Annotated in this window: 41 protein-coding genes, 2 pseudogenes and 2 riboswitches (1 of these 45 running past the window's edge); of the genes and pseudogenes, 27 read left to right on the top strand and 16 right to left on the bottom strand. The window is 73.4% G+C overall.

The features are described from left to right. On the bottom strand, window positions 1–470 hold the 5' portion of the coding sequence (locus AC4H2H_RS13025) for an ArsR/SmtB family transcription factor (RefSeq protein WP_494371233.1). It extends 154 nt beyond the left edge of the window; 470 of the gene's 624 nt are visible here — the first part of the coding sequence; it begins with the start codon at window positions 468–470; its stop codon lies beyond the left edge, outside the window. Window positions 471–572: 102 nt separating this feature from the next. Here AC4H2H_RS13025 and AC4H2H_RS13020 point away from each other — a divergent pair, with 102 nt between their 5' ends. Next, window positions 573–1,946 carry an MFS transporter gene (locus AC4H2H_RS13020; RefSeq protein ID WP_494371232.1) on the top strand — a complete coding sequence of 458 codons (1,374 nt, stop codon included), beginning with the start codon at window positions 573–575 and terminating at the stop codon, window positions 1,944–1,946. Between the two features lie 3 nt (window positions 1,947–1,949). Next, window positions 1,950–2,038, top strand: a riboswitch (ZMP/ZTP riboswitch). Between the two features lie 62 nt (window positions 2,039–2,100). Beyond that, window positions 2,101–3,789, top strand: coding sequence for a bifunctional phosphoribosylaminoimidazolecarboxamide formyltransferase/IMP cyclohydrolase (purH, locus tag AC4H2H_RS13015; protein WP_494371231.1), 1,689 nt, complete (start codon window positions 2,101–2,103; stop codon window positions 3,787–3,789). 349 nt (window positions 3,790–4,138) lie between these two features. Here the strand turns inward: purH and AC4H2H_RS13010 are convergent, their stop codons facing one another. After that, window positions 4,139–5,485, bottom strand: coding sequence for an FAD-dependent oxidoreductase (locus tag AC4H2H_RS13010; protein WP_494371230.1), 1,347 nt, complete (start codon window positions 5,483–5,485; stop codon window positions 4,139–4,141). 54 nt (window positions 5,486–5,539) lie between these two features. Here AC4H2H_RS13010 and AC4H2H_RS13005 point away from each other — a divergent pair, with 54 nt between their 5' ends. Continuing rightward, entirely contained in the window at window positions 5,540–6,028 is a 489-nt protein-coding gene (locus tag AC4H2H_RS13005; RefSeq protein WP_494371229.1) for a DUF3017 domain-containing protein, read from the top strand. A 116-nt stretch (window positions 6,029–6,144) separates the two neighbouring features. Here AC4H2H_RS13005 and AC4H2H_RS13000 read toward each other — a convergent pair whose 3' ends face one another. Continuing rightward, window positions 6,145–7,272 (bottom strand): MIP/aquaporin family protein, encoded by a 1,128-nt coding sequence (locus tag AC4H2H_RS13000; protein WP_494371228.1) that lies wholly within the window; start codon window positions 7,270–7,272, stop codon window positions 6,145–6,147. A 332-nt stretch (window positions 7,273–7,604) separates the two neighbouring features. Here AC4H2H_RS13000 and AC4H2H_RS12995 point away from each other — a divergent pair, with 332 nt between their 5' ends. From AC4H2H_RS12995 to AC4H2H_RS12930, 14 genes are all read left to right on the top strand, one after another. Further along, window positions 7,605–8,822: an NADP-dependent isocitrate dehydrogenase gene (locus AC4H2H_RS12995; RefSeq protein ID WP_494371227.1), complete on the top strand. Its 1,218-nt coding sequence runs from the start codon at window positions 7,605–7,607 to the stop codon at window positions 8,820–8,822. A gap of 523 nt (window positions 8,823–9,345) precedes the next feature. Then, window positions 9,346–10,332, top strand: coding sequence for a malate dehydrogenase (locus AC4H2H_RS12990; protein ID WP_494371226.1), 987 nt, complete (start codon window positions 9,346–9,348; stop codon window positions 10,330–10,332). Between the two features lie 113 nt (window positions 10,333–10,445). Then, entirely contained in the window at window positions 10,446–14,012 is a 3,567-nt protein-coding gene (locus tag AC4H2H_RS12985; RefSeq protein ID WP_494371225.1) for an ATP-binding cassette domain-containing protein, read from the top strand. Window positions 14,013–14,067: 55 nt separating this feature from the next. Next, window positions 14,068–15,345: an ROK family transcriptional regulator gene (locus AC4H2H_RS12980; protein WP_494371224.1), complete on the top strand. Its 1,278-nt coding sequence runs from the start codon at window positions 14,068–14,070 to the stop codon at window positions 15,343–15,345. 166 nt (window positions 15,346–15,511) lie between these two features. After that, window positions 15,512–16,870 carry an extracellular solute-binding protein gene (locus tag AC4H2H_RS12975; protein ID WP_494371223.1) on the top strand — a complete coding sequence of 453 codons (1,359 nt, stop codon included), beginning with the start codon at window positions 15,512–15,514 and terminating at the stop codon, window positions 16,868–16,870. 5 nt (window positions 16,871–16,875) lie between these two features. Continuing rightward, complete coding sequence (locus tag AC4H2H_RS12970) at window positions 16,876–17,814, top strand: carbohydrate ABC transporter permease (protein ID WP_494371222.1); 939 nt, start codon at window positions 16,876–16,878, stop codon at window positions 17,812–17,814. A gap of 104 nt (window positions 17,815–17,918) precedes the next feature. Beyond that, window positions 17,919–18,755 carry a carbohydrate ABC transporter permease gene (locus AC4H2H_RS12965; RefSeq protein ID WP_494371265.1) on the top strand — a complete coding sequence of 279 codons (837 nt, stop codon included), beginning with the start codon at window positions 17,919–17,921 and terminating at the stop codon, window positions 18,753–18,755. A 63-nt stretch (window positions 18,756–18,818) separates the two neighbouring features. Continuing rightward, on the top strand, window positions 18,819–21,956 hold the full coding sequence (locus AC4H2H_RS12960; protein WP_494371221.1) for an alpha-mannosidase: 3,138 nt from the start codon (window positions 18,819–18,821) through the stop codon (window positions 21,954–21,956). Window positions 21,957–22,042: 86 nt separating this feature from the next. Beyond that, window positions 22,043–23,224: a glycoside hydrolase family 76 protein gene (locus AC4H2H_RS12955; RefSeq protein WP_494371220.1), complete on the top strand. Its 1,182-nt coding sequence runs from the start codon at window positions 22,043–22,045 to the stop codon at window positions 23,222–23,224. Between the two features lie 244 nt (window positions 23,225–23,468). Then, window positions 23,469–29,666 carry a pullulanase-type alpha-1,6-glucosidase gene (gene pulA / locus AC4H2H_RS12950; protein WP_494371219.1) on the top strand — a complete coding sequence of 2,066 codons (6,198 nt, stop codon included), beginning with the start codon at window positions 23,469–23,471 and terminating at the stop codon, window positions 29,664–29,666. A gap of 140 nt (window positions 29,667–29,806) precedes the next feature. Then, window positions 29,807–30,295: a GNAT family N-acetyltransferase gene (locus tag AC4H2H_RS12945; protein ID WP_494371218.1), complete on the top strand. Its 489-nt coding sequence runs from the start codon at window positions 29,807–29,809 to the stop codon at window positions 30,293–30,295. 420 nt (window positions 30,296–30,715) lie between these two features. Beyond that, on the top strand, window positions 30,716–32,275 hold the full coding sequence (gene mmsA, locus AC4H2H_RS12940; protein WP_494371217.1) for a multiple monosaccharide ABC transporter ATP-binding protein: 1,560 nt from the start codon (window positions 30,716–30,718) through the stop codon (window positions 32,273–32,275). A 51-nt stretch (window positions 32,276–32,326) separates the two neighbouring features. Then, window positions 32,327–33,616 (top strand): multiple monosaccharide ABC transporter permease, encoded by a 1,290-nt coding sequence (gene mmsB, locus AC4H2H_RS12935; RefSeq protein WP_494371216.1) that lies wholly within the window; start codon window positions 32,327–32,329, stop codon window positions 33,614–33,616. Window positions 33,617–33,698: 82 nt separating this feature from the next. Further along, complete coding sequence (locus AC4H2H_RS12930; protein WP_494371215.1) at window positions 33,699–34,808, top strand: substrate-binding domain-containing protein; 1,110 nt, start codon at window positions 33,699–33,701, stop codon at window positions 34,806–34,808. A gap of 90 nt (window positions 34,809–34,898) precedes the next feature. Here the strand turns inward: AC4H2H_RS12930 and purU are convergent, their stop codons facing one another. Beyond that, complete coding sequence (gene purU / locus AC4H2H_RS12925) at window positions 34,899–35,792, bottom strand: formyltetrahydrofolate deformylase (protein WP_494371264.1); 894 nt, start codon at window positions 35,790–35,792, stop codon at window positions 34,899–34,901. 121 nt (window positions 35,793–35,913) lie between these two features. On the opposite strand from purU, the gene AC4H2H_RS12920 reads away from it, so the two are divergent. The 4 genes from AC4H2H_RS12920 to AC4H2H_RS12905 all read left to right on the top strand — a co-directional run bounded on the left by AC4H2H_RS12920 (window position 35,914) and on the right by AC4H2H_RS12905 (window position 39,992). Next, window positions 35,914–36,462, top strand: a complete 549-nt coding sequence (locus tag AC4H2H_RS12920; protein ID WP_494371214.1) for a GNAT family N-acetyltransferase — start codon at window positions 35,914–35,916, stop codon at window positions 36,460–36,462. Between the two features lie 22 nt (window positions 36,463–36,484). Beyond that, window positions 36,485–36,621, top strand: a riboswitch (ZMP/ZTP riboswitch). Between the two features lie 80 nt (window positions 36,622–36,701). Further along, window positions 36,702–37,991 carry a serine hydroxymethyltransferase gene (gene glyA / locus AC4H2H_RS12915; protein WP_494371213.1) on the top strand — a complete coding sequence of 430 codons (1,290 nt, stop codon included), beginning with the start codon at window positions 36,702–36,704 and terminating at the stop codon, window positions 37,989–37,991. Then, the gene (locus AC4H2H_RS12910; protein WP_494371212.1) at window positions 37,988–38,869 is read left to right on the top strand and encodes a bifunctional methylenetetrahydrofolate dehydrogenase/methenyltetrahydrofolate cyclohydrolase; all 882 of its coding nucleotides are present in this window, start codon (window positions 37,988–37,990) and stop codon (window positions 38,867–38,869) included. The genes glyA and AC4H2H_RS12910 overlap by 4 nt, the downstream gene beginning before the upstream one ends. Window positions 38,870–39,188: 319 nt before the next feature. Next, a complete protein-coding gene (locus AC4H2H_RS12905) occupies window positions 39,189–39,992 on the top strand; it encodes an exodeoxyribonuclease III (protein WP_494371211.1) in 804 nt (267 codons plus the stop codon). A gap of 97 nt (window positions 39,993–40,089) precedes the next feature. Here AC4H2H_RS12905 and galK read toward each other — a convergent pair. From galK to AC4H2H_RS12870, 7 genes and pseudogenes are all read right to left on the bottom strand, one after another. Beyond that, window positions 40,090–41,256: pseudogene (gene galK / locus AC4H2H_RS12900) on the bottom strand (galactokinase); the annotation flags it as partial. A gap of 123 nt (window positions 41,257–41,379) precedes the next feature. Continuing rightward, a pseudogene (gene galT / locus AC4H2H_RS12895) lies at window positions 41,380–42,582 on the bottom strand (galactose-1-phosphate uridylyltransferase); the annotation flags it as partial. 38 nt (window positions 42,583–42,620) lie between these two features. Next, a complete protein-coding gene (locus tag AC4H2H_RS12890; RefSeq protein WP_494371210.1) occupies window positions 42,621–43,394 on the bottom strand; it encodes a DeoR/GlpR family DNA-binding transcription regulator in 774 nt (257 codons plus the stop codon). A 188-nt stretch (window positions 43,395–43,582) separates the two neighbouring features. Next, the gene (locus tag AC4H2H_RS12885; protein WP_494371209.1) at window positions 43,583–44,794 is read right to left on the bottom strand and encodes an ABC transporter permease; all 1,212 of its coding nucleotides are present in this window, start codon (window positions 44,792–44,794) and stop codon (window positions 43,583–43,585) included. After that, window positions 44,791–45,651 (bottom strand): ABC transporter ATP-binding protein, encoded by an 861-nt coding sequence (locus AC4H2H_RS12880; RefSeq protein WP_494371208.1) that lies wholly within the window; start codon window positions 45,649–45,651, stop codon window positions 44,791–44,793. Before AC4H2H_RS12880 ends, AC4H2H_RS12885 begins: the two co-directional genes overlap by 4 nt. Then, window positions 45,651–46,676 carry a permuted SH3 domain-containing protein gene (locus AC4H2H_RS12875; RefSeq protein ID WP_494371207.1) on the bottom strand — a complete coding sequence of 342 codons (1,026 nt, stop codon included), beginning with the start codon at window positions 46,674–46,676 and terminating at the stop codon, window positions 45,651–45,653. The genes AC4H2H_RS12880 and AC4H2H_RS12875 overlap by 1 nt, the downstream gene beginning before the upstream one ends. 436 nt (window positions 46,677–47,112) lie before the next feature. Continuing rightward, complete coding sequence (locus AC4H2H_RS12870; protein ID WP_494371206.1) at window positions 47,113–48,267, bottom strand: Mrp/NBP35 family ATP-binding protein; 1,155 nt, start codon at window positions 48,265–48,267, stop codon at window positions 47,113–47,115. A 77-nt stretch (window positions 48,268–48,344) separates the two neighbouring features. Between AC4H2H_RS12870 and AC4H2H_RS12865 the strand changes: the two genes are divergently transcribed. After that, window positions 48,345–49,142 carry a maleylpyruvate isomerase N-terminal domain-containing protein gene (locus AC4H2H_RS12865; protein WP_494371205.1) on the top strand — a complete coding sequence of 266 codons (798 nt, stop codon included), beginning with the start codon at window positions 48,345–48,347 and terminating at the stop codon, window positions 49,140–49,142. A 15-nt stretch (window positions 49,143–49,157) separates the two neighbouring features. On the opposite strand, the gene AC4H2H_RS12860 is transcribed toward AC4H2H_RS12865, so the two are convergent. From AC4H2H_RS12860 to AC4H2H_RS12850, 3 genes are all read right to left on the bottom strand, one after another. Continuing rightward, window positions 49,158–49,304, bottom strand: coding sequence for a hypothetical protein (locus AC4H2H_RS12860; RefSeq protein ID WP_494371204.1), 147 nt, complete (start codon window positions 49,302–49,304; stop codon window positions 49,158–49,160). 94 nt (window positions 49,305–49,398) lie between these two features. Then, entirely contained in the window at window positions 49,399–49,917 is a 519-nt protein-coding gene (locus AC4H2H_RS12855) for a DUF1003 domain-containing protein (RefSeq protein ID WP_494371203.1), read from the bottom strand. Continuing rightward, entirely contained in the window at window positions 49,910–51,220 is a 1,311-nt protein-coding gene (locus tag AC4H2H_RS12850) for a magnesium transporter MgtE N-terminal domain-containing protein (protein ID WP_494371202.1), read from the bottom strand. The genes AC4H2H_RS12855 and AC4H2H_RS12850 overlap by 8 nt, the downstream gene beginning before the upstream one ends. Before the next feature lie 90 nt (window positions 51,221–51,310). On the opposite strand from AC4H2H_RS12850, the gene AC4H2H_RS12845 reads away from it, so the two are divergent. Beyond that, entirely contained in the window at window positions 51,311–52,168 is an 858-nt protein-coding gene (locus tag AC4H2H_RS12845; RefSeq protein WP_494371201.1) for a YflT domain-containing protein, read from the top strand. Between the two features lie 13 nt (window positions 52,169–52,181). On the opposite strand, the gene AC4H2H_RS12840 is transcribed toward AC4H2H_RS12845, so the two are convergent. Beyond that, entirely contained in the window at window positions 52,182–53,810 is a 1,629-nt protein-coding gene (locus tag AC4H2H_RS12840; RefSeq protein WP_494371200.1) for an aminopeptidase P family protein, read from the bottom strand. Continuing rightward, the gene (locus tag AC4H2H_RS12835; protein ID WP_494371199.1) at window positions 53,807–54,670 is read right to left on the bottom strand and encodes an alpha/beta fold hydrolase; all 864 of its coding nucleotides are present in this window, start codon (window positions 54,668–54,670) and stop codon (window positions 53,807–53,809) included. The genes AC4H2H_RS12840 and AC4H2H_RS12835 overlap by 4 nt, the downstream gene beginning before the upstream one ends. Window positions 54,671–54,778: 108 nt before the next feature. Between AC4H2H_RS12835 and AC4H2H_RS12830 the strand changes: the two genes are divergently transcribed. The 4 genes from AC4H2H_RS12830 to AC4H2H_RS12815 form a co-directional block, all read left to right on the top strand. After that, window positions 54,779–55,618, top strand: a complete 840-nt coding sequence (locus AC4H2H_RS12830) for a PHP domain-containing protein (RefSeq protein WP_494371198.1) — start codon at window positions 54,779–54,781, stop codon at window positions 55,616–55,618. Then, window positions 55,615–56,247 (top strand): MarC family protein, encoded by a 633-nt coding sequence (locus AC4H2H_RS12825; protein WP_494371197.1) that lies wholly within the window; start codon window positions 55,615–55,617, stop codon window positions 56,245–56,247. Before AC4H2H_RS12830 ends, AC4H2H_RS12825 begins: the two co-directional genes overlap by 4 nt. A 61-nt stretch (window positions 56,248–56,308) precedes the next feature. After that, window positions 56,309–56,494: a hypothetical protein gene (locus AC4H2H_RS12820; protein ID WP_494371196.1), complete on the top strand. Its 186-nt coding sequence runs from the start codon at window positions 56,309–56,311 to the stop codon at window positions 56,492–56,494. Then, the coding region (locus tag AC4H2H_RS12815; protein ID WP_494371195.1) for a CynX/NimT family MFS transporter at window positions 56,491–57,671 on the top strand (1,181 nt) is incomplete at its 3' end. The genes AC4H2H_RS12820 and AC4H2H_RS12815, both read left to right, overlap by 4 nt.

Here is a 57,671-nt window from a genome sequence, read left to right as displayed (position 1 = left end):
TCGAGCGAGCTCTCCGACCAGCGTTCGAGGACGCTCTGGAGCTCGGCGACCATCGCTTGCGCCTGCTCGGCGTCGAGCACGAACGTGCTCAGCGCGAGGATCCGGTCGTCGCGCGAGGGACGGACGTCGTCCGCGCCGACGAACGCCTCCTCGGCCCACCGCAGCGCGGGCAGCACGACGTCGCGCATCGCCGCGGGGGTTCCCGGCTCGACCGCGTAGCTCCTCGCGACGTTGGTCCAGACCCGGTCCCGGCGGTCGCGCGCGAGCTCGGGCGCCTCGACGATCATCCCGGCCTTCGCCAGCACGCGGAGATGGAAGCTCACCGAGTTGGCGGGCTCGCCCGTGGCGCGGGCGAGGTCGGCCGCCCGCGCGTGCCCGAGAGTCGCGAGCTCCACGAGGATCCGCTGCCGCAGGGGGTGAGCGATCGCCCGCAGCGCCGCGGGGTCCTGGACGTGGAAGGTCTCGAGCACACGACGAGGCTAGCAACGTGCCGTCGGGCTCCCCTTTCCCCCGCGCGACGAGATGTGCAATAAGTCTTGCGCAATACACGGTGCGTAACTACTGTTCCGGTCATGACGACGAGCCATGACACCGCACCCCGCGAGATGCCGCCCACGACGAGCGACCAGTCCGACGAGGCGCACGCCGTCGTCGCCGGCGGCGACCCGCCCCGGCTCCTGCGCAACCGCTCGTACATGCTCCTCATGTCCGGGCTCACGACCGAGTCGGTCGGAGCCGGCGTCGCGCTCTTCGCGGTGCCGCTCATCGCGTACGGACTCACGGGGTCGGTCGTGCAGGCGGGCGTGGTGGCCGCCGTCGGGCAGGTCGGCGCGCTGCTCGCGACGCTGCCCGCCGGGGTCGTCGCCGACCGCGTCGACCGCCGCCGGCTCATCGTCGCCGCCGCGGGCGTCGGCGCGGCGCTGTGGGCGACGGTCGCCGTCACCGCCGCGCTCGGGTCCCTCACCGCCTGGCACCTCGCCGCCGTCCTCTTCGGTGCCTCGGTCGTCGGCGCCCTCGTGGACCCGGCGACGAGCGGTGCCTTCCGGTCGGTCGTGCCCGTGCCGCAGCTGCCGACGGCGCTCGCAGCCGCCCAGGGCCGCGACGCCGTGTCGAACCTGCTCGCCGGCCCGCTCGGAGGGCTGCTCTACGCCGTCGCGCACGCCGTCCCGCTCGCGGCCGCGGCGATCGGGCACCTCGCGACCGCCGTGTGCACGTGGTTCGTGCGCGAGCCGCTCAACGGCGACGTCGCCGAGGCTCGCGCGACGCGTCCGCTGGCCGCGCTGCGCGAGGGGCTGCGGTTCGTCTGGTCGGTCCCACTGTTCCGCGCGGTCCTCGGGCTCTTCGTCGTCACCAACCTGGCCTTCGGAAGCCTCATGATCGGTATCAACCTCGAGCTCGTCCGCACCGGCACGGCCCCCGTGCTCATCGGCCTCGTCGACCTCGCGGTGGGCGTCGGCATCCTGGTCGGAGCGGTGATCGCCCCGCGCCTCGTCGGACGGTTCCGAGCCGGGGTGCTCGTCGTCGTCGCGCTCGGGGTGCTCGCCGTGGGCGTGGTCGCCATGGCCGCCCTGGAGTCGTACGTCGCCTACCTCGTCCTGCTCCCGCCTTCGCTGCTGCTCGTCCCGGCCGTGAACGCAGGCCTCTCCGGCTACGCCGCGGCGATCACCCCGCCGCAGATGCAGGGACGGCTCGCGTCCGTCATGGGACTGACCGGCCTCGCCGCGGGGCCGTTCATCCCGCTCGTCGGGAGCGGCCTGCTCGAGCGGTTCGGGCTCGGCACGGCGCTCGCGGTCCTCGCCGCGCTGCTCGCCGTCACCGTCGCCGCGCTCAGCACCGTTCGGTCCCTGTGGCGCGTCGGCACGCCCGACACCTGGGCCGACGACGCGCAGGCCCTCGCCACGTCGGACCTTCCCGCCGAGCCGGAGCCGGCGGCGTCGGGCCGGTAGACTCGTCCCGGCCGCGACTGGCGAAGGTGGGAACGACCACCGGGGAGCGGCCGGATCTACCTGCTGGTGCGTCGACCGCCTGGGCGCCTGGGTTCTGCCACACGCGCGTCGGTCCGGCCGACGCGGCGACCGCGACCCAGAGGAGCCCCTCAAGATGTCTGCCCCCTCCGCCCCCGACGTCCAGCTCGCCGACGACGCCCAGCGCCCCGTGCGCCGTGCGCTCCTGAGCGTCTACGACAAGACCGGCCTCGTCGAGCTCGCTACGGCGCTCCACGCGGCGGGTGTCGAGCTCGTCTCGACCGGCTCGACCGCCGCGACGATCGCGGGCGCGGGCGTCCCCGTGACGAGGGTCGAGGACCTCACGGGGTTCCCCGAGTGCCTGGAGGGCCGCGTCAAGACGCTGCACCCGCGCGTGCACGCCGGGATCCTCGCGGACTCGCGCAAGGCCGACCACCTCGCGCAGCTCGACGAGCTCGGCATCGCGCCGTTCGAGCTCGTCGTCGTCAACCTCTACCCGTTCGCCGCGACCGTCGCGTCCGGCGCCGGCCCGGACGAGGTCGTCGAGCAGATCGACATCGGCGGTCCCTCGATGGTCCGCGCCGCGGCGAAGAACCACCCGAGCGTCGCCGTCGTCGTGGACCCGGCCGCGTACGGCGACGTCGTCGCGGCCGTGCGGGCGGGCGGCTTCACCTACGCGCAGCGCAAGGCGCTCGCGGCCGCCGCGTTCGTGCACACCGCCACCTACGACGTCGCGGTCGCCTCCTGGATGGGCAACGTCGTCGCGCCGACGGACGCCGTACCGGTCGAGGGCGGCGCCGACGGCGCGACGGTGAGCACCGGGTTCCCCGCCTGGATGGGCGGCACCTGGGACCGCGCGGACGTGCTGCGCTACGGCGAGAACCCGCACCAGCGCGCCGCGCTCTACACGAACGGCCACGGCCCGAGCGGCCTCGCCCAGGCGACCCAGCTGCACGGCAAGGCCATGAGCTACAACAACTACGTCGACGCCGACGCCGCGTGGCGGGCCGCGCACGACCACACCGAGCCCGCGGTCGCGATCATCAAGCACGCCAACCCGTGCGGCATCGCGGTCGGCACCGACATCGCCGACGCCCACGCCCGCGCGCACGCCACCGACCCCGTTTCCGCGTACGGCGGCGTCATCGCGGCGAACGGCGTCGTGACGCGCGCCGCCGCAGAGCAGATCGCGCCCGTGTTCACCGAGGTCGTCGTCGCACCCGGGTTCGAGCCCGGCGCGCTCGAGGTCCTGCAGGCCAAGAAGAACATCCGCCTCCTCGTGGTCGACGCCCCGCCCGCCGCGACGGTCGAGACCCGCCCGATCAGCGGTGGCCTGCTCGTGCAGAGCGTGGACCGCGTCGACGCCGTCGTGACCGATGCCGAGGGCGCCGAGGGCACCGTCACCGGCGGCGACGACCCGCAGCACTGGAACCTCGTGACCGGAGACGCCGCCGACGACGCGACGCTCGCCGACCTCGCCTTCGCGTGGCGCGCCATCCGTGCCGCGAAGTCCAACGCGATCCTCCTCGCGCACGACGGCGCCGCCGTCGGCGTCGGCATGGGGCAGGTCAACCGCGTCGACTCGTGCCGCCTCGCGGTCGAGCGCGCCAACACCCTCGCCGACGGGCAGGAGCGGGCGCGCGGCGCCGTGGCCGCGTCCGACGCCTTCTTCCCGTTCGCCGACGGGTTGCAGATCCTTCTGGACGCCGGCGTGCGCGCCGTCGTCGCGCCCGGAGGGTCCATCCGGGACGCCGAGGTCATCGAGGCGGCGACGGCGGCGGGCGTGACGATGTACTTCACCGGGACGCGGCACTTCGCGCACTGACGCTTGTCGGTCGGTCGCTTCGGCCGGGGTCTCGGTCGGGGCGGGCCGAGGGACGGGGCTGCGCGGGGTCTCCCATCCGCGCCTCGTTCCTCGGCGCTCCCGCCAGGCCCGCCACGACCCCGCGCAGCCCCGCCCCTCGGCCCTTCGCGGTCGGCTCGCCTCGTGCAGCCCGCCCCTCGCCCCTGCGCGGTCGGGTCAGCGTGCGCGGCCGGTGCGCGGCTCCATGGGGTTGTCAGCGACCCACGGTCCGCAGGGTCCTTGTGGCGCTGACAAGTCGTCGGCCGTGAGAGTTGTCAGCGCTGAGCCGCCCTCTGGCGCGCTGAGATGCTGACAGGTCGTGGGGTGCGGGTCAGAGGAGGGCGTCGCGGAGGCGGCGGGTGGGGTCGAGGGCGACGTCGAGGTCGATCCGCAGCGGTGTGCCGCGGTTCATGGCCTTGCGGACCGGGCCGACGTCGCGGGGCGAGTCGACGAGGAGGACCGCCCGGGCCGTGGCGACCCGGCCGGCCGTCGGGTCGTCCGGCGTCGCGCCGTCCGGCGTCACGGCGGTGCGGTGGTCGCCGGCGCCCTCCGGCGCGAGGTAGAAGGCGGCCCAGCCGTCGTGGCCCGTGGGGCCGCCGTCGGGGTCGCCGCGGAAGGCGACCCGGTCGTCCGGTCCCGGGATGCCGAACAGCGCGAGGTCGTGGCCGAGCTGCTGGGAGAACACGTACGGCGCGTGGCCCGGGGTGCCGTCGGGCTCGAGTCCGAGCAGGGCGCGCACCGTGGGTTCCGGGTCGTGCAGGGCGGCTGACCAGTGGCCGCCCGGCACGTCGCCGTGCACGGGATGGGTGCGGACCGCGCAGTCGCCGACTGCCCACACACCCGGCCGGCCGACGACGGCGCCCGTCGCCTCGACCGGGACGCCTCCCCGCGCGTCCAGGGGGACGGCGCCCGCGAGCCATCCCGTCGCGGGGCGGGCGCCCACCGCGGTGAGCACGACGTCGGCACCGACGTGCTCGCCGTCGGACAGGGTGACGCCGTCCGCGGCGACCGCAGCGACGGCGGTCCCGGCGCGCAGGCGGACGCCCGCGTCGTCGTACCAGCGGGCCAGGTGCCGGGCGACGGGCTCGCCGAGCTGGCGCAGCAGGGGAGCGGAGGCCGCCTCGAGGACGGTGACGTCCGCCCCGGCGCCCGCGGCGACGCCGGCAACCTCGGCGCCGATCCACCCCGCACCCACCACGACGAGGCGCGTCCCCGGCCGCACGCGCCCGCGCAGCGCCGCGGCGTCCGCGGCGTCGTGCAGCACGACGGCGTCCTCCCACCCCGTGGGTCGCACCGGCTCGGAGCCCACCGCGAGCACCACCGCGTCGGCACGGATCCGGTCACCCGAACGAGTCGTGACGACGTGCGCGGTCGCGTCCGGCTCGAGCCGGACCGCGGGATCCGCGAGCCGGACCTCGTCGGCGAGCGCGGCGACGTCGACCCCGAGCTCGTCCGTGAGCCACGCGGTGACGGGCCGGCTGAGCAGCTCCTTGGACAACGGCGGGCGGTCGTACGGCGGGACGCCCTCGCGGCCCAGCAGCGTGATCCGGCCCTCGAAGCCGTGGGCGCGCAGCGCTGCCACCGACTGGGCGCCGGCGAGCCCCGCACCGACGACGACGACCGCGGCGGGCCGCGCCTCGGCGGACGTGGCGCGAGCAGGATGATCTGCGGTGGGCATGCACGCCACGCTAGGGCACGACGGTAGGCTTCCGGACGTGGAACGGGCAGCGGCGTGAGCGATGTCACGGCACCTGGAGGTGCACCTCAGCGCCCGCGCCCGGCGCTCGAGCCGTCGTGGCACCACGTGCACGACGACGGGTCCCCCGCGTCCAGCGGTTCCGGCCCGACGCCCGGTCCCGGCGCGGCGCCCGACGGGGACGAATCGGCTGCCGGGGCGCAGCCCCACGGCGGGTCGGACGCACAGGTGCCGTCCGCCGTCGGACCGCCGCCGCGCCCCGCTCGGGTGCGTCAGCCCGCGATGTGGCTGGTGCTCGCCGGGGTCGTGCTCGCGACCGGGGCCGCAGCCCTCCTCGGCGGCAGGGCCGGGAGCCTCGCGCTCGCCGGCGTGCTCACGGTCGCCGGCCTGTGTCGCGCGACCCTCCCGGGCCCCGGTCCGGTCGGCATCACCGTGCGCTCACGCGGTCTCGACGTCTTCTTCTTCCTCGCCCCCGCGGCCGTCATCGCCTTCCTCGCGCTGACGATCCCGCCGGGCGAGATCTGACGGGACGGGTCGTCCGGGCGCCTGTCCCAGGCGCCTCTCCCAGGATCCGCTCGCCGACGACGAACGGGCCCGGGCCGCGCGTGCGGTCCGGGCCCGTCGGTGAAGCGGAGCGCGTGTCAGGCCTGGGGAGCCTCGCCCGTGCGCCGGTCCGTGGTCTCGTCGTCGGCCTCGGCGACCGCCACGATCTCCTCGACCGCCACGACGTCACCGTCCTCGTCGGTCACCACGACCTCCTCGACCGCGACGACCTCGGCCTCGGGCTCCGGTGTGGCCGAGCCCTCCGCGGCGAAGGTGCCCGCTGCCGCGCCGGTGGCGGCCGAACCGGCCGCGGTGCCGGTCGACGTGACGGTGGCACCTGCGGGCAGGTCCGACTCGTCGGTCACGGACACGACCTGGTCCTCGCCGAGCAGGTCGTCCTGCGCCGGGGAGAACGCGAACGCGCGGTAGAACAGACCGGCGATCGCCGCGCCGAGCAGCGGCGCGACCCAGAAGACCCACTGCTGAGCCCAGAGGTCGCCGTCGCCCGCGAATACCGCGGAGGCGAGCGAGCGAGCGGGGTTGAGCGACGCGTTGGTGACCGGCGCCGCGATGATGATCAGCGCGGTGAGCGCGAGCCCGATGGCGACCGGCGCGACACGCGCGTTCGCCCGCTTGTCCGTCACGCCGAGGATGACGCCGACGAACACCGCGGTGACGATCGTCTCGATGAGGAGCGCCTGGACGAGGCCGAACGTCACGCCGCCCTGGGACGCCGTCGACAGGGGAGAGAAGTCGCCGTACCCGTTGGCGGTCCCGACGAACAGGCCGCTCTTCTCCGTCTGGCCGAGCAGCTCGGGGAGGGCGGCCGGAACCGTGCTGAGCAGGACGAGGCCGGCGAGGAGGCCGCCGACGACCTGGGCGACCCAGTACGGCAGCACGTCGCGCCACGCCGTCCGGCCGCCGATCGCGGCGCCCAGCGTCACCGCCGGGTTGAAGTGCCCGCCCGACACGTTGCCGACCGCAGCGATGCCCGCGAGCACGGCGATGCCGCCCGCGAGGGCGACGACGAGGACCGAGCCCTGGTTGAGGAAGTTGTAGAGCGCGACGCCCACGATCGCGAGGACGAGGAAGAACGTGCCGAAGACCTCGGCGCCGAGGCGCGCGAGGAGGCCCGGCTGGACGACGGCGACGGTCTCGGCCCGCTCGACGCGCGCGTCGTCGACGGTGCCCGCCGGCACGCCGGGAGCGGTGATGTCCTGGGACATGATGTTCCTGTCTGGTTGGTTCTTCGGGACGGCGGCACGATGCCTGACCGGCTGCCCGGTCCTTATCCGGCATCTGGGGGCATCTTGCCACCCTGAACCGGGAGATGCGTGGAGATCCGCGGGGCGGGGCCTGAGAACGGACGCGGCGTCTCACGATCCGGTCGCAGCCCGGGTCGCTCGGAAAAGTATCTTGACGTCGAGAAGTCGAGTACCCTGGACGGCGGTCAGCAACGCCCTCGCGTACGACGGACCGGGTGCCGGGCTCCACCGCCCGCCCCACGCCGTCCCACTCCCGGGGGCACCACCTCCCCGACAGTTGGAGCGATCTGCGCATGGGCAAGATCAAGGTCGTCAACCCGGTCGTCGAGCTCGACGGCGACGAGATGACGCGCATCATCTGGCAGTTCATCAAGGACCGCCTCATCCACCCGTACCTCGACGTCGACCTCAAGTACTACGACCTGTCGATCCAGAACCGCGACGCCACCGACGACCAGGTGACGATCGACGCCGCCAACGCGATCAAGCAGTACAACGTCGGCGTCAAGTGCGCGACGATCACGCCCGACGAGGCGCGCGTCGAGGAGTTCGGCCTCAAGAAGATGTGGGTCTCGCCCAACGGCACGATCCGCAACATCCTCGGCGGCGTCGTCTTCCGCGAGCCGATCATCATCTCCAACATCCCGCGCCTCGTGCCGGGCTGGAACAAGCCGATCATCATCGGCCGTCACGCCCACGGCGACCAGTACAAGTCGACGAACTTCAAGGTCCCCGGCCCCGGCAAGATCACGATGACGTTCGAGCCCGCCGACGGCTCCGAGCCGCAGAAGTTCGACGTCGTGACCATGCCCGCCGAGGGCGGCGTCGCGATGGGCATGTACAACTTCAACGAGTCGATCCGCGACTTCGCGCGCGCCTCGTTCGCGTACGGCCTCCAGCGGAACTACCCCGTCTACCTCTCGACGAAGAACACGATCCTCAAGGCCTACGACGGCCAGTTCAAGGACCTGTTCCAGGAGGTCTTCGACGCCGAGTTCGCCGAGCAGTTCGCCGCCGCCGGCCTCACCTACGAGCACCGCCTCATCGACGACATGGTCGCCTCGGCCATGAAGTGGGAGGGCGGCTACGTCTGGGCCTGCAAGAACTACGACGGCGACGTCCAGTCCGACACCGTCGCCCAGGGCTTCGGCTCCCTCGGCCTCATGACCTCCGTCCTCATGACCCCCGACGGCAAGACCGTCGAGGCCGAGGCCGCGCACGGCACCGTGACCCGTCACTACCGCCAGCACCAGCAGGGCAAGCCGACGTCGACCAACCCCATCGCGTCGATCTTCGCGTGGACCCGCGGCCTCATGCACCGCGGCAAGCTCGACGGCACGCCCGAGGTCACCGAGTTCGCGCAGACGCTCGAGGACGTCGTCATCAAGACCGTCGAGTCCGGCCAGATGACGAAGGACCTCGCGCTCCTCGTCGGCCCGGACCAGCAGTGGCTGACGACCGAGGACTTCCTCGCCGCCCTCGACGAGAACCTCAAGGCGCGCCTGGGCTGAGTCTTCCCAGCTCGTCCGGCGGCGGCGCCCCTCTCGGGGGCGTCGCCGTTCGTCGTTCTCGGGCTGTTCGCGCGTCGTGGTTGCGTCCGCGGGTCCGGAGAGGAGGAGGGCGCGGGTCTACCATCCGGCCGCTCGTTCCTCGCGGCCTCCCGCCAGACCCAACCACGACCCGCGCCCTCCTCCTCTCCGGCCCCGCTCCCCGATCCGTCACCTCGTGCGCAGGTCCGGTGGGACGACGAGGGCGAGCGGCGACCAAGGCGAGGCGACGCGGGTGGCATGCCCGGGCGCGCGGCGACCAGGGTGGGACGACGCGGGCGGCGTGCCCGGGCGAGCAGCGACCAGGGTGGGGCGACGCCGGACGGGGCGGGTTGGGTGTGAAGGGCGTCAAAGCCGCGCTCGTGGAGCGAGGACGAAAGACCCGGGCGACGGCGCGGCAGCCCGAGCACGCAACCCGGCCCGGCCACCCAGCCCGACCACGCGCCGTCACGCATCCGACCCGTGCGCGTTGTGGGAGAGTGAGCGCATGACTTCCCCCGTGAACGTGACGGTGACCGGCGCGGCCGGTCAGATCGGTTACGCGCTGCTGTTCCGTATCGCGTCGGGCCAGATGCTCGGCGCCGACACCCCAGTGCGCCTGCGCCTCCTGGAGATCCCGCAGGGTGTCAAGGCGGCCGAGGGCACCGCGATGGAGCTCGACGACTGCGCCTTCCCGCTGCTCGCCGGGATCGACATCTTCGACGACCCGACGGCGGCGTTCGAGGGGACGAACGTCGCGCTGCTCGTGGGCGCGCGCCCGCGTGGGCCGGGCATGGAGCGCGGTGACCTGCTCGAGGCGAACGGCGGGATCTTCAAGCCGCAGGGCCAGGCGATCAACGCGGGCGCCGCGGACGACGTCCGGGTCCTGGTCGTGGGGAACCCGGCGAACACGAACGCGCTCATCGCGGCGTCGAACGCGCCGGACGTGCCGAAGGACCGGTTCACGGCGATGACGCGCCTCGACCACAACCGTGCGCTGACGCAGGTGGCGAAGCGTGCGGGCGTGCCGGTGTCGGAGGTCCGCAAGGTGACGATCTGGGGCAACCACTCGGCGACGCAGTACCCGGACCTGTTCCACGCCGACGTCGCGGGGACGCCGGGCGCACGGCTCGCCGAGGACCAGGGGTGGCTCGAGCAGACGTTCATCCCGACCGTCGCCAAGCGCGGCGCGGCGATCATCGACGCGCGCGGGGCGTCGTCGGCGGCGTCGGCGGCGAACGCGGCGATCGACCACGTGCGCGACTGGGTGCTCGGCACTCCGGAGGGTGACTGGACGAGCGCGGGTGTCGTGTCCGACGGGTCGTACGGCGTGCCGACGGGACTCATCTCGTCGTTCCCGGTGACCTCCCGCGGCGGCTCGTGGGAGATCGTGCAGGGGCTGGAGGTCTCGGACTTCTCGCGCGGGCGCATCGACGCGTCGGTCGCGGAGCTGCAGGAAGAGCGGCAGGCGGTCGAGGAGCTCGGGCTCGTCTGAGCCCGCCCCCCGGACACATGTCCGGGGCGGGACGGGGCAGGGGTGAGCGGTGTCCCGGGGCCGCCGAAAATCCCTGCGCCGGAGCAGGTCCGGGGCCGTAGGGTCGACGGGCCATGATCGACGCCACCCTGCCGACCGAGCAGCCCCCGAACCCGCCGACCGCCCCCGAGAAGGGGGCGGTCGTGGCGCCCGGCGCACCTGCTGCGCCCCTCGACCCTGCCCGCCGCCTGGGCTGGCGGCGCCTGCGCGGGCCGCTGTCCGCCGTCGCGCTGGTCGCGCTCGCCGTCGGGGCGGTCGGTGCCGCGCTGGGCACCGTGGTCGCGGGGTGGCTCGCGCAGGACCCGACGACGGCGACGCTGCAGCTCCTCGCGGCGTGCATCGTCGGTGCGGCGCTGCTCGACACCGCGGGCCAGGTCGTGTGGGCCGGCGTCGTCGACCGGGCCGAGGGGAGGCTGCGCGGTGACCTGCTCACCGCCGCGCTGCACCAGCCGCTCGCGACCCTCACCGAGCAGGCCGTCGGGGAGGTGCTGGACCGGGTCGACGACGACACGCACGCCGTCGGCACGCTCGTGCGGCGCCAGCTCTGGGGTGCGGGGCGCACGCTCGTCGGCGTCCTGCCCATGTGGGTCGTCGCCGGGCTGACGTGGTGGCCGGCCTGGTTCCTCTTCCCGGTGCTCGGGCTGCTCGCCGCCGTGCTCGTGCGGCCGATGCTGGGCGAGATCGCCCGCCGGAAGGTGATCGAGGAGGTGGCCTGGACGGACCACGCGGCCGCGTTCGAGGAGGCCGTGGCCGCGCGCGACGACCTGCGGACGAGCCTCGGGCAGTCGTTCGCCGTCCGCCGTCTCGCCGGGCTCTCCGCGCAGGTGCACGGGAAGTTCGAGGCGGTGCTGACGGTCGAGTCGCGCATGGTGCGCCGCGCCGGTCTCGTGCTGGCGTCACTGCTCGCGGGCGTCGCCGTCGCGGGAGCCGCGGTCGCCGCGGACGGGAACCTGCCCGTCGACCGCCTCGTCACGCTCTTCCTCGTCACGGCGATGTTCGTCGGGCAGGTGGACAACCTCGTCCACCACCTGCCGGACATCCAGGAGGGGCTGGGCGCCCTCACCCGCATCCGTCAGATGCTCGCCGTCGCCCCCGAACCGACGGGTGGACGCACGCTGCCTACCGGGCCGGTCGGGATCGAGCTGCGCGACCTGCACTTCTCCTACGCCGAGGGCACGTTCGCGCTCGACGGCGTGAGCCTGCGGGTGCCCGCGGGGGAGACCGTCGCGCTGGTCGGTCGCACCGGCTCGGGCAAGTCGACCCTCGCGTCGCTGCTGTCCCGGGCCGTCGAGCCGCCGCGCGGCGCGGTGCTCGTGGGTGGCGTCGACGTGCGCGACCTCGACCTGCAGGCGCTGCGCGCCGCCGTCGGCGTCGTGACCCAGAGGACGGAGATCCTCGCGGGCACGCTCGCGGAGAACGTCGCGCTCTTCGCCGACGTGCCGCGCTCCGACGTCGAGGCCGCGGTCCGCGAGCTGCGGCTGGACGACTGGGTCGCCGGCCTGCCGGACGGCCTCGACACCCTGCTCGGGCCGGGCGGGACGTCGCTCTCCGCCGGCGAGGAGCAGCTCGTCGCCTTCGCGCGGCTGCTGGTCCGCGACGTGCAGGTCGTCGTCCTCGACGAGGCGACGGCGCGCATGGACCCGCTCACCGAGTCCCGGGTGCTCGCCGCGTCGGAGCGGCTGCTCGCGGGGCGCACGGGCGTGCTGGTGGCGCACCGCCTCACGACCATCGAGCGTGCGGGACTCGTCGCGGTGCTCGACCACGGTCGCGTCGTGCAGCAGGGAGTGCGGGCGGAGCTCGCCGGGGTCGAGGGCCCGTACCGGGACCTGCTCCGGGCGAGCGTCGCGCAGGACGACGCGGACGGGGTCGTGACGCCCGAGCGGCAGCGGCCGGCCGACGCCGTCGAGGCCGTCGGCGGCCGTCGACGGCGCGGCGAGCCGCCGGCCCTGACCGACGCCGGGGACGGGCCGAGCCTGTCCCGCGGCATCCTGCACGCCCTGTTCGTCCGGCCCGCGTGGGGCCTCGCCGGCGCGGCGCTGTTCCTCGTGGCGAGCCTGTTCGCGGCGCAGGGCGCGGTCACGGGGTTCTTGTGGGGCCGTGCGGTCCAGGGTCTCGACGACGGGTTCCCGACAGCGCTGCTCGTCCCGTTCGCGGTGCTGCTCGTCGTCGCGCCGCTCTGCCTCGCACGCGCCGTCTACGTCTACCCGCGCTGGTGGATCGAGGTGCTGCTGCGCGTGCGCATGGCGGTCATGACGGGTCAGACGCGCCAGCACCGGCTGCCCGCAGCTCCGCCGGGCGAGGTCGTCGCGCGCTCCATGGACGCCGACCGCTTCGCCCGGTACGCGGACCGCTGGGTGGACTTCGTCAACGGCCTCGTCATCGCGGGCGTCACGGCGCTGCTCAGCCGGTCGTGGCTCGCCGGGGCCGTGCTGCTGGCCGTGATGGTCGTGTCCGCGGCGGCGTCGGCGCTCGGACGGCCGATCGCCGGGCGCTCGGCGACCCGGTCCTCGGCCGCACGGGCCCGGTTCGGGCGCGCGCTGGTCTCCGCACTCGACTCTGCGCGCACGGTCAAGCTCGCCGCCCGCACACCTCAGGTGCACGCTCACCTGCGCGAGGTGGACGGGGGCCGCGTGCGCGCCGCGATCTTCGAGCACCGGATCCAGGCCGCGCTCGACGGGGTGCCGCTCGTCATGATCCAGCTCGGCGTCGTCGCCGCGTGGGCAGGTCTGCTCACGGGGACGTGGGACCTCGCGACCGCGCTGCTGGTCGCCAGCGCCGTGAACGGCTTCGGCTGGTTCGGGGTCGTCGCGGGCGCCGTCGTGACCGAGGCGCCCGGTACGCGGTCGTGGCAGCAGGCGACGAGCCGGTTCGCGGCCGGCGTCGACCTCATGGACGTGCCGCCCGGCGTCGACCTGCTCTCGGGTGCCGCCCCGGCGCCCGCGCCCGGTCCGCGGCAGGCGCTCGAGCGGCTCGAGCTCGCGGGCATGACGGCGCTGCACGACGACGGCACGATCGGCGTCCAGGGCGTCGACCTGTCTGTGCGGCGCGGCGAGCTGGTGCTGCTGCTCGGCCAGGTCGGCGCGGGCAAGTCGAGCCTCCTCTCGGCGCTCGCGGGCCTCATGGAGCACACCGGGCACATCCGGTGGAACGGCACGGACGTCGTCGACGCGCAGACGTTCCTGCGCCCGGGTCAGGTCGCGCACGTCGCGCAGGTCCCGCGCGTGCTCTCGGGCACGTTCGCCGACAACGTGCGGCTCGGGCACGAGCGTGAGCTCCACGGACCCGTCGCCGCCGCGCGCCTGGAGCGGGACGTCGTCGAGGCAGGAGGGCACGAGGCGCTCGTCGGCCACCGCGGCGTCCGGCTCTCGGGCGGGCAGGTCCAGCGCCTCGCGCTCGCACGGGCGCTCGCGACCGACGCCGAGCTCCTGCTCGCCGACGACGTCTCGAGCGCGCTCGACGCCGCGACCGAGATCGAGCTGTGGACCTCGCTCCGGGAGCGGGGCGTCACGGTCATCGGCTCGACGTCGAAGCGCGCGGCGCTCGCCCGCGCGGACCGCGTCGTCGTGCTCGACGAGGGACGGGTCGCCGAGGTCGGGCCGTGGCGCGACCTGGCGCCGCGCTGGGCGCACCTCGCGGGCTGAGCCTCGTCCGGGCACGGGCTACGGTGTGTCCTGACCGAGCGAGCGGAGGACGACGATGGTGCGCCGGGGCACGAACCTGCCGCGCATGGGCGACTTCAACCAGATGGTCGTCCTGGACCAGATCCGCCGCGCGGACGTCGGGCTGAGCCGTGTGGAGCTCGCCGCGAGCACGGGCCTGTCGCTGCAGACCATCTCGAACATCGTGTCGCGGCTGATCGCCCGGGGACTGGTCGTCGAGGGCGAGCGGCGCGTCGAGGGTCGCGGCAAGCCCCGCACGATGCTCCACCTCGACGCGCGGGGGGCGTACGCGCTCGGTGTGCACGTGGACCCTGTCGTCGTGACGGCGGTGCTCGTCGACCTGCGCGGCGGATTCGTGGAGAAGACGATCCTCGAGACGCCACGCGGCCCGGACGCGCTCGTCGCGGAGGTCGCGCGCAGCACGTCCCGCATGCTCGACGACGCGGGCGTGCGCCGCGAGGACGTCCTCGGCCTGGGGGTCGCCGCGCCGGGGCCGATCGACATGGCGGCGGGGCGCGTCATCCACCCGCCGCTGCTCGAGGGCTGGGCGGACGTGCCGCTGCGCGACGAGCTCGCCGTCGCGACCGGGCTGCCCGTCATCCTCGAGAAGGACGTGAGCGCCGCGATGGTCGCGGAGCTCTGGCGCGGCAACCGGATGCTGCACGGGACGTCGCTCTTCTTCTACCTGGGGTTCGGCGTCGCGGTCGCGGTCGCGCACGAGGGCGAGCTGCTGCCGGGGTCGTCGCGCAACGCGGGCGAGATAGGCCACCTCATCGTCGACAGCGACGGCCCGCCGTGCACGTGCGGGAACCGTGGGTGCATCGGCGTGAGCGCCGCGCCGGCGACGCTCGTGGGGGAGGCCGTGGCGCGCGGCGTGCTCGACCGCGACACCCCGTCCGCCTCGCCGCGCGAGCTCGACGCGGCGCTCACGCTCGTGTGCCGGGCCGCCGCCGCCTGTGACGACGTCGCGGCCGACATCCTGCGCACGTCCGCGCGTCGCGTCGCGCACGGGATCACGATCGTCGCGGACCTCGTGGACGCGCGCGTCGTCGTGCTCGGCGGCCCGAGCTGGACCCGGCTCGAGCCCGCCTACACGGCCGTCGTGCGCGCGGAGCTGGCGGCGCGCGCGACCTTGCGCGAGATGCACCCCGTCGAGGTGCTCGGCTCGGCGGTGGGCGAGCACGTCGGTGCGGTCGGCGCGGCGAGCCTCGTCCTCGACGACCTGTTCACCCCGCGGCCCTCGGGCCTGATCGCCGCACCGTCGGAGCCGGCCGGCGGGCGCGGCGGTCCGTCGTCGTCCGCGGCGGCTCGATAGGGGAACGGGCGCGGCCGGACGGGCGCGCGACCGCGATGCCGTGCCGGGACCGTCGGGCCCGACCCGAAACCTGTGCCGATGCTCTTGACATCATTAACTCCATTCGCTTGAGTTAATGCACCAGCCTGCCCGGCGTGCCGGGCTCAACATGTGGCAAAGGAGCACCATGCGTCTGGCACGACCCCTGGCCGCGGGGACCGCGGCGATCACCCTCGTCCTCACGCTCGGAGCCTGCGGCTCCGGGGGTGGCGGTTCCGACGACGGCGCGACGATCAAGATCGCGTACCAGAAGTTCGGCAACTTCACGCAGGCGGACGAGCTCTTCCAGGACGTCAAGGCCGAGTTCGAGGACGCCAACCCGGACGTCACCATCGAGCTCGTCCCGATCGAGGCGAGCCAGAACGACTACTTCACGAAGCTCGCCCTCATGAACCGCTCGCCCAGCACGGCACCCGACCTCATGTACGAGGACACGTTCATGATCAAGTCGGACGTGGAGGCCGGCTACCTCCTGCCGCTCGACGACTACCTCGCCGAGTGGGACGACTGGGACCAGTTCGTCGACCGCGCGAAGGAGGCCGGTCTGGGCGACGACGGCAAGACCTACGGCGTCTCGATGGGCACGGACACGCGTGGCCTGTGGTTCAACCGGAACGTGCTCGCGAAGGCCGGTCTGCCCGACGACTGGGCGCCGTCCACGTGGGACGACATCCTCGACGCCGCCCGGGCGATCAAGGCCGCGGACCCGGAGGTCATCCCGTTCAACATGTACTCCGGCAAGCCCATGGGCGAGGCCTCGGTCATGCAGGGCTTCCAGATGCTTCTGTACGGTACGGGCGGCACGCTCTACGACACCGAGGACGCCAAGTGGGTCGTCGGCGCCCCGGAGTTCGTCGACTCGCTCGAGTTCGTGCAGACCGTCTTCGAGGAAGGGCTCGCCCCGACGCCGCAGCAGGCCCTCGACCCGAACGTGGGCAACACCGTCTCGGCGGAGTGGCTGCCGAACGACCAGCTCGGCATCGCACTCGACGGGTCGTGGATGGCGGGCACGTGGCTCGAGGGCGGCGGCGCTCCCTGGCCCGAGTGGACCGAGGTCATGGGCACGGCGCCCATGCCGACGCAGGACGGCCAGGACCCGGGTGCCGTGAGCATGTCGGGCGGGTGGACGCTCGCGATCGGCTCCGGCAGCGAGAACCCCGACGTCGCCTTCGACGTCCTGTCGCTCGCGCTGAACAAGGAGAACTCGCTGCGCTTCGCGATCGACAACAGCCAGATCGCGGTGCGCACCGACGTGGCGGAGGACACCTCGTACGCCGAGGCCAACCCGACCACCGAGTTCTTCTCGAGCCTCGTCGAGGTGACGAACTTCCGTCCGGCGACGTCGGACTACGCCCAGATCTCCAACGCGCTCCAGGTCGCGATGGAGTCGGTCATGACCGGGCAGCAGACCCCCGAGGAGGCGGCCGCTGTCTACGACGAGGCCGTGATCGGCGTCGTCGGCGAAGAGAACACGACGGAGGGCTGAGCCCCGTGTCCGCCACCCTCGCCCCGGCGCCGCCCGGGGCGGGGGGAGCGGGCGAGGCACCCGTGCGCCGCAGCGGACTGCGGCGCACGAGCGGCCGGCTCGTTCCCCTCGTCCCTGCGGTCGTCCTCCTCGCCCTCTTCATGCTGGGCCCGGTGGTCTGGTCCTTCTACGGTTCGTTCACCAACGCGGCCCTCACCGGACCGAACGCCGCGAACCCGGAGTTCGTCGGTCTCGACAACTACGTCAAGCTCCTCTCCGACCCGAACTTCCCGAAGGCCCTGTGGCTCACGGTCCTGTTCGTGCTCGCCTCGGCGGTGGTGGGCCAGAACCTTCTCGGGCTCTCGCTCGCCCTGCTCAACCGCTCCGCGTTCAAGCCGGTGCGCGCCGTCGTCTCCACGCTGGTCGTCACCGCGTGGGTGCTGCCCGAGATCGTCGCGGCCTTCGCCGCGTACGCGTTCTTCCACTCGGACGGGACCCTCAACGCCTTGCTCGCGGGGGTCGGGATCCAGGGCCCCGACTGGCTCTTCGACACGCCGATGCTCGCCGTGATCCTCGCGAACGTGTGGCGCGGCACGGCCTTCTCGATGATGGTCTATTCCGCGGCGGTGTCCGAGGTGCCACCGGAGATCAACGAGGCGGCACGCGTCGACGGCGCGAGCGGGATGCAGCGCCTCGTGTGGGTGACCATCCCGACCATCCGTCGTTCGATCTCGACCAACCTCATGCTCACGACGCTCCAGACGCTGTCCGTGTTCACGCTCATCTACGTGATGACCGGCGGCGGTCCGGGCACCGACAGCTCGACGCTCCCGATCCTCGCGTACCAGGAGGCGTTCAAGTTCGCCCAGGTCGGGTACGGGACCGCGATCGCGACGGTCATGCTGGTCATCGGCGGCGTGTTCTCCGTGGTCTACATCCGCAGCCTGCGTCCGGAGGTCGACTGATGGCCCAGACCGTCCCCGTCACGCCCGCCGCGGCGGGCCCGCCCGTCGCCGGGGTCCCCGTGCCCGACGACGGCACGCCCCCCGCGCCGTCGCGTCGCCGCGGCATGTCGCTCGCCGCGCCGGGCTCGCGCGCCTCGCGCCTCGCGTCGAACATCGTGCTCGTCGTCATCGGCCTCTGCTTCGTCGTGCCGCTCGGGTGGATCGTCCTCGCGTCGCTCGACGCTCGCGCGACCCTCGTCGTCGACGTGCCCGACGAGGTGACGTTCGCCAACTTCACGGCGATCGCCACCCCGGAGCAGACCTGGCTCCCGCTGTGGAACGCGTTCCTGCTGTCCGGCGGCACCGGCCTGGTCACCGTCGTCGCGTCCGTCCTCGCCGCGTACCCGCTCTCGCGGTACCGGATGCGGTTCAACAGGACCTTCATGTACGTCGTGCTGTTCGGCACGTGCCTGCCCATCACCGCCATGATGGTCCCGGTCTACTCGCTGTTCGTGCGGCTCAACCTGCTGGACTCGCTCCCGGGCACCATCTTCTTCATGGCGGCGACGTCGTTGCCCATGGCGATCTGGATGACGAAGAACTTCATGGACTCCGTCCCCGTGTCGCTCGAGGAGGCGGCCTGGACCGACGGCGCCTCCGCGATGACGGCGCTGCGCGCCATCGTCCTGCCGCTCATGCGCCCCGGCCTCGCGGTCGTCTTCATCTTCGTGTTCATCGGCGCGTGGGGAAACTTCTTCGTCCCCTTCGTCCTGCTGCTCTCGCCCGAGAAGCAGCCCGCCGCCGTGAGCATCTTCGCGTTCTTCGGCCAGTACGGCTCCGTCGCGTACGGCCAGCTCGCGGCGTACTCCCTCCTCTACTCCCTGCCGGTGATCGCGCTGTACGTGCTCGTCACGCGTCTGGCCGGCTCGTCCTTCGCGCTCGCCGGTGCGGTCAAGGGCTGACGCACCCGCGCTCCCCGACCGACCCCGGCCACACCGTCGCCTCCCGCACCCTCAGGAGACCCCATGCACGACACCACCGTCCGCACCACCGCCCGCCTCGAGCGCTTCGTGCGCGAGCGGCTCGAACCGGCCGTCCTGCGCGAGCGCCGCCCGCTCGACGTCACGGCGTGGGAGGTGCCCGACGAGCCCGTCCCCTTCATCGAGGCGAGGGCCGCGACGTACGCCCCGTTCGCCGTCGGTTCCCCGTGGGGCAGGCCGTGGGGGACCGTGTGGTTCCACGTCACGGGCGTCGTGCCGCCCGAGTGGCGCGGGGATGCCGCGCCGGACGGGACGCGGGCCGAGGTCGTCGTCGACCTGGGCTTCACGACGGCGCAGCCCGGGTTCCAGGCCGAGGGCACGGTCTGGTCGCCGGACGGGCGGATCGTCAAGGCGGTGGAGCCGCGCAACCAGCACGTCCCGCTCCGTGGGGTGCCGGGCGTGCCCGGGTCGGGCGCGGCGGACGGCGCCGTCGACCTGTACGTCGAGGCGGCGTCCAACCCCGACGTCCCGGGCGGTGCGTGGACGCGCCCGACGCCGATGGGCGACAAGGCGACCGCTGGCACGGACCCGATCTACGCGCTGCGCGCGGTCGACGTCGTGCTCGTCGACGAGGTCGCCTGGGACCTGCTGCAGGACGTGCGCGCGCTCGCCGGCCTCGTCGCGGTGCTGCCTGCGACGAGCCCGCGCTCGGCCGAGGTGCTGCGCGCGCTCGAGGACATGCTCGACGCCGTCGACCCGGCCGACGTCGCGGGGACCGCCGCCGCGGGCCGCGCGGCGCTCGCGGGCGTGCTCGCGAGCCCGGCGGTGGCGAGCGCGCACCGCGTGCACGCGGTGGGCCACGCGCACATCGACTCGGCGTGGCTGTGGCCCGTGCGGGAGACGGTGCGCAAGTGCGCGCGCACGTTCTCGAACGTCCTCTCGCTCATGGACGAGGACCCGGACGTGACGTTCGCGTGCTCGTCGGCGCAGCAGTACGCGTGGGTCCAGGAGTTCTACCCCGAGCTGTTCGAGCGCATCCGCGAGAAGGTGCGCGAGGGCCGGTTCGTGCCGGTGGGCGGCATGTGGGTCGAGTCGGACACGAACATGCCGGGCGGCGAGGCGCTCGCCCGCCAGCTCGTCGTGGGCAAGCGCTGGTTCCTCGAGGAGCTGGGGGTGGAGCCCCGCGACGTGTGGCTCCCGGACTCGTTCGGGTACACCGCGGCGCTGCCGCAGCTCGCGCGCCTCGCCGGCAGCGACTCGTTCCTCACGCAGAAGATCTCGTGGAACGACACGAACACCATGCCGCACCACACGTTCTGGTGGGAGGGCATCGACGGGAGCCGCGTGTTCACGCACTTCCCGCCCGTGGACACGTACAACTCCGACCTCTCCGCGCCCGAGCTCGCGCGCGCCGAGCGCCAGTTCGCCGAGAAGGGGCGCGCCAACACGTCGCTCGTGCCGTTCGGGTACGGCGACGGCGGCGGCGGGCCGACGCGCGAGATGGTCGCCGCCGCGCACCGCGCCGCGGACCTCGAGGGCTCGCCGCGCGTGACGCTCTCCGACCCGCAGGCGTTCTTCGACGCCGCGCGCGCCGAGTACGACGCGCCGCCCACGTGGGTCGGGGAGATGTACCTCGAGTACCACCGCGGCACCTACACGTCCCAGGCCCGGACCAAGCGCGGCAACCGCCGCAGCGAGCACCTGCTGCGCGAGGCGGAGCTGTGGGCGACGACGGCGGCCGTGCGAGTCGGGGCGACCTACCCGGCCAAGGACCTCGAGCGGCTGTGGCGTCTCGTGCTGCTGCAGCAGTTCCACGACATCCTGCCCGGTTCGTCGATCGCGTGGGTGCACCGCGAGGCCGAGCGGAACTACGCCGAGATCGCGGTCGAGCTCGACGGCATCGTCGACGAGGCGCTGCGGGCGCTCGTCGGGGCGGGCGAGCGGCGCGTCGTCGCGAACGCGTCGCCCTTCGCGCGCGCCGGGGTCGCGGCGCTCGGTGCACGTGCCCTCCCCGCGGAGCAGGGCGGTGCGCGCACGACGGCCCGGGGCGCGACCCTCGCGCGCGACGGCGACGGCTGGGTCCTGCAGAACGCGGCGCTCCGCGTGGCGGTGGACGGCGCGGGTCTCGTCACCTCGGCCGTCGAGCGAGCCACCGGTCGTGACGCGATCCTGCCGGGTGCGCGTGCGAACCTCCTCCAGCTGCACCGCGACGTGCCCAACGAGTGGGACGCGTGGGACATCGACGAGCACTACCGCCGGAACGTCACGGACCTCGTGGGCACGGAGCTCGTCGAGCCGGTCGTCGAGCCGGGCGAGGGGACGCCCGGAGGCGACGGGACCGCGGCGCTGCGCGTCGTGCGCACGTTCGGCGGCTCGCGCGTCGAGCAGGTGCTCGAGCTCGCCGCGGACGCCCCGGCGCTGCGCATCACGACGCGCGTCGACTGGCACGAGCGCCAGAAGCTGCTCAAGCTCGCGTTCCCGCTCGACGTGCACGCGGAGCGCGCGTCGTCGGAGATCCAGTTCGGGCACGTGCACCGCCCGACCCACGCCAACACGTCGTGGGACGCCGCCCGGTTCGAGACCGTCGCGCACCGCTGGGTCCACGTCGGGGAGCCGGGCTTCGGCGTCGCCGTCGCGAACGACGCGACGTACGGGCACGACGTGACGCGCACGCGCGTGGGCGACGAGGCGACGGGCCGGGCGGCCGACGGCGGCGGGACGACACCTCCCGGCGGGCGGACGGGGACGACGGTGCGCCTCTCCCTCCTGCGCGCGCCGCTCTTCCCCGACCCGGACGCGGACCAGGGCGAGCACGTGCTGCGGTGCGAGCTGGTCGTCGGCGCGGGGATCGCCGACGCGATCCGGCACGGGTACGCGCTCAACCTCCCGGAGCGCGTCGTCGTCGGCGAGCGCGACGTCGAGCCGCTGCTCACCGTGGACGACGACGCCGTCGTGGTCGAGGCGGTCAAGCTCGCCGAGGACGGCAGCGGCGACGTCGTCGTGCGGCTGTACGAGAGCCGCGGGGGCCGCGCCACGGCGCGAGTGCGCGCGGGCTTCGACCACGACGGCGCGGAGGTCACCGACCTCCTGGAGCGCCGCACGGGTGACGTCCGCACGGACGGCGGGGACGTCGTCGTCGACCTCACCCCGTTCCAGGTGCTGACGCTGCGTTTCCGCCGCTGAGGGCCTCGGGGGCGCCGCTCGCGCGCGCCCGCGGCACCTCTCAACGCTTTTCTCAGACCGAGCACCACCGAGCAAGGGAGAGAACGATGAGGTTTTCCAGAACGGTCGGCGTGGCCGTCGCGGCGGCGTGCGTCCTCGGCGCCGCTGCCCCCGCGTCCGCCTCGGACGGAGACGGGCGTGGCACGTCGCACCGCACGCAGGTGGACCGCGCACTGGCCAGCTACGAGGCGATGCAGGAGTACCTGTACGTCGACGACGGGTCCTCGCTCTACCTGGAGCACTACCCGCGCAAGGCGGACGACCGGCCCTACTCGTTCGAGTGGCCGTTCTCGCAGGCCCACATCGCGACGCTCGACCTCACGGGCCTCCCGGGGCGCGCCGGGAACCAGTTCGTCGACGACCTCGCCGACCGCGACCGCGGGCAGGAGCACTTCTGGAACGCGGAGGGCGGCACGACGGGTCTGCCGGGGTACGACTCGTACCCCCGGGCGCCCTACGGGGGCGGCGGCGACATCTTCTACGACGACAACGAGTGGGTGGCCCTCGCCAAGGTGCAGCAGCACCTCGACACGGGCGACGACGCGGCGCTCGAGCGGGCGGAGGAGATCTTCGACCTGGTCGTCTCCGGGTGGGACACCGACCCGACGCACCCGGCTCCGGGCGGCGTGTTCTGGACCCAGGCGACCTGGAGCACCGACCGCAACACGGTCTCCACGATGCCCGGCGCCCAGCTCGCGACGCGGCTGTACATGATCACGGGAGAGGACGAGTACCTAACCTGGGCCGAGCGCATGACGTCGTGGACGGACCAGTACCTCCTGGCGCCGAACGGGCTGTACTGGGACCACGTCAAGCTCGACGGCTCGATCGAGCGGACGCAGTGGTCGTACAACCAGGGCGTGCCGCTCGGCACCTACGCCCTGATGTACCAGGCGACGGGCGAGGAGGAGTACCTGCGCAAGGCGGAGGCGATCGCGAGCGCCTCCTACCGCTTCTTCGTCACCGAGGGACGGCTGGACGGTCAGCCGATGTTCTTCAACTCCATCTGGTTCAAGAACCTGCTGCTGCTGGAGTCCGTGACGGGAGGCACGACCTACCGTGACGCGATGGCGGACTACGCGGACTCGCAGTGGCGCGACGTGCGCGACCCCGAGACCGGGCTGTTCCCGGTCGCGGGCGGGACCACGGAGCTGCTCGGCCAGGCGGCGATGGTGCAGATCTACGCCACGCTGGCCTGGCCGCGCGGCAAGACGTCGATCCTGTACTGACCGGCAGCAACGCCTTCCGAGCGCCCGCGACCCGTCCCGCCGCCCGTCGGTGGGGCGGGTCGCGTACGTTCGCCTCCGCACCTGGTACAGACTCTTGCTGCAAGTTGCTGCAAGCACTACAGTCGGGCCAGCCGTACGCTGAGAAGCGCCTGGCTCGGCCGACGTCGTCCGCTGCTGGTCCCGTCGTCCGTACGTGCTCCTCGCGCGGTCTCCGCACGAACCTCATCGGACGAGGGAGTCCCGCATGACCTCCACGCCGCGTCGTCGCTCACCGTGGCCGACAGCGTCGCCCCATCCGCTCCATCCGCGCCGCTCCCGGGCGTCCCGGACGACGGCGTCGATCACCTCGTCGGTCACCGCGCTCGCGCTCGCGGGCTCGACGCTCGCCGGGCTGACCGTGGCCGCCCTCGCCGCTCCCGCGGCCGGGGCCGACGAGCGCACGCTCGCACTCGTCGGTGACCTGCAGTCCGAGCTGGGCTGCGCCGCCGACTGGGACCCCGCGTGCGCCGCGACGGAGCTCGCGCCGACCGACGCCGCGGGCGTCTGGTCCGCGGAGTTCGACGTGCCCGCCGGGACGTACCAGTACAAGGTCGCGTTCGACGACGCCTGGGACGAGGCGTACGGCCGTGACGGCAGCCAGGACAACGCGCCGCTCGTGCTCGGCGGCGACGCGACCGTGCGCGTGACGTTCGACGAGGCGACGAAGCGCATCGCGCTCACGCCGCTGGGCCTCGCGGGGGAGTACGACGACGCCGCGGACGCCGCGCTCGTCGTCCCGCCCGTGCGCCAGGCCGGGTCGGACGAGCGCTTCTACTTCGTCATGACCGACCGGTTCGCCAACGGCGACCCGTCGAACGACACCGCGGGCCTCGGCGACGACCCGCTCGTGTCCGGGTACGACCCGACGAACAAGGGCTTCTACCAGGGCGGCGACATCGCCGGTCTGCGTGAGAACCTCGACTACATCGAGGGCCTCGGCACGACGGCGATCTGGCTCACGCCGTCGTTCAAGAACCAGCCCGTCCAGGGCGAGGGCGTGAACGCCTCGGCCGGGTACCACGGGTACTGGATCACCGACTTCACGCAGATCGACCCGCACCTCGGCACCAACGCCGAGCTCGAGGCGCTCATCGACGAGGCGCACGACCGCGGGATCAAGGTCTACTTCGACATCATCACCAACCACACGGCGGACGTCGTCGACTACGAGGAGAAGCAGTACTCGTACGTCGACCAGGCGACGTCGCCCTACCGCGACGCGGCCGGGACCGTGTTCGACCCGGCGACGTACGCGGGCACGGACACCTTCCCCGCGCTCGACCCCGCGACGTCGTTCCCGTACACGCCGTTCGTACCGGAGGGCAAGGCCGACCTCAAGGTCCCTGCCTGGCTCAACGACCCGACGCTCTACCACAACCGCGGCGACTCGACGTGGACGGGGGAGTCCGTGACGTACGGGGACTTCTCCGGCCTCGACGACCTCATGACCGAGCACCCGACGGTCGTCGACGGGTTCGTCGACGTCTACCAGGACTGGGTCGACCTCGGCATCGACGGCTTCCGCATCGACACCGTCAAGCACGTGAACTTCGAGTTCTGGGAGACGTGGACCACCGAGGTCCTCGACTACGCGCACGCGCAGGGCAAGGACGACTTCTTCATGTTCGGCGAGGTGTACGACGCCGACGCGGCGAAGCTCTCGCCGTACGTCCGCAAGACCGACATGAGCTCGACGCTCGACTTCACGTTCCAGTCCGCCGCGACGAGCTTCGCGAGCGGCAACAGCGCGAAGGGCCTGGCGTCGCTCTTCGCGAGCGACGACCTGTACACGACCCCGGACACCAACGCCCAGGCGCTGCCGACCTTCCTCGGCAACCACGACATGGGCCGCGTCGGCTACATGCTGTCCTCCACGAGCGACCCGCTCGCGCGCGACGAGCTCGCGCACGACCTCATGTACCTCACACGCGGCCAGCCGGTCGTGTACTACGGCGACGAGCAGGGCTTCGCCGGCACGGGCGGCGACAAGGACGCGCGGCAGACGCTGTTCGCGACCGAGGTCACCGAGTACGCGGACCAGCCGCTCGTCACGGGCGAGCCGGCGGGCAGCATCGACCGCTACGGCACCGACGCGCCGCTCTACGCGCACATCGCCGAGCTCGCCGCGCTGCGCGAGGCGCACCCGGCGCTCGGCGACGGCGCCCAGGTCGAGCGCTACGTCGAGAACGGCGCGGGCGTGTACGCCTTCAGCCGTGTCGACCGTACGGAGAAGGTCGAGCACCTCGTCGCGCTGAACAACGCGACCGAGGAGCGCTCGGCGACGTTCACGACGCTCACGCCGGGCGCCTCGTACGAGGTGCTCTACGGCGACGGCGTGCAGCCCGTCACGGCCGACGCCGAGGGCAGCGTCACGCTGACGGTCCCCGCACTGGGCGCCGTGGTGCTGCGCGCCGACCGCGAGGTCGGGGCCCAGTCGTCGGGTGACATCGCGGTCTCCGTCCCGGCGGCCGGCGCCGCGGTGACGGGTGTCGCGCCCGTCGCAGCCACGGTCGACGCCGACGCGTGGTCCGAGACGTCGTTCGCGTGGCGAGAGGTCGGGAGCGCCGAGTGGCACCCGCTCGGCACGGCCGAGGACACCGTGCCGCGCGTCTTCCACGACGTCGCGGGCCTGCCCGAGGGCACGCTGGTCGAGTACCGCGCCGTGACGACCGACGCCGACGGCGACCGCGCCGCCGCGTCCACGTTCGCGAGCGTCGGGGTCGACGTGAGCGGCGTCGTGGGGGAGGAGCCCGAGCCGGAGATCGACCTCGTCACCGTCGCGGGCAGCCACAACTCCGAGATGGGCTGCGCGGGCGACTGGGCGCCGGGCTGCGAGGCCGCGAAGCTCACGGAGCGCGCCGACGGCGTCTACGAGGGGACGTTCGACATCCCGGCCGGGACGTACGAGTACAAGGTCGCGATCAACGGGTCGTGGACCGTCAACTACGGCGTCGGCGGTGTACAGGACGGCAGCAACGCGACGTACACGACCGAGGGCGGCCCGGTGACGTTCTACTGGGACCCGGAGAGCAAGGACTTCTCGAGCACCGCGCAGGGCCCGATCGTCACCCTCGCCGGCTCGTTCCAGGACCAGGTCGGCTGCCCCGGCCCGTGGGCTCCCGACTGCCTCGCATCGTGGCTCAAGGACCCCGACGGCGACGGCACCTATACCTGGTCGACCGACGACCTGGCGGCCGGCGCGTACGAGGGCAAGGTTGCGCACGGCATGAGCTGGGCCGAGAACTACGGCGTGGGCGGGGTTCCCGACGGGCCGAACTACCAGTTCTCCGTGGGCGACGGCGAGAACGTCACGTTCTCCTACGACGTCGCGACCCACGTCCTGACGATCGAGGTGGCGAACCCGCCGCTGCCCGGCACCGGCCAGCAGGCCGCGCACTGGGTCCGCGAGGACCTCGTCGCGTGGCCCGCGGACCTCGGCACCGGCGAGGAGTGGACCCTGTGGGCCGCGCCGGACGGCGGGATCTCCGTCGCCCAAGGCAGCGCGGAGGGCGAGGTGCAGGCTCCGGAGGGGACGGCGTCGTACACGCTCGAGGTGGACCCGGCGGGCCTGCCCGACGACGTCGCGGCCGAGTTCCCGGCGCTCGCCGGGCACACCGCGCTGCGCGTGCTCGACGACGGCGAGTCCGTCAGCCGTGAGGCGGTCGAGGCCGCGCTCACCGGCCAGCTGCTCGTGACCCGGGCCGACGGCGGAGCGCTCACCGCCGCGACGGGGGTCCAGATCCCCGGCGTCGTCGACGACCTGTTCGCCGAGGCGGCGGCCGACCGCGAGCTCGGCCTCACGTGGCACGCGAACCACAAGTGGGCGTCGTTTGCGCTCTGGGCACCGACGGCGAAGGCGGTGACCGTGCTGGCCTGGCCCGCCGGCGCCTCGCTCGACGACGACCCGCGCCGCTTCGAGGCCGCACGCGAGTCCGACGGTACGTGGACGCTCGACGGCAAGGCGGCCGACAAGAAGCTCGGCGGGGCGGACGTCGGGTGGAAGGGCGCCCGGTACCTCTACGAGGTGGAGGTCCACGTCCCGAGCACAGGGAAGGTCGAGACGAACGTCGTCACCGACCCGTACTCGGTGGGCCTCACGCTCGACTCCACGCACTCGGTGGCCGTCGACCTCGACGACCCCGCGTTCCGCCCGAGCTCCTGGGAGGGCACGCCCGCGCCCGTCGTCGAGCGGCCCGTGGATCAGACGATCTACGAGCTGCACGTGCGCGACTTCTCGATCTCGGACGAGACGGTGCCGGTCGAGCGACGGGGGACGTACCTCGCGTTCGCCGAGGAGGACTCGGCCGGGATGACGCACCTGCGCGAGCTCGCGGACGCGGGCGTCACGACGGTGCACCTGCTCCCGACGTTCGACCTCGCGTCGATCCCCGAGGACCGTGCGGCCCAGGCGACGACGGGTGACCTGTCCGGGTTCGCGCCCGACTCGCCCGAGCAGCAGGCCGCGGTCACCGCGGTGCAGGCGCAGGACGGCTTCAACTGGGGCTACGACCCGTGGCACTTCAGCACCCCCGAGGGGTCGTACGCGGTCGACGCGGACGGCGGCGCGCGCGTCGCCGAGTTCCGCACCATGGTCGGGGGGCTCCACGAGTCCGGGCTGCAGGTCGTGCTCGACCAGGTGTTCAACCACACCGCGGCGAGCGGGCAGGCGGAGAAGTCCGTGCTCGACAAGGTCGTGCCGGGCTACTACCACCGGCTGAACCCGACCACGGGCGCGGTCGAGACGAGCACGTGCTGCCAGAACGTCGCCACGGAGCACGCGATGGCCGGGAGGCTCATGGTCGACTCCGTCGTGACGTGGGCGAAGGACTACAAGGTCGACGGGTTCCGCTTCGACCTCATGGGCCACCACTCGAAGCAGAACATGCTCGACGTCCGGGCCGCGCTCGACGAGCTCACGCTCGCCGAGGACGGCGTCGACGGGGAGTCGGTGTACCTCTACGGCGAGGGCTGGGACTTCGGCGAGGTCGCGGGCAACGCGCTGTTCGAGCAGGCCACGCAGGGTCAGCTCGGCGGCACGGGCATCGGGACGTTCTCCGACCGGCTGCGCGACGCGGTGCACGGCGGCTCGCCCGTCGACGGCGCGACGACGTTCACGCAGGGCTTCGGCACCGGCCTCGCGACCGACCCGAACGGGCAGCCCGCCCGGGCGGGGGAGCCGGGGACCGTCAACGACGGCTCGCCCGACGAGCTCGCGACCCTCGGCCACGAGACGGACCTCGTGCGCCTCGGGCTCGCAGGCAACCTGCGCGACTACGTGCTCGTCACCTCGACGGGCGAGGAGAAGCGGGGCGACGAGATCGACTACCGCGGGGCTCCCGCGGGCTACGCCGACTCCCCCGAGGAGATCGTCACCTACGTCGACGCGCACGACAACGAGACCCTGTTCGACCTGCTCGCGCTCAAGCTCCCGGCCGACACGCCGATGGACGAGCGCGTGCGCATGAACACGGTCTCGCTCGCCACCGCGGCGCTGTCCCAGACGCCGTCGTTCTGGCACGCCGGGACGGACCTGCTGCGCTCGAAGTCGCTCGACCGCAACAGCTACGACTCGGGCGACTGGTTCAACGCGATCGACTGGACCGGTCAGGACAACGGGTTCGGCAGGGGCCTGCCGATGGCGGCCGACAACGAGGACAAGTGGCCGCTCATGGCCCCGCTCCTCGCCGACCCGGCGCTCAAGCCGTCGCCCGACGACATCGCGACCGCGTCGGCCCAGGCGCAGGACCTCCTGCGTCTGCGGCACTCGACCGAGCTCTTCCGGCTCGGCGACGCGGACCTCATCCAGGAGAAGGTCACCTTCCCCGGCGCGGGTCCCGACCAGGTGCCGGGCGTGATCGCGATGTCGGTGGACGACACGACCGGAGCCGACGTCGACCCGGCCCTCGACGGCCTGCTCGCGGTCTTCAACGCCTCGCCCGAGCCGGCCACCGTGCCGGTCGCGGCGCTCGCGGGGCGCGGCTACGTGCTCTCGCCGGTCCAGGCCGCCGGGAGCGAAGCGGTCGTGCGGGAGACCACGTGGGACGCGGGCACGGGGACCGTGACCGTCCCGGCGCGCACCGTCGCGGTGCTCGTCGAGCCGGAGGCGGGCGCCGAGCTGCCCGTCCCGGTCGCCGTCCAGCCGCGGTGCCTCGCCGGCACGGCGTACGTCGCCGTCCGCGCGACGAACGACGGCGCGGTGCCGGTGGACGTCTCGCTCGCCACGCCGTTCGGCGAGAGGTCGTTCGCCGACGTGGCGGCCGGCAAGAACGCCTACCAGTCGTTCACGAGCCGCGCGCCGTCGGTCGGGGCGGGCGAGGCCACGGTGACCGCCACCGCGGTGGTCGACGGCGAGGAGGTCACCTCGACCTTCGCCGTCGAGCACGAGGGCATCACCTGCTCCTGACGCTGCGGGAGAACCCCGGTCCCGCGAGGTAGAACCCTGGTACGGCGAGGTAGAACCCTGGTCCGGAACCAGGGTTCTACCTCGCGCACGTCCCGGCCTGTCGCCCGTGGGCGGGCGGCGGGCTGCTACGGTCGCCGTCCGTGAGCACCACCGCCTTCACCCCCGGCCCGACGGCGGAGCTCGCCTTCCGCCGGGCCCTCGCCTCGGACCTTCCGCGCGTCGTCGAGCTCATCGCGGACGACGCGATCGCGCGAACGCGCACGGGACCGGTCGGGCCCGAGCACGAGGCGGCGTTCGCCGCCATCGCAGCGGACCCGAACAACGAGCTCGTCGTCGTGGAGCGGCACGGCGAGGTCGTCGCGACCATGCAGCTCACCGTCATTCCGGGGATCTCCCGCCGCGGGGCGTCGCGGCTCCTCGTCGAGGCGGTGCGCGTCGACCGGCGGCTCCGGGGGCAGGGCGTGGGGCGGGCCATGATGGCGTGGGCGCACGCGTGGGGCCGGGAGCGCGGGTGCGTGCTCGCGCAGCTCACGTCCGACAAGCAGCGGGGGGACGCGCACCGCTTCTACCGGTCGCTCGGCTACGAGCAGTCGCACGAGGGCTTCAAGCTCGCCCTCCCGCCCCGCTAGACCAGCGGGCGCGGTCCACGCCTCCACCTCGGGGGACCAGGCCGCCACGTCCGGCGGACCCGCACTCTTCCTCGGGTGACCACGGTTCTACCTCGGGTGACCACGGTTCTCCCTCGGCGGGCTCCTGCTCGTCGCTCTCCGGGGTGTGCGGCCTGGACGGGGCTGGAGAGCGCTCCCGCGGGTTCAGGTTCTGACCGCGTGGGAGCGTTCTCGCCGTGTGCACGCTCACATCGGGCATCGACCGGCTCGCGGCCCTCCGATCAAGGTCGCTGTTTGGTCACGGTTCCCGGATCCTTGCGTTCAGGAGTTGACGCCAAGAGTGCGCCAGGAATAGCGTCGGCCCGGCTCGGGCGGCGCTGAGGGTGCCCGGGTACGCGGCCACAGATGCGCCGCGACGTGTCCTCAGCAGGAGGAGGTCCGATGACGGGCGAGCGCGTGATCCTCGAGATGCGAGGCATCACCAAGGAGTTCCCGGGCGTGCGCGCCCTCGACGACGTCAACCTGCGGGTGCGTGCGGGGGAGATCCACGCGATCTGCGGAGAGAACGGCGCCGGCAAGTCGACGCTCATGAAGGTGCTCTCGGGCGTGTACCCGCACGGGTCGTACGTGGGCGACATCATCTACGAGGGCGCGGAGGTCCAGTTCAAGGACATCCGCTCGAGCGAGCACGCGGGCATCGTCATCATCCACCAGGAGCTCGCCCTCATCCCCGAGCTCTCCATCACCGAGAACATCTTCCTCGGCAACGAGGTGCGAGGGGCGTTCGGGATCGACTGGGGCGAGGCGCGCCGTCGGGCCGAGGAGCTCATGGCCCGAGTGGGTCTCCAGGAGTCACCCGACGCGCAGATCAAGAGCATCGGCGTCGGCAAGCAGCAGCTCGTCGAGATCGCCCGCGCCCTCGCCAAGGACGTGCGCCTGCTGATCCTCGACGAGCCGACGTCCGCGCTCAACGAGGAGGACTCCGAGCACCTGCTCGACCTGTTGCGCGGACTGCGCTCCAAGGGCCTGACGAGCATCATGATCTCGCACAAGCTCAACGAGATCGAGGAGGTCGCCGACTCGATCACGATCATCCGCGACGGCCACTCGGTCGAGACGCTGGACGTCAAGGCGCAGGGCGTCGACGAGGACCGGATCATCCGCGGGATGGTCGGCCGGTCGCTCGAGTCGCGCTTCCCGGACCACACGCCGAGCATCGGCGAGACGTTCTTCGAGGTCGAGGGCTGGACGGTCGAGCACCCCGAGGTGCCGGGTCGCTTCGTCTGCAAGGGCTCGACGTTCCACGTCCGCCGCGGTGAGATCGTCGGCTTCGCCGGGATCATGGGCGCCGGTCGCACGGAGCTCGCCCGGTCGATCTTCGGGCGCTCCTACGGGCGGTACCGGTCCGGCGTCGTGCGCATCGACGGGCGCGAGGTCACCATGCCCACCGTGCTCTCCGCGATCGAGAACCGGATCGCGTACGTGCCCGAGGACCGCAAGTCGCTCGGCCTCAACCTGCTCGACTCCATCCTCGGCACCGTCCAGGCGGCCAACCTGCCGCGCATCTCGAAGGCCGGCGTCATCGACCAGGACGCGGCGTTCGTCGCCGCCGAGTCGTACCGCAAGTCGTTCTCGATCAAGGCGCCGAGCGTGCACGAGGGTGTCAGCAAGCTCTCCGGCGGGAACCAGCAGAAGGTCCTGCTCGCCAAGTGGATGTACACCGAGCCGGAGCTCCTCATCCTCGACGAGCCGACGCGCGGCATCGACGTCGGCGCCAAGTACGAGATCTACGGCCTCGTGCAGAAGCTGGCCGACGCGGGGCGCGGGGTCGTCGTCATCTCGTCCGAGCTGCCCGAGCTGCTCGGGCTGTGCGACCGCATCTATACCGTCTTCGAGGGGCAGATCACGGGCGAGGTCCGGGGGTCGGAGGCGACCCAGGAGGGGCTCATGCGCCTCATGACCGGCACGCCCGGCGACGCCCCCTCCGACGCCGCCGCCTGAGCGCGCCCACCACCCAGCCACCTCATCGCTACCCAGAAGGAACCACCGACGATGTCGTCCATCAAGCAGCTGCTGAGCGGAGGGGCCCGCCAGTTCGGCATGCTCTTCGCGCTCCTCGCCCTGGTCATCTTCTTCCAGGTCGCCACGGGCGGGCGGGTCCTGACGCCCAGCAACGCGCAGAACCTCCTCAACGGCAACTCCTACATCCTCATCCTCGCCATCGGCATGGTGCTGGTGATCATCGCGGGGCACATCGACCTCTCGGTCGGCTCCGTCGCCGCGGTGACGGGCATCATCGTCGCGATCGCCATCCGGGACTGGGGCATCCCGTGGTGGCTCGGGATCCTGCTCGGCCTCTCGGTCGGCGCGGTGATCGGGGCGTGGCAGGGGTGGTGGGTCGCCTACGTCGGCATCCCCGGGTTCATCACGACGCTCGCGGGAATGATGCTCTTCCGCGGGCTCAACCAGTACATCGGCCAGTCGAACTCGGTGCCCGTGCCCGAGGAGCTGCAGACCCTCGGCGGCGGCTACCTGCCCGAGTGGGGCCCGAGCACCGGCCTGAACAACTCCACCCTGGTCCTCGGCGTCCTCGCGATCGCCGCCGTCGTGTGGTCCGAGCTGAGCCGTCGCGCGAGCGCGCGCAAGCTCGGCGCGGAGGTGCCGCCCGTCTCGATCTCGGTGACCCGCGTGGTCCTCATCGGCGCCGTCATCGCCTACCTCACGTACCTCTACGGGTCCGGTCGCGTCGGGACGTCGTTCCCGATCCCCGCCGTCGTGCTCGTCTTCCTCGTCATCGTCTACCAGTTCGTCGCGTCGCGGACCATCACGGGTCGCCACGTCTACGCGGTGGGCGGCAACCGGCAGGCGGCGGCGCTCTCGGGCGTGAACATCCGGCGCACGAACTTCTTCGTCATGATGAACATGTCGATCCTCGCCTCGCTCGCCGGGATGATCTTCATCGGCCGCTCGACGGCGTCCGGCCCGTTCGACGGCACGAACTGGGAGCTCGACGCCATCGCGGCCGTCTTCATCGGCGGCGCGGCCGTCTCGGGCGGTGTCGGCACCGTCGTCGGCTCCGTCATCGGCGGCCTCGTCATGGCCGTGCTCAACAACGGCCTCCAGCTCATGGGTGTCGGCTCCGACCTGACCCAGATCATCAAGGGCCTCGTGCTCCTCGCGGCCGTCGCGTTCGACGTCTACAACAAGGTCCAGGGACGCCCGTCGATCATCGCGCTCATCTTCCCGTCCCGCCGGGACAAGGGCACCGGTGCCGTGCCCGGCGCGGACGAGCTCCAGCCCGAGGTCCCCGTCGCCGACGGCGCCACGGCAGCCAAGGGCTGACGGTCGCCCCGGTCCTCCATACCGCATCACCCGCAGCGAGACCCGCATCCGACGACGGATGCCTGACCAGAAGGTAGAACCCATGAAGAAGCTCACCACGACGCTCCTGGCGCTGACGGCGGCGAGCGCGCTCGCGCTCACCGGCTGCTCGTCCGACCGCGGCGGCTCGGGTGCCGAGGAGACCGGTGGCGAGGAGGCGGCGGCCGGCTTCGCCGCCGACGCCACCATCGGTGTCGCGCTCCCGCAGAAGACGTCGGAGAACTGGGTCCTCGCCGAGGAGCTGTTCAACGACGGACTCACCGAGGCCGGCTTCGAGCCGCTCGTCCAGTTCGCCAACGGCGGCGTCTCGGAGCAGCAGAGCCAGATCGACGCCATGATCGAGCAGGGCGCCGAGGTCATCGTCGTCGGCGCGATCGACGGCTCGCAGCTCGGCGCGCAGCTCGAGGCCGCCCACGACGCGGGCGTCCAGGTCATCGCGTACGACCGCCTGGTGAAGAACACCGAGGCCGTCGACCTGTACGTCGCGTTCGACAACTTCCGGGTCGGCGAGCTGCAGGGCGAGGCGCTGCTCCAGGGCCTCGCCGAGCGCAAGGGCGCCGGCCCGTACAACGTCGAGCTCATCGCCGGCTCGTCCGACGACGCGAACTCGACGCCGTTCTTCGAGGGCGCCATGAGCATCCTGCAGCCGAAGATCGACGACGGCACCCTCACCGTCGTGTCGGGCCAGACGACCCAGGAGCAGGTCTCGACCCAGGGCTGGAAGGCCGAGAACGCGCAGAAGCGCATGGACACGATCCTCTCCGGCTCGTACGGCGACGGCACCGAGCTGCACGGCGTCCTCTCCCCGAACGACACCCTCGCGCGCGCCGCGCTCACCTCGGTGAGCCAGGCCGGGCTGCCCACGCCGGTCATCACCGGCCAGGACTCCGAGGTGGAGTCGGTCAAGTCGATCGTCGCGGGCGAGCAGTACTCGACGATCTACAAGGACACCCGTGAGCTCGTCGCCGAGTCCATCCGCCAGGTCCAGCTCGCCCAGGCGGGCGAGGAGTTCGAGGCCAACGACACCGAGTCGTACGACAACGGCGTGAAGGTCGTCCCGGCCTTCCTCCTCGAGCCCGTCATCGTCACGCAGGAGAACGCGGCCGAGGTCTACGCGGACGACCCGACGCTCGGCCCGCTCACCGAGGGCTGACCGGCCTGAGCACCCCATCGCGCAGCCCCGCCACGTCCGGCAACGTGGCGGGGCTGCGTCGTCGGTGCGGCGCGGGGACGGGAGAGGGGCTCAGCGGAAGACGACGGTGCGGTGCCCGTCGAGCAGCACGCGGTGCTCGGCGTGCCAGCGCACCGCACGCGCGAGCGTCTGGCGCTCGACGTCCTCGCCGATCGCGACGAGGTCCTCGACGCGGCGCGAGTGGTCCACGCGCGCGACGTCCTGCTCGATGATCGGGCCCTCGTCGAGGTCGCCGGTCACGTAGTGCGACGTCGCGCCGATCAGCTTGACGCCGCGGTCGTGCGCCTGCGCGTAGGGCCGCGCACCCTTGAAGCTCGGCAGGAACGAGTGGTGGATGTTGATGATGCGGCCCGGCATCTCGCGGCACAGGTCGTCGGACAGGATCTGCATGTAGCGCGCGAGGACCACGAGCTCGACGTCGAGCTCGGCGACGAGGCGGCGCAGCCGCGCCTCGGCGTCCGCCTTCGTGTCCCGCGTGACGGGCACGTGGTGGAAGGGCTTGCCGTAGAACGCGGCGATGTCCTCCAGGTCGCGGTGGTTCCCGACGACGCCCACGACCTCGATCGGCATGCCCTGGGACCGCTCGCGGTACAGCAGGTCGACGAGGCAGTGGGGAGCCTTGGAGACCATGAGGAGCGTCCGCAGGCGCCGGCCGACGACGTCGAGCTGCCACGACATCGCGAAGCGCGTCGCGACCTCGGTGACGGCGCGCTCGAGCTCTTCTCGGGCGGCGTCGGCCGTGACCTGGACGCGCATGAAGAACAGCCCCGACAGCGGGTCGCCGAACTGCTGCGACTCGGTGATGTTCCCCCCGAGGCGCGCGAGGGCACCGGCGACGGCGTGCACGATCCCCGGCCCGTCCGGGCACGAGAGCGAGAGGACCCAGTGGACGGGTTCGCCGGTCGGGAGCGGTGCGGCGGCACCGGCGGAGGTCGCGCCGGGCACAGAGTCGGGCACGGAGTCGGGGGCAGTCGTGGACACCCCTCAGAGGGTAGCCGCGCGCCGCACCCCGGACATCACCCGGGCACGCGGAGAACGACCCGCCGATCTCTGACACGATGAGCCCATGAACGACGCGCAGATCACGACCCGCCTCGTCACCGACGCCGAGGCCGGTGAGCTCCTGACCCTGCGCCGGGCGGCGTTCGTCACCGAGGCGCAGCTCTACGAGGACCCCAACATCCCCCCGCTGACCCAGACGCTCCACGAGCTGCGCGACGACCTCGCGCGCGAGGACGTCGTGACGATCGGCGCGTGGCTCGGTCCTCGCCTCGTCGGCTCGGTCCGCGTCGAGATCGAGGACTCCAAGGCGACGCTCGGTCGCCTCGCCGTCGCGCCCGACATGCAGGGTCGCGGCATCGGCACGCAGATGCTCTTCGAGGTGCTCCCGTACCTGCCCGAGCAGACGTCGGAGATCTGGGTCTTCACCGGCAAGGACTCGAAGCAGAACCTCGCGATGTACACCAAGCACGGCTACGAGGAGCAGTACGACAAGGCGGCGGGAGACCTCACCTACACCTACCTGCGGCGCATCCTCGGCGCGGCCGAGGTCCGCGACGGTGCCGTCGAGGTGCGCGACGAGACGGATCGTCGGGTCCCCGGCGCCCAGGACTAGCGTGCGGGACGTGCGCTAGGATCGTGCGCGTCGCGACTGGCGCACCCCGCGCACCCGAGGTCACCTGCAGGTGAGACCCACGGGTGGACGGGGAGGGTGGATCACCACCGGGGAGCGGCACGCTGTGCAGACGACGGGTCGTTCGCCTGGGCCCCGGGTCACCCCCTGGTGGGGCGTACCCGGTGAGCCGGGAACGTGACCACCGCCGACAACTGCCAGAACCCCGCGGAGGAGACGCCATGAGCGCCCAGCCAGCCGACAACGTCCTCGACACCCCGCTCGCCGAGCTCGACCCCGAGATCGCCGCCGTCCTCGACGGGGAGCTCGCGCGCCAGCGCGACACCCTCGAGATGATCGCGTCCGAGAACTTCGTCCCGCGCGCCGTCCTGCAGGCGCAGGGCTCCGTGCTCACCAACAAGTACGCCGAGGGCTACCCGGGCCGCCGCTACTACGGAGGCTGCGAGCAGGTCGACGTCGCGGAGAACCTCGCGATCGCGCGCGCCAAGGACCTCTTCGGCGCCGAGCACGCGAACGTCCAGCCGCACTCCGGCGCGACGGCGAACGCCGCCGTCCTGCACGCGCTCATCAACAAGGGCGACAAGATCCTCGGCCTCGAGCTGGCCCACGGCGGCCACCTCACGCACGGCATGAAGATCAACTTCTCCGGCAAGCTGTACGACGTCTCCGCGTACGGCGTGGACCCGCAGTCCCACCGCATCGAGATGGACGAGGTCCGCAAGCAGGCGCTCGAGACGCGGCCCGACGTCATCATCGGCGGCTGGTCCGCCTACCCGCGGCACCTCGACTTCGCGGCGTTCCGCGAGATCGCCGACGAGGTCGGCGCGAAGCTCTGGGTCGACATGGCGCACTTCGCCGGCCTCGTGGCCGCGGGCCTGCACCCGTCCCCGGTGCCCTACGCCGACGTCGTCTCCTCCACGGTGCACAAGACGATCGGCGGCCCGCGCTCCGGCTTCATCCTGAGCAAGGAGGAGTACGCCAAGAAGATCGACTCCGCCGTGTTCCCGGGCCAGCAGGGCGGCCCGCTCATGCACGTCGTCGCCGCGAAGGCCGTGTCGTTCAAGATCGCGGCCTCCGACGACTTCAAGGACCGCCAGGAGCGCACGCTGCGCGGCGCGAGCATCATCGCGGACCGCCTCGCCCAGGCCGACGTCGCCGAGGCCGGCGTCTCCGTCCTCACCGGCGGCACCGACGTCCACCTCGTGCTCGTCGACCTGCGCCACTCCGCGCTCGACGGCCAGCAGGCCGAGGACCTCCTGCACGAGGTCGGCATCACCGTGAACCGCAACGCCGTGCCGTTCGACCCGCGCCCCCCGCGCGTCACGTCCGGCCTGCGCATCGGCACGCCCGCGCTCGCGACCCGCGGCTTCGGCGACGCCGAGTTCACCGAGGTCGCCGAGATCATCGCCGCGACCCTCAAGGCCGGCGCGGCGTCGGACGTGGACGCGCTGCGCGCCCGCGTGCAGAAGCTCACGGCCGACTTCCCGCTGTACCCGGGCCTGCACCAGTGAGCGCGCAGCTCCTCGACGGCAAGTCCACCGCCGCCACCATCAAGGCCGAGCTCAAGGACCGCCTCGCGGTCCTCGCCGGGAAGGGCGTCGTGCCCGGGCTGGGCACGCTCCTCGTCGGCGACGACCCGGGCTCGCAGTGGTACGTCGCGGGCAAGCACCGCGACTGCGCCGAGGTCGGTCTCGCCTCCATCCGGGAGGACCTGCCCGGCGACGCGACGCAGGAGGAGATCGAGGCCGCCGTCCGCCGCCTCAACGACGACCCCGCGTGCACCGGCTACATCGTCCAGCTCCCGCTGCCGAAGGGCATCGACACCAACCGCGTGCTCGAGCTCATCGACCCCGACAAGGACGCCGACGGGCTCCACCCGACGAACCTCGGGCGGCTCGTCCTGCGCGTCAACGAGGAGGTCACGTCACCGCTCCCGTGCACGCCGCGCGGGATCATCGAGCTCGTCGAGCGGCACGGCATCTCCCTCGCGGGCAAGGAGGTCGTGGTCGTGGGCCGCGGCGTGACCGTCGGCCGCTCGATCGGGCTGCTGCTCACCCGTCGTGCCGTCAACGCGACCGTGACCCTCACCCACACCGGGACGACGGACCTCGCCGTGCTCGTACGGCGCGCCGACGTCGTCGTCGCGGCGGCCGGGGTCCAGGGCATCATCACGCGCGACATGGTCAAGCCGGGCGCCGTCGTCATCGACGTCGGCGTCTCGCGCGAGGTCGACCCGCAGACCGGCAAGAGCCGCGTCGTCGGGGACGCCGCACCGGACGTCGCCGAGGTCGCGGGCTGGATCTCGCCGAACCCGGGCGGGGTCGGGCCGATGACGAGGGCGATGCTCCTGGCGAACGTCGTCGACTCGGCGGAGCGCGCTTCCGCCTGATTGTCTGCGCGACGACGGTCGTCACCTTTTCGGAGGGTGCGGCGGCGCGTCGCGGGTCTACCCTCCGGCCGCTCGATGATTGCGGCCTCCTGGCGGAGTTCTCGTCACCCGCCACGACCCGCGACGCGCCGCCGCACCCTCCTCCTGCATCTCACCTCGGCGCAGCGTCCGACGGGCGCCGCGCACGCGTCCCGTCTTCGGTCGGCACCTCTGCACCGCTCCGCACCCGCGCGGCACCGAGCGAGGCTCCGGCGGCCGTGAGCGAGACCACGCCGTCAGCCTGACGCCGTCGTGGGCGGCGTGTGATGGGATGGCCCGCGTGCTGACGATCGCTACCGCCAACGTGAACGGGATCCGCGCCGCCGTGCGCCGGGGGATGGGCGCGTGGATCGCGTCCCGCACCCCGGACGTGCTCTTGCTCCAGGAGGTCCGAGCGCCCGACTCCGTCGTCAACGACCTGCTCGACGGCTGGCACGTCGCGCACCAGGCGTGCGACGTCAAGGGCCGCGCGGGCGTCGCGGTCGCGTCGCGCCTCCCCGTCGCCGCGGTGCGCGTCGGCCTCGGCGCGGGCGAGCCCGAGCCGCCTGCCGACACCGGTCGCTGGGTCGAGGCCGACCTCGAGCTGCCCGACGGCGGCCGCGTCACCGTGATCTCCGCGTACCTGCACTCGGGCACCGTGAGCCAGCCCGAGACCATGACCGCGAAGTACGCCTACCTCGAGAAGGTCACCGCACGCCTGCGGGCGCTCGCGGCGACGGGGGAGCGGGTGGTGCTCGCGGGCGACCTCAACATCGCCCACCGCAACGTCGACATCAAGAACTGGCGCGGCAACCTCAAGAGCGCGGGGTTCCTCCCCGAGGAGCGCGCGTACGTCGACACGTGGCTCGACGGGATCGGCCTCGTCGACCTCGGCCGCACGCACGGCGGCGAGGGCCCCGGACCGTTCACGTGGTGGTCGTGGCGCGGGCGCGCGTTCGACAACGACTCCGGCTGGCGCATCGACTACCAGCTCGCGACGCCCGCGCTCGCCGACCGCGCCGTCAAGGTCGAGGTCGACCGCGCGCCGTCGCACGAGGAGCGGTGGAGCGACCACGCGCCGGTCGTCGTCACCTACGACGTCTGAGGCCATCCGCTCCCCGCCGAACACGACATGAGGGTCGTCAAGCTGCGGTAGGCGACCCCCATGTCGTGTTCGTGGACGCGTCGGGTCGTGTTCGGACTCAGGCGACGCGGTCGGCCGGGGCGGACGGGGTGGCGAGGAGGAAGCCCGGGGCGCCGAGTCCCTCGCGCTCGAAGGCCGCGCGGACGGCGTCGGCGACGGACTCGACCTGATCGGCGCGGACGAGGGCGATCGCGGAGCCGCCGAAGCCGCCGCCGGTCATGCGCGCGCCGAGCGCTCCGGCTACGCGGGCGGCGTCGACCGCGACGTCGAGCTCGACGCTCGAGACCTCGTAGTCGTCGCGCAGCGAGGCGTGCGACGCGTTCATGAGCGGGCCGATCGCGCCCGGGCGGCCGTCGCGCAGGAGCGCGACGAGCTCGCGGACCCGGCCGATCTCGGTGACGACGTGGCGCACCCGGCGGCGCGCGACGTCGTCGGGCAGCTTCTCCAGGGCGACCGCGAGGCTTCCCGCCGGGTCGTCGCTCGCTGCGACGGAGTCGGCGAGCTCGCGGAGCGAGGTGAGACCCAGGGTGCGGGCGGCGTCCTCGCACGTGGCGCGGCGTGCGGCGTACTGGCCGTCGACCAGCCGGTGCTCGGCACGGGTGTCGACGACGAGGAGGGCGAGGCCGGCGGCGTCGAGGTCGAACGGCACCTGCTCGGCCGACTCCACCGGGTCGAGGCCGGGGCGGCAGTCGAGCAGGAGCGCGTGGCCCGCCTGCGCGCGCAGGGACGCGGACTGGTCCATGCCCCCGGTCGGCGCGCCGGCGATCTCGTTCTCCGCGCGGATGCTCGCCGCGGCGAGCACGGCGCGCCCTGCGTCGGTCGCCGCGAGGCCGAGGCCCGCGACATCGTCGAGTGCGACGGCGACCGAGCACTCGAGCGCCGCGGACGACGACAGCCCGGCCCCGAAGGGGACGCTCGAGTCGACGGCGGCGTCGAAGCCCGTGATCCGCGACGGGTCCGCGCCCTGTGCGAGGAGCTGCTCGCGCAGCGCCCACGCGACGCCTGCGACGTACGAGCCCCACCCGGCGACGGCGCCCGGGGCGACGTCCTCGAGGCGTGCCGTCCAGACCTCGCCCGGCTCCTGGGCCGACGCGAGGCGTACCAGCGAGTCGGTGCGCGGCCGCAGCGCGACGTAGGTGCGGTGGGGGAGCGCGATCGGCAGGCACAGGCCCGCGTTGTAGTCGGTGTGCTCCCCGATGAGGTTGACCCGGCCGGGCGCCGCCCACACGCGGACGTCGCCGTCCGTCGTCGCGCCGTGGCCGAACGCGCCCGCGAGCACCGCCCGCGCCCGCGCGACACCGGCGTCGTCGGCCCAGGCGCGCACCCAGCCGCGTGCCTCGCTCGTCGGCGCGAGCTCCTGGAGCCGGGCGGCGATCCGCTCCGGGGTGGTGTCGCTGATCCACGCGCCCATGCCCGACTCCGAGCCCGCGAGGTACTTGAGCTTGCCCGGTGCGCGCAGGACCGAGAAGACCTGCAGGTGCAGGCGCGCCAGGGTGACGTCGTCGGTGCCGCCGTCCGCGACGGACCGCCCCTGGTGCGCGGGCGCCTGGTGCCACGCGGCGATGTAGGGGAGGGGGATGGGGTCGCCGTCGCCGGTCTCGAAGAAGCGGTCCAGGCGGCGCAGCAGCTCGAGGTACGCGGTGGCGAGGTCGTCGCGTTCGGCGTCGGTGAGCGCGGGCAGGTCGGGGACGTCGCGGCGCGGGGCGAGGTGCACCTCCACGGGCCAGCGCGCCGCGTACGGGACGTAGGCGGCCCAGTGCTCGGTCTCCAGGACGACGCGGCGACCGTCCGCGAGCTCGCCGTCGAGCACGTCGCGCAGGAGGTTGCGCCCGGTGCGCTCGTGGTGGGCTCGGGCCTCGGCCAGCAGGGCGCGCGTGCGCGGCGTGACGTACGGGTAGCCGTAGATCTGGCCGTGCGGGTGGTGCAGCGTCACGCCGATCTCCTGCCCGCGGTTCTCGAAGCAGAACACCTGCTCGACCCCGGGCTCGGCACCGAGCGCCGCCGTGCGGTCCGCCCAGGCGTCGATGATCGTGCGGACGCGCTGCGGCGACAGTGCGCCGAACGACGTGTGGTGGTCGCTCGCGAAGCACACGACCTCGCACCGGCCGGCAGCGGGCGCGTGCACCTCGAGCGGGGCGTCCTCGACGACCCCGTCGGGGACGCCCGGTACACGCTGCAGCGAGGGAAAGCGGTTCTCGAACACGACGACGTCGTAGTCGGTGTCGGGGACCTCGCCGTCGGAGTAGGCGGCCCCCGGCCGTGCCGGGCACAGCGGGCAGGAGTCGGCGGCGGGGAGGAACGTGCGGTTCATCCGGTGGGCGGCGAGCGGCACCCAGTCGCCGGTGAGCGGGTCGCGGCGCATCTCGGGCCCGGCGTACGGGCGGGGCGTCCCGTCGGGGCCGGGGACCGGAGCGAACCGGTCGGGCAGCGGACGAGGGTCGTCGAGACGCCGCGTGCGCTCGCCGGAGACGTACTCGGGCGAGTCGTCGAAGTAGACGAGCTCGCGCCCGTCGGCGAGGCGGGTCGAGGTACGGCGCAGGTGCTGGTTCATGCGTGCGGGGTCCGATCGCGGTGGTGGCGGCGGCGGGCTCAGGCGACGACGAGCTGCTCGACGAGGTCCTGGACGCGGGCGCGCTCGTCGTCGGCGAGCCCGTCGTCGGTGACGAGCACGTCGATGTCGGCGAACGTCGCGAAGACGCGCAGCCCCGTGATGTGCCACTTCGTATGGTCCGCGAGGACGACGGTGCGGCCCGCCGCGCGAACGAGGGCCTGGTTCGTCGCGGCTTCCTCGAGGTTCGGGGTCGTGAGCCCGATCTCCGGGTCGATGCCGTGCGCCCCGATGAACGCCAGGTCGACGCGCAGCCCCGAGAGCGCGGCCTCCGCGAGCGGGCCGACGAGCGCGTCGGACGGCGTGCGGCTGCCCCCGGTGAGGATGGTCTCGATGCGCGGGTCGCCCGCGCGGTGGAGCGTGTCCGCGACCGGCAGGGAGTTCGTCACCACGGTGAGCGGGCGCAGCCCGGGGTCCGCCGCGATGCGCGCGGCGAGGAGGTGCGTCGTCGTGCCGGCGCTCAGCGCGATGGACGAGCTCGGCGTGATGAGGCGCGCCGCGGCGGTGGCGATCGCCTGCTTCTCCGCCGCCTCGCGCGTGCTCTTCGCCGCGAACCCCGGCTCGTGCGCGGTGGTGTGGGGGGCGACGGCGCCCCCGTGGACCTTGCGGACGAGCCCCTGGTCGGCGAGCTCGACGAGGTCGCGCCGGACCGTCATGTCGGAGACCCCGAGGTCTCGGGTCAGGTCGGCGATCCGGACGGCGCCGTGGTCGCGGATCTCCGAGAGGATGCGCTCCTGGCGCTGTGAGGCGAGCATGCGACACAGTATTGTCCAGGTCGCCGAGAAATCCAACACGATCGAACACGACTCAACATCGCGGGCGGCTCGTCCGACTCCGCGGACCAGGCCGCCCGTGCCGCACACAGCACGGCACGGGCGGCACGGCGGTCAGGTTCCACAGCGCCGCGACCAGGACGATCGCGGCAGCCTCCGTCCGGTGGAGGTCAGTAGCGGATGGCGTCGATCACCTTGACGCGGACCGCGACGAGCGCGGGCAGGAGGCCGGCGAGCGCGCCGACGCCCACCGCGGCGAGCATGCCCGTCACAGCGGCGGAGAACGGGAAGCCCGGGCGGTCCTGCACGGCCGAGCCCATGAGGGTGTCGAGCGGCACGTTGTGGAGCACGACGACGGCGACGGTCACCCCGACGACGCCCGCGACGGTCGTCGCGACGACGCTCTCCATCATCACGGCGAAGAACACGCGGCCCGAGCTCGCGCCGAAGCTGCGGCGGATCCCGATCTCGCGGATGCGGTAGCGCACGGTGACGAGCGCGATGTTCACCAGCCCCAGGCCACCCAGCAGGAGCGCGATGGCGCTCACGCCGAGCACGACCCACCGGATCGCGCCGTCGACCGAGGCGTAGTCGGGCGAGTCGGAGCGGTAGACCTCGGCCTGGACCCCGCTGAGCGCACCCGCGACGTCGCGCTGGATCGCCTCGACGAGACCGTCGGCGACGTCGTCGGGGACCCACAGCTCGAGGCGGGGCGGCCCCATCATCTCGAGGGACTCGGGGGTGACCCACGCCGCCTGGGCGTCCACGAGCGCGTAGGCGATCGGTTCCATGCCCGGCCACTCGTCCGGGAAGGCTCCGACGACCGTCGCGACCACGGGGTTGTCGCCACCGATGGTGACCGTCGGGTGCTCCGCGACGCTCACGCCGCCCAGCGCGTCGAGGAACGCCTGGTTCACGACGAGCGCGGGTGCGAGACGGTCGGCGTCCGCGTCGGTGAACCAGCGTCCGGACGTCACCTCGAAGCGGTGCATCGTCGCCCAGTCGGCCTCGACCCCGGTCGTGGTGACCTCGCGCGTGCCGTCCGGGAACCGCACCGGTGCGGGAGCGTCGCGCAGCATCGACGAGTGCTCGACGGCGTACCGCTCCACGATCTCGTCGAACACCCGCTGGTACTCCTCGGGCGCGGGCATGACGCTGCCGCCCTCGCCCGTGGGCCAGGCCGAGACCTGGAGCGTGGCGGCACGGCCCTGCCAGCGGTCGTTCTGCTCCGCGGAGACCTGGCGCAGCATCTCCCCGGCCGCGGAGATGGCCGTGATCGCGCACACCGCGACCGCGACCCCGATCAGCGCGAGCAGGACCCGCACCTTGTGGATGCGCAGCTCGTCCCACGCCTCGAGGACGGCGCCGACGAACCCGGTCACGCGGCGTCTCCCTCGTGGGTCGGCCCGGCGGCGACGAGCGGCCGCGCGACGTGCTCGGCCTGCTCGTCGCCGGGCGTCGCCGGCCCGTACGGCCCGGCGACGACGGCGCTCGCCGCCGCGCCGTTCTCGCCCAGGGCATCGAGCGCCGTGAGCGACCCGGCGCTGCGCGCGCTGATGGAGATCGGCGTGAGGACGCCGTCGGCGAGGCGGAACTGCCGGGAGGCGCGCGAGGCGACGGCGAGGTCGTGCGTGATGGCGATGAGCGCCGAGCCGTTCTCGCGCGCGATCGTGTCGAGCAGGTCCATGACCTCGGTGCCCGTGTCGACGTCGAGGGCGCCCGTCGGCTCGTCGGCGAGGATCACGCGCGGCACCCGGACGAGCGAGCGCGCGATCGCGACGCGCTGCTGCTCGCCGCCGGAGAGCTTCTCGGGGCGGGTGTCGAGCCGGTCGCCGAGCCCGACGCGCTCGAGCATCTCCGCGGCGAGCGTGCGACGACGCCAGAACTGCTTGCCGCGCGCGTACAGCAGCGGTGCGACGACGTTCTCGAGCGCGGTGCGGCCCTGGAGCAGGTTGAACTGCTGGAACACGAAGCCGAAGTCGGCGCCGCGGCGGCGCGCCCGGGCGCGCCCGGAGAGGCGGCCGATGGGGACGCCGTCGAGGAGGTACTCCCCGGCGGTGGGCGCATCGAGGAGGCCGAGGATGTTGAGGAGCGTGGACTTGCCCGTGCCCGAGCGGCCGACCACCGACACGTGCTCGCCCGCGGCGACCGTGAGGTCGATGCCGCGCAGGATCTCCAGCTCCCGGTCGTCGGGCAGCAGCACCGAGCGGGTGACCCCGCTCAGCTCGAGGAGTGCCATCAGCCGATCACCTCGCCCGTCATGGGGTCGACAACCGGCAGCACGTCCTGGCCGGGGACGAACTCGAGCACCTGGTCGCCCTCGGCCAGGCCCTCGGTGACCTGCACGACGGCGCCGTCGGTGATGCCGAGCGTGACGGCGCGCTCCTCGGCCTCGCCGTCGTCGCCGACGACCCACACCTTGCCCTGCTCGACGCGCCCCAGCACGGCGGTCACGGGCACGACGAGCGCGCCCTCGACGGAGCCCGCCGTGACCTCCAGCTCGGCCGCGAGGCCGGCGAACACGGTGACGTCGCCGGGGACGGCGCACGTGATGCTGGCCGACGAGCCGCCCGCGGCGGGGTCGCCGCCCGCGCCGTCATCCGGCCCCGGCGCAGGCGCGGGGGCCGCGGCCGCGCCCATGCGCAGATTCGTGCACGTGAACGGCGCGGGGCCGCCCGTGACCGTGACCGTCGCCTCGGCGGGGATCTGCAGCAGGCGGAACTGCTGTTCGGCGACCATGCTGCCGGTCACGGACAGCGTCCCGGGCGAGATCGTCGCGAAGTCGTCGCCGACGGACACCTCCTGGTCCTTGAGCGCCGTGAACGTCGCGACGGTGCCGGCGACCGTCGCCGTGACGGTCTCCTTGGTGACCTTGGGCCGCCGCTCGGTGACGGTGACCTCGCCGGTCTCGGGGTCGGTCTTCTCCAGCGGCTCCTGCGGCTCGGTGAGCGTCACCTCGAGCAGCGGAGCGCCGGCCTGGACGACGTCGCCAGGCTTCGCGAGCACGGCCGTGACCGTCCCGCGCTGCGTGACCTTCTGCGGCGCGGCCGGGTCGGCGACGACCTGGCCGGCGACCGTCACGGTGTTGGTGACGTCGCCCGTGGTCACGGCGACCTGCGGCTCGACGAGCTCGGCGGACGGCACCGCCGGGTCGTCGGGCGCCTCGGGCGCGGAGCGGAACGCGATCACGGCGAGCGAGGCGGCGATCACGCCCCACACGAGGATGCGGAGGGCGGGGAAGACGAACCGGCGGGTGATACCCACGTGGGGCTCCTGAGGGCGCTGGGCGACGGCGGACGAGCGTCGGGGTCGGGCGGGTGCTCGGGGACGGGCGGGTGCTCGGGGACGGCCCCGAGGCTAGGGCGGTCCGGGAGGCGCCGTCGTCATCCCTGGGGAGGAGTTTCTCCGGTTCTTCGTCCCTGCGAGGTCACGATCCGGTAACGCAAGCATCGGTCGGACGATGGCCGCGCGTCGTCGTCGGCGGGTGTCGATGGTCGAGGTGGTGCGGTGCGACGGCGCACGTCGGGGCGGGGAGAAGCAGCCGCGGGGCAGCAGCGGAGCGGCGACGGTGCCACTGCGGAATCCCCCTCACCGGCCCCCTGGCCGTCCCCCCGGACGAGATGCGGGCGAGACTATACCGTGGCGTGGCGAAAAGACAGGGGTGCCTTCGAGAAGGGGGTCCGGACGGGGCGGAGGGCGCTCAGGACGACACGACGGTGACGCCCAGCGAACGCCCTGCGAGCCCGCGCGGGCGACGCGCGAGCCCGAGCGCGACGTCGCGCAGCACGACCGCGGCCGGTGCCTCCGGGTCGCTGAGGACGACAGGCGTGCCGCCGTCGCCCGCCTCGCGCAGCGACACGTCGAGGGGCACCTGCCCGAGCAGCGGCACGTCGGTGCCCGTCGCGCGCGACAGGTTCGCCGCGACCCGCTCGCCCCCGCCGGAACCGAAGACCTCGAGCCGCGACCCGTCGGGCTGCTCGAGCCACGACATGTTCTCCACGACGCCGACGACGCCCTGCTGGGTCTGCAGCGCGACCGACCCGGCGCGCTCGGCGACCTCCGCGGCGGCGACCTGCGGCGTCGTGACGACGACGATCTCGCTGCCGGGCAGGAGCTGCGCGACGGAGATCGCGATGTCGCCCGTCCCGGGCGGCAGGTCGAGGAGCAGGACGTCGAGGTCGCCCCAGAAGACGTCCGCGAGGAACTGCTGCAGCGCGCGGTGGAGCATCGGTCCGCGCCACACGACCGGCTGGCCGGCGGGGACGAACATGCCGATCGAGACGACCTTGACGCCGTGCGCGATCGGCGGCAGCAGCATGTTGTCGACGCGCGTGGGCTGGCGGTCGACCCCGAGCATGCGCGGGATCGAGAACCCGTAGATGTCCGCGTCGACCACGCCGACGTCGAGCCCCTCCGCGGCGAGCGCGACCGCGAGGTTCGCCGTGACCGACGACTTGCCCACGCCGCCCTTGCCCGACGCGATCGCGTAGACCTTCGTCAGCGACTCCGGCTTGGCGAACGGGATCTCGGGCTCCCCGACGCCGCCGCGCAGCATCGTGCGGAGCCCCGCGCGTTGCTCGGCGCTCATGACCCCGAGGTCGACGCGCACGTCCGCGACGCCGTCGACGGCGCGGACCGCGGCGGCGACGTCGCGCGTCAGCGTGTCGCGCATCGGGCACGTCGCGACGGTGAGGTCGACCCCCACGGTGACGACCGCGCCCGGCGCGCCGGGTTCCACGTCGACCGAGCGCACCATGCCGAGGTCCGTGACGGGCCGGCGAATCTCCGGGTCGAGGACGGTGGCCAGGGCCTGCCGGACGGCCTGCTCGATCGGGTGCGCTGCGGGGTCGGGCATGGCTCCATCGTAGGCGTGGAGCGCGTGGGTCCCGCCAGGTCGTTGGTCCCGACGGTGGTCGGTACTACGGTGCACGGATGGACGCCCTCTCCTCCCTCGCCCGCGACAGCGAGCTCTTCGGCGACGCCGCGCGCAGCGCGTCGCCCGACGCGCGGGTGCCGTCGTGCCCGGAGTGGACCGGGGCAGACCTGATCTACCACCTGGCCGAGGTGCAGGACTTCTGGGCGCAGGTCGTGGGGCCCGGGCCGGGGCAAGGGCTCGACGGCGACGACGTCCCGCCGTTGCCGCGGCCGGGCTCGGACGCCGAGCTGCCCGCCCTCCTGCAGCGCTCGACGAGCCGGCTCGTCGTCGCGCTGAGCGGCCGTGACCCCGCCGAGCCGTGCTGGTCGTGGCACGAGGACGGCCGCCACGTGGGCTGGGTCGTGCGGCGCCAGGCGCACGAGGCGCTCGTCCACCGGGCCGACGCCGAGCTCACCGCCGGCCGCGAGGTCAGCCCCGCGGACCCGGGCGTGGCGGCGGACGGCGTCGACGAGATCCTGTCCGTCATGGTCGACGGCGTGCCCGGCTGGGGCGTCTTCACGCCCGACGGCGCGACGATCTCCGTGGTCGTCGACGGACCGGGGGAGACCCCGCGGAGCTGGGAGCTCGCGTTCGGGCGCTTCACCGGCACCGGCCCAGAGTCGGGGACGGCCTACGACCTCGACGCCGCGCAGCTCGTCGACCTGCCCGGCTCGACCACGACGCAGGTCGCCGGTCCGGCGTGGGCGCTCGACCTGTGGCTCTGGGGCCGTGGCACCGCGGACGGGCTCACCGTCGCGGGCGACCCCGCGCTCGTCGATCGCCTGCGCCGCGTCGCGGCCGAGGGCACGCAGTAGGCCGGCGAGAACCGGCTACTGCGCGAACGAGCCCTCGCGCACGTCGTCGAGATAGCCGGGTGGATAGTAGACCGCGAGCTCGGTGAGAGCGGCTACCGCCTGCTCGTGCTGCGCGATCGATCCACGGTCCGTGCTCTCGTGCTGGGGGTCCGTGCTGGGCATGGACCCAAGGTAGTACCGGGACACCCGTCGTCGCACGGTCGCAGCGGCACGGAGACCACCAGGTAGGGGTCGCGGACGGCCTCGTCCGACCCGGTCACGCTGGGTCGCGCGAGGAGCCCTCCTCGTCGGGCTGGCGGGCCGACTTCTCCTCGAGCTCCTCGAGGAGGTTGCGGATCTCGGAGCGCACGAAGTCGCGCGTCGCGACCTCGCTCAGCGCGATGCGCAGTGCCGCCATCTCGCGCGCGAGGTACTCGGTGTCGGCGAGGTTGCGCTCGGCGCGCTGGCGGTCCTGCTCGGCCGTCACGCGGTCGCGGTCGTCCTGGCGGTTCTGCGCGAGCAGGATGAGCGGCGCGGCGTACGACGCCTGGAGCGAGAGCATGAGCGTGAGGGCCGTGAACCCGAACTCGGCGGAGTCGAACCGCAGCGATTCCGGGCCCCACGAGTTCCACGCGAGCCACACGACGCAGAAGATCGTCAGGTAGATGAGGAAGCGCGGGGTGCCGAGGAACCGCGCGATCCCCTCCGTCGCCGCGCCGACCGCGTCCTGGTCCACGCGCACCCGGGGGATGAGGGAGCGCCGGGCGGTCTTCGGGGTGTCGAGGCGGTCAGCCACGGGCCACCCCCGAGCCGTCGTGCGCGACGGAGCTGCGGGCGGCGTCGGTGTCGACGTCGTCGTCCGTCTCGCGCCAGTCGTCCGGGAGCATGTGGTCGAGCACGTCGTCCACGCTGATCGCGCCGAGCAGGCGCTTCTGCGGGTCGAGCACGGGGACGCACAGCAGGTCGTAGGTCGCGAGGATGCGCGTGACCCGGCCCAGCGGGGCGTCCGGGGTGACGCCCTCGACGTCCGAGTCGAGCACCGACCCGACGGCGGCGTGCGGGGGCTCGCGCAGGAGGCGCTGGAAGTGCGCGACCCCAAGGAAGCGCCCGGTCGGGGTCTCGAGGGGCGGGCGCGCGACGAACACCATCGAGGCGAGCGCGGGCGCGAGGTCCTTGCGGCGGATCTGCGCGAGCGCGGTGGCGATCGTCGTCTCGGGGCCGAGCACGACGGGCTCGCTCGTCATGAGACCGCCCGCGGTGTCCTCGTCGTACGCGAGGAGGCGGCGCACGTCGCGCGCCTCCTCGGGCTCCATGAGCTCGAGCAGCTGCGCCGCCTGCGCCTCGGGCAGCTCGTGCAGGAGGTCGGCCGCGTCGTCGGGCTGCATGGCCTCGAGCACGTCGGCCGCGCGGTCGTTGTCGAGCCCGGACAGGATCGCGACCTGGTCGTCCTCGGGCAGCTCTTCGAGCACGTCCGCGAGCCGCTCGTTGTCGAGCGCGCCCGCGACCTCGAGGCGGCGCGTGTCGCCCAGGTCGTGGATGACGTCGGCGAGGTCGGCGGGCTTGAGGTCGTCGTACGCGGCGAGCAGCATCGCGGCGCCCTGCGCCTGGGTGCTGCCGGCGAGCCCGGTGACGGCGTCGGCGTCGACGACGAACGCATCCCCGCGCCGGCGCAGGCTGAGCCCGCCCTTGTGCGGGGTCTGACGACGCACGTAGAGCTTGGTCACGAGCCAGTCTCCGGTGCGCTGGCGCTCGATCGCGAGGTCCTCCACCGTCGCGGAGCCGGACCCGTCGGCGAGCTGGACGGTGCGCTCGAGCAGCTCGCTCACCGCGAGCGACTCCATCGCGCGCTGCTCGAACCGGCGCATGTTCACGAGCCCGGTCGAGATGACCTGCCCGGCGTCGATGCTCGTCACGCGCGTGAGCGGCAGGAAGACGCGGCGGCGACCCGGCACCTCGACGACGAGCCCCACCGCGCGCGGCGCCCCCTTCGGGCGCAGCAGCACGACGACGTCCCGCACCCGCCCCACCTGGTCGCCGATCGGGTCGAACACGGTGGTCCCGGCCAGGCGCGCGACGAAGACGGTGGTGGCTGCACTCACGCGGCCAGCCTACGCACGCGCCGCGGCTGCTGCCGGACGCGTCGCGGCGCGCCCCTCGCGCCCGCGTGCGCAGTAGGACAGACTGGGCGAATGAGCATGACACGCCCGGGTGCCGTCCCCCGAGTCCCGACACCGCCGCGCGGTGAGCAGATCGCGTCGTACGCCACGTACCTCGAGGCGCAGAAGGCGGTGGACTACCTCTCGGACAACAAGTTCGCGGTCGAGCTCGTGACGATCGTCGGCACCGAGCTCAAGATGGTCGAACGGGTCACGGGTCGCCTCACGTACGGGCGCGTCGCGATCGCGGGTGCGGCGTCGGGTGCGTGGTTCGGCCTGTTCGTCGGCCTGCTGCTCTTCCTGTTCTCCGGCGACGGCGCGTTCGTCCTCACGGCCATCGGGATCGGCGCGGGTTTCGGCCTGCTCTTCTCGGTGCTGTCCTACGCACTCACGCAGGGCAGGCGCGACTTCACGTCGCAGAGCCAGATCGTAGCGTCGGCCTACGGGCTCCTCTGCGCGCCGGAGCGTGCGGGCGAGGCGCGCCAGCTCCTGTCCCGCATGCCCGAGGGCGCGGGCGGGGTGCGTGCCGCCACCGCTCCGGCGAACCCGACGTGGGGCACGCCCACCGGCCCGGAAGCACCCGGCCAGGGTGCTCCGACGGCGCCCCCGGCGCAGGGCGCGCCGCCCGCCCCGGCCGCGCAGCCGCCGTCGGGCACGACACCTCCCGCGGCGCCGCCACGGACGGCCGCGCCGGCGCAGCCCACCGCCGTGCCGGCCCAGCCCGCGTCGGCCCGCACCCCGGACCCGCGCTGGACGACGCCGTCGGGCGAGCCGCGCTACGGGGCGATGCGCCCGACGTCCGACGCGCCGACCGACCAGCCCCAGGCCCCCGCGCCGCAGCGCCCGGCGCCGACCGACGACGCCGAGCGGCCCACGCCACCCCCGGCCTGATCCGGACGCCTGCTCAGCCGCGCAGGCGGGCCATCCAGGCCTCGACGTCCTCAGGGCGGCGGGGGAGCGCTGCGGACAGGTTCTCGTTGCCGTCGGCGGTCACGAGCACGTCGTCCTCGATGCGCACCCCGATGCCGCGGTACTCCTCGGGGACGGTGAGGTCGTCGGCCTTGAAGTAGAGCCCGGGCTCGATGGTGAACACCATCCCCGGCTCGAGGACGCCGTCGAGGTAGAGCTCGCGGCGGGCCTGCGCGCAGTCGTGCACGTCGAGGCCCAGGTGGTGGCTCGTGCCGTGCACCATCCAGCGGCGGTGCTGCTGGCCCTCGGGTGACAGCGACTCCGCAGCGCTTACGGGGAGCAGCCCCCACTTCTCGAGCCGCGCGGCGACGACCTCCATCGCCGCGGCGTGGATGTCGCGGAACCGCGCGCCCGGGACCGCGACGGCGAACGCGGCGTCCGCGGCGTCGAGGACCGCCTGGTAGATGCGGCGCTGCACCTCGGTGAACTCGCCGTCGACCGGCAGGGTGCGCGTGACGTCCGCCGTGTAGAGCGAGTCGACCTCGACGCCGGCGTCGAGCAGCACGAGCTCGCCAGACCGGACGACGCCGTCGTTGCGGATCCAGTGCAGCGTCGTGGCGTGCTCGCCCGCGGCGGCGATCGTCTCGTAGCCGACCGTGTTGCCCTCGAGGCGCGCGTGCGCGTCGAACGTCGTCTCGATGACGCGCTCGCCGCGACGGTGGTCGAGCGCGCGCGGAAGGTTCCGGACAACGTCCTCGAAGCCCGCGATCGTGGCCGCGACGGCCTCGCGCATCTGCTCGACCTCGTGCGCGTCCTTGACGAGCCGCAGCTCCGAGACGGCCTCGACGAGCGCGGCGTCGGTGCGGCGGTACGCCGCGTGGGCGCGCTCGAGCCACTCGGCCTCGGTGAGGTGCTCGTCCTGCGCCTCCGCGGCCGTGGCGACCTCGTCCGGCCCCGCCTCGGCCCGGATCGCCTCGACGAGCGCCTCCACGGCCTCGTCCGCGCCCGCGACGACGAGCAGCGCCACGCCGCCCGGGCCGACGTCCTTCGCGAGCGCGTCGCGCAGCTCGTCGACGTGACGCGCCTCGACCCCGGTGGCGGTCGCGACGTCGTCGAGCGACGGGCGCGCGCCGACCCAGAACTCGCCGTAGCGCGAGTCGGCGTAGAACTCCTCGGTGTCACGCGCGGCGAGCGGGCGCACGTACAGCACGGCGTGGTGGTCGCTGCCGCCGTCGCCCGTGCCCGGGTCGACCGGGTGCAGCACGAGCACGGCGTCGGGCTCCTGGTCCGTCCCGTACCCGGTGAGGTGCGCGAACGCCGAGTGCGGTCGGAACCGGTAGTCGGTGTCGTTCGAGCGCGTCTTCAGCGGGCCGGCGGGCACGACGAGGCGCGCGCCGGGGAAGCGGTCCGAGAGCGCGGCACGGCGCGCGGCGGTGAACGGTGCGGCGGCCAGGGGCTCGACGTCGAGCTGCGCGCGCGGCGCCCAGCCGCTCGTGATGAAGGCCTTGAACGCGTCGGAGTCCGGGCGCTGCGAGCGGTTGCTGCCGCGCGCGGCCAGGTCCTGGCCCTCAAGAGGGCTGGCGTGCTCGGGGGTCTCAGGGGTGACGGGGGTGGCGTCGGTCATGCACCCAGTCTCGCACCGCGCACGCGGCGGAAGTCCGCGAGCGCGCGCCCGAGCACGCGGTTGAACGCGTCGGGGGCCTCGCTGTTCACGTCGTGGCCCGCGCCGGGCACGACGACGAGCGCCGCGTCGGCGGCCGCTGCGAGGTAGCGCTGCTCGTCCAGGCGCAGGTGGTCGCGCGCGCCGTTGACGAGCCACACGGGGACGTCGACGTCCCGCACGTGGCTGAGCCACGAGCGTCCCGCGAGCTGAGTGAGCGCGTCGGTGACGACGTCCCAGCCCGGCCGGTGCGCCGCCGTCGGGTCCCCGGGGCCCGTCAGCGCGTACGACGACGCCGCACCGCCCGGGAGCGTCCGTCCGCCGCGGGCGATCGTGCCCCAGGCGTCGGCGGTCGTGCGCGCGGCCCAGCGGGCGCCGCGGCCGAGCCCGCCACCGCCGGCGACGAGGAGGCGGGCGACGTCGCGGAAGAGCGCGACCGGCTTGCCCTTGGGGTCCGACGTGCACGCGGCCGCGACGACGCCCGCGAGGTTCGCCGGTCGGCGTGCCGCCCAGGCGAGCGACGTGTACCCGCCGAGCGAGAGGCCGACGAGCACGACGCGCCGGTCCGTGCCGAACGTTGCCGCGGCGTCGTCGAGCACCTCGAACGAGCGGTCGAGCGTGAACCGCTCGTGCGCCCGCGTGCCGTGCGCGGGGAGGTCGACGGCGACGGCGTCGTGCCCGAGGTCCTGGACGTGCGCGACCTGGCGGTCCCAGATCGCCCCCGAGGTGCGCATGCCGTGGACGAAGACGACGGCGGGCGGCTCCGTCGACGTGCCGGCGGAGGACGAGGGCGGGGCGAGCGACGTGGAGGGCGTGGGAGTCATATGCGAACGACTGTCGCACCCCAGCCTGGGACGGCCATGACGAGAGGCGGTGGCCGGTGTGCACATCGTGTGCGGGTCCGGTGGCGCCCGCTCACTATCCTGGGGCTCGTGCGCATCGACCTTCACACCCACTCGACGGCGTCCGACGGCACGGACGCGCCGGGGCAGGTCGTCGCCGACGCGGCCGCTGCCGGGCTCGACGTCGTCGCCCTCACCGACCACGACACGACCGCGGGGTGGGCGCAGGCGACCGACGCCGCGCTGCGCCACGGCGTGGCACTCGTGCGCGGCGCGGAGATCTCCGCGCGCTCGGGCGGCATCAGCGTGCACGTGCTGTCCTACCTGCACGACCCGGCGCACGCGGCGCTGCTCGCCGAGCTCGACCGGACGCGCGACGCGCGCACGAGCCGCGCCCGCCGCATGGTCGACCTGCTCGGTGAGGACTACCCGATCACGTGGGAAGATGTGCTCGCGCAGACCGTCGAGGGCACGACGATCGGGCGGCCGCACATCGCGGACGCGCTCGTCGCCGCCGGGCACGTGGCCGACCGCTCGGCCGCGTTCGCGACGATCCTCGCGCCCGGCACGCCGTACTACGTGCCCCACTACGCTCCCGGCGCCGTCGCTGCCGTGCGCGGCGTGCGGGCTGCCGGGGGCGTGCCCGTCTTCGCCCACCCGGGCGCGGACGTCCGGGGACGCGTCGTCGCCGACTCCGTCATCGAGGAGATGGCGGCGGCGGGGCTCGCGGGGCTCGAGGTGTTCCACCGCGACCACGACGACCGTCAGCGCGCACGGCTCGAGGACCTGGCCCGCACCCTGGGCCTGTTCGTCACCGGGTCGAGCGACTACCACGGGGCCGGCAAACCGAACCGGCTCGGGGAGAACACGACAGCACCGACCGTGCTGGCGCAGATCGAGGAGCAGGGACAGCTGGACGTGATCAGGTGAACGACTTCTTCGACGTCCGGCTGTTCACGGAGGTCTTCGTCACGCTGTTCGTCATCATGGACCCGCCCGGCACGGTGCCGGTGTTCCTGGGCCTGACGAGCGCGATGGGCGCCAAGCAGCGCAACCAGGCGGCGCGGACCGCGATCCTCGTCGCGTTCGGCGTGATCGTGGCCTTCGCAGTGTTCGGCCAGCAGATCCTCAGCTACATGCACATCTCGCTGCCCGCGCTCCAGACGGCGGGCGGCCTGCTCCTCCTGCTCGTCGCGATGGAGCTCCTCACGGGCAAGATGGAGGAGCCGCAGCCGTCGGGCAACAAGGGCGTCAACGTCGCGCTCGTGCCGCTCGGGACGCCGCTGCTCGCGGGGCCGGGCGCGATCGTCGCGACGATGGTGTTCGTCCAGCGCGCGGGGGAGCGCGGCGGCGGGGTCGCGGAGTGGGTCGCGATCGTCGCGGGCGTGGTCGCGGTGCACCTGTGCCTGTGGCTGTCGATGCGCTTCGCGAACGTCATCAACCGCGTGCTCGGCGACTCGGGCACGATCCTCGTCACGCGCATCGCGGGTCTGCTGCTCGCGGCCATCGCCGTCCAGCTCGTCGCCGACGCCGTCACCCAGTTCATCCAGGCCGCGTAGCCGGTCCCGCGCCCGGGTCGCCTCTTCGACGCCGTCAGACAGGGGATGTGAGGTTCTTTCCGTGAGCCAGCCGATCGACCCTCCCCGCAAGGTCTCCGACGTCGAGCGCCTCGGCGAGCGCGGCGCGCGCGGCGACGGCACCTACGGCCGCGCGGCCGAAGGGCTCGATGCGGCGCTCGCCCGCCGTGCCCGCACCACCGACGCGCGCCGCGTGCTCGGGGCGCACCTCGTCGACGGCGCATCGTGAACGGGCTGCGTCGTCCGCTCGGCGTCGGGGCCGTCGTCGCGATCGTCCTCGCGGCGCTCAACCTGCGCCCGGCAGTCGTCGCGATCTCGCCGCTGCTGGGGGAGATCCGGGCCGAGGAGGGTCTCAGCGCGACGGCCGCCGGGGTGCTCACGACGCTGCCCGTCCTGTGCTTCGGGCTGCTCGCGCCGGTCGCCCCCGTGCTCGCGCGGCGGTGGGGTCTCGAGCGCGCGCTCCTCGTGAGCCTCGTCGTGCTGTGCGCGGGTTTCGCGCTGCGCCTCGTCCCCGAGACCTGGGGCCTGTTCGCCGGCACCGTCGTCGCGGGCAGCGCGATCGGGCTCGGGAACGTGCTGCTGCCGGCGCTCATCAAGCGCGACTTCGCGGACCGGATCGGTCTCCTGACGGGCTTGTACTCCATGGCCCTGGCCGGCGGCGCGGCGCTCGCGGCCGGCCTGACGCTGCCCGTCGCGGCGGCCGCCGGTCTCGACTGGCGGGGCGCGCTCGCGTCCTGGGGGCTGCTCGCGGTCGTCGCGGTCGTGGTGTGGGTACCGCGAGCGCTGCGTCCCGACCCGGTCGGCACGACGGCGTTCCGCCCGAACCACGCTCCGGGCGGCGACCGGTCGGTGTGGCGCAGCCCGCTCGCCTGGGCGGTCACGGTCGTGATGGGTATGCAGTCGCTGTCGTTCTACGCGGTCAACGCGTGGCTCCCCGAGATCGTCGTCGCGCACGGGGGTACCCCGGAGGCGGGCGGGTGGCTCCTCGCGCTGTGCAACCTCGCCGGGATCGCGGGCTCGTTCGTGACACCGCTCCTCGCCGGCCGGATGCGGCGCCAGCGCGGGATCGGGGTCGTGCTCGTGGTGCTCGTCGGGTCGGGGCTGCTCGGGCTCGCGCTCGCTCCCGGCGCCGCCGTCGTGTGGGCGGTGCTCGTCGGGCTCGGGCAGGGTGGCGGCATCAGCCTGGCGCTGACCCTCATGGCGCTGCGGGCCCGTGACGCGGTCCGCACGTCCGAGCTCTCCGGCATGGCGCAGAGCGCCGGCTACCTCCTGGCGGCGACCGGTCCGCTGGGACTGGGGCTCGCGCACGACGTCACGGGTGCTTGGACGCTCCCGCTGCTCCTGCTCGTGGGGGCCGCCGTCGTGCAGGGCGTGGCCGTGTGGTTCGCGGGCCGCGACGAGTACGT

This window comes from Cellulosimicrobium sp. BMG9.22 (genome assembly GCF_059159975.1).
The sequence above is the reverse complement of the archived record's forward strand: the minus strand, read 5'-3'. Positions and strand labels throughout refer to the sequence as shown.

Bases quoted from the DNA above. Each gene is read 5' to 3' on its own strand.
- AC4H2H_RS12960 (WP_494371221.1), top strand. From the start codon at position 18,819: ATGCACGACACCACCGTCCGCACCACCGCCCGCCTCGAGCGCTTCGTG.
- pulA (WP_494371219.1), top strand. From the start codon at position 23,469: ATGACCTCCACGCCGCGTCGTCGCTCACCGTGGCCGACAGCGTCGCCC.
- AC4H2H_RS12860 (WP_494371204.1), bottom strand. From the start codon at position 49,304: ATGCCCAGCACGGACCCCCAGCACGAGAGCACGGACCGTGGATCGATC.
- AC4H2H_RS12845 (WP_494371201.1), top strand. From the start codon at position 51,311: ATGAGCATGACACGCCCGGGTGCCGTCCCCCGAGTCCCGACACCGCCG.
- glyA (WP_494371213.1), top strand. From the start codon at position 36,702: ATGAGCGCCCAGCCAGCCGACAACGTCCTCGACACCCCGCTCGCCGAG.
- AC4H2H_RS12865 (WP_494371205.1), top strand. From the start codon at position 48,345: ATGGACGCCCTCTCCTCCCTCGCCCGCGACAGCGAGCTCTTCGGCGAC.
- AC4H2H_RS12840 (WP_494371200.1), bottom strand. From the start codon at position 53,810: ATGACCGACGCCACCCCCGTCACCCCTGAGACCCCCGAGCACGCCAGC.
- mmsB (WP_494371216.1), top strand. From the start codon at position 32,327: ATGTCGTCCATCAAGCAGCTGCTGAGCGGAGGGGCCCGCCAGTTCGGC.
- AC4H2H_RS12890 (WP_494371210.1), bottom strand. From the start codon at position 43,394: ATGCTCGCCTCACAGCGCCAGGAGCGCATCCTCTCGGAGATCCGCGAC.
- AC4H2H_RS13000 (WP_494371228.1), bottom strand. From the start codon at position 7,272: ATGTCCCAGGACATCACCGCTCCCGGCGTGCCGGCGGGCACCGTCGAC.
- AC4H2H_RS12920 (WP_494371214.1), top strand. From the start codon at position 35,914: ATGAACGACGCGCAGATCACGACCCGCCTCGTCACCGACGCCGAGGCC.
- AC4H2H_RS13010 (WP_494371230.1), bottom strand. From the start codon at position 5,485: ATGCCCACCGCAGATCATCCTGCTCGCGCCACGTCCGCCGAGGCGCGG.
- AC4H2H_RS12990 (WP_494371226.1), top strand. From the start codon at position 9,346: ATGACTTCCCCCGTGAACGTGACGGTGACCGGCGCGGCCGGTCAGATC.
- AC4H2H_RS12955 (WP_494371220.1), top strand. From the start codon at position 22,043: ATGAGGTTTTCCAGAACGGTCGGCGTGGCCGTCGCGGCGGCGTGCGTC.
- AC4H2H_RS12880 (WP_494371208.1), bottom strand. From the start codon at position 45,651: ATGGCACTCCTCGAGCTGAGCGGGGTCACCCGCTCGGTGCTGCTGCCC.
- AC4H2H_RS12870 (WP_494371206.1), bottom strand. From the start codon at position 48,267: ATGCCCGACCCCGCAGCGCACCCGATCGAGCAGGCCGTCCGGCAGGCC.
- AC4H2H_RS12985 (WP_494371225.1), top strand. From the start codon at position 10,446: ATGATCGACGCCACCCTGCCGACCGAGCAGCCCCCGAACCCGCCGACC.
- AC4H2H_RS12995 (WP_494371227.1), top strand. From the start codon at position 7,605: ATGGGCAAGATCAAGGTCGTCAACCCGGTCGTCGAGCTCGACGGCGAC.
- purH (WP_494371231.1), top strand. From the start codon at position 2,101: ATGTCTGCCCCCTCCGCCCCCGACGTCCAGCTCGCCGACGACGCCCAG.
- AC4H2H_RS12835 (WP_494371199.1), bottom strand. From the start codon at position 54,670: ATGACTCCCACGCCCTCCACGTCGCTCGCCCCGCCCTCGTCCTCCGCC.
- AC4H2H_RS12975 (WP_494371223.1), top strand. From the start codon at position 15,512: ATGCGTCTGGCACGACCCCTGGCCGCGGGGACCGCGGCGATCACCCTC.
- AC4H2H_RS13020 (WP_494371232.1), top strand. From the start codon at position 573: ATGACGACGAGCCATGACACCGCACCCCGCGAGATGCCGCCCACGACG.
- AC4H2H_RS12980 (WP_494371224.1), top strand. From the start codon at position 14,068: ATGGTGCGCCGGGGCACGAACCTGCCGCGCATGGGCGACTTCAACCAG.
- AC4H2H_RS12965 (WP_494371265.1), top strand. From the start codon at position 17,919: ATGTCGCTCGCCGCGCCGGGCTCGCGCGCCTCGCGCCTCGCGTCGAAC.
- AC4H2H_RS12930 (WP_494371215.1), top strand. From the start codon at position 33,699: ATGAAGAAGCTCACCACGACGCTCCTGGCGCTGACGGCGGCGAGCGCG.
- mmsA (WP_494371217.1), top strand. From the start codon at position 30,716: ATGACGGGCGAGCGCGTGATCCTCGAGATGCGAGGCATCACCAAGGAG.